At 70.7% G+C, this 56642-nt stretch carries 51 protein-coding genes and 1 tRNA gene (1 of these 52 running past the window's edge); 21 read left to right on the top strand and 31 right to left on the bottom strand.

What is annotated here, in order from left to right:
- The 3 genes from INT51_RS19735 to INT51_RS19725 all read right to left on the bottom strand — a co-directional run.
- Window positions 1-517 carry the 5' portion of a GntP family permease gene (locus tag INT51_RS19735; protein WP_193107125.1) on the bottom strand. Its footprint begins 848 nt before the window's first position, so only the first 517 of its 1365 coding nucleotides appear in the window; it begins with the start codon at window positions 515-517; the stop codon falls past the left edge of the window.
- Between the two features lie 127 nt (window positions 518-644).
- Complete coding sequence (locus INT51_RS19730) at window positions 645-1637, bottom strand: hydroxyacid dehydrogenase (protein ID WP_193107124.1); 993 nt, start codon at window positions 1635-1637, stop codon at window positions 645-647.
- A complete protein-coding gene (locus INT51_RS19725; RefSeq protein WP_193107123.1) occupies window positions 1634-2416 on the bottom strand; it encodes a sugar phosphate isomerase/epimerase in 783 nt (260 codons plus the stop codon). Before INT51_RS19725 ends, INT51_RS19730 begins: the two co-directional genes overlap by 4 nt.
- A 170-nt stretch (window positions 2417-2586) precedes the next feature.
- Between INT51_RS19725 and INT51_RS19720 the strand changes: the two genes are divergently transcribed.
- Entirely contained in the window at window positions 2587-4044 is a 1458-nt protein-coding gene (locus INT51_RS19720; protein ID WP_193107122.1) for a sulfatase-like hydrolase/transferase, read from the top strand.
- Between the two features lie 213 nt (window positions 4045-4257).
- Here INT51_RS19720 and INT51_RS19715 read toward each other — a convergent pair whose 3' ends face one another.
- From INT51_RS19715 to INT51_RS19705, 3 genes are all read right to left on the bottom strand, one after another.
- Entirely contained in the window at window positions 4258-5214 is a 957-nt protein-coding gene (locus INT51_RS19715; protein ID WP_193107121.1) for an AEC family transporter, read from the bottom strand.
- Between the two features lie 165 nt (window positions 5215-5379).
- The gene (locus INT51_RS19710) at window positions 5380-6078 is read right to left on the bottom strand and encodes a CE1759 family FMN reductase (protein ID WP_193107120.1); all 699 of its coding nucleotides are present in this window, start codon (window positions 6076-6078) and stop codon (window positions 5380-5382) included.
- A gap of 341 nt (window positions 6079-6419) precedes the next feature.
- Window positions 6420-7577 carry an LLM class flavin-dependent oxidoreductase gene (locus INT51_RS19705; RefSeq protein WP_193107119.1) on the bottom strand — a complete coding sequence of 386 codons (1158 nt, stop codon included), beginning with the start codon at window positions 7575-7577 and terminating at the stop codon, window positions 6420-6422.
- 129 nt (window positions 7578-7706) lie between these two features.
- On the opposite strand from INT51_RS19705, the gene INT51_RS19700 reads away from it, so the two are divergent.
- Window positions 7707-9830 carry an alpha/beta fold hydrolase gene (locus INT51_RS19700; protein WP_193107118.1) on the top strand — a complete coding sequence of 708 codons (2124 nt, stop codon included), beginning with the start codon at window positions 7707-7709 and terminating at the stop codon, window positions 9828-9830.
- Window positions 9831-9957: 127 nt separating this feature from the next.
- Here INT51_RS19700 and INT51_RS19695 read toward each other — a convergent pair whose 3' ends face one another.
- The 7 genes from INT51_RS19695 to INT51_RS19665 form a co-directional block, all read right to left on the bottom strand.
- Window positions 9958-10968 carry an alpha/beta hydrolase gene (locus INT51_RS19695; RefSeq protein WP_193107117.1) on the bottom strand — a complete coding sequence of 337 codons (1011 nt, stop codon included), beginning with the start codon at window positions 10966-10968 and terminating at the stop codon, window positions 9958-9960.
- Window positions 10969-11054: 86 nt separating this feature from the next.
- A complete protein-coding gene (locus tag INT51_RS19690; RefSeq protein WP_193107116.1) occupies window positions 11055-11720 on the bottom strand; it encodes a TetR/AcrR family transcriptional regulator in 666 nt (221 codons plus the stop codon).
- A 39-nt stretch (window positions 11721-11759) separates the two neighbouring features.
- Window positions 11760-12605: a MetQ/NlpA family ABC transporter substrate-binding protein gene (locus INT51_RS19685; RefSeq protein ID WP_193107115.1), complete on the bottom strand. Its 846-nt coding sequence runs from the start codon at window positions 12603-12605 to the stop codon at window positions 11760-11762.
- Window positions 12606-12642: 37 nt separating this feature from the next.
- Complete coding sequence (locus INT51_RS19680) at window positions 12643-13320, bottom strand: methionine ABC transporter permease (RefSeq protein WP_193107114.1); 678 nt, start codon at window positions 13318-13320, stop codon at window positions 12643-12645.
- Window positions 13317-14048: a methionine ABC transporter ATP-binding protein gene (locus INT51_RS19675; protein WP_193107113.1), complete on the bottom strand. Its 732-nt coding sequence runs from the start codon at window positions 14046-14048 to the stop codon at window positions 13317-13319. The genes INT51_RS19680 and INT51_RS19675 overlap by 4 nt, the downstream gene beginning before the upstream one ends.
- A 148-nt stretch (window positions 14049-14196) precedes the next feature.
- Window positions 14197-14733, bottom strand: coding sequence for an OsmC family protein (locus INT51_RS19670; RefSeq protein WP_193107112.1), 537 nt, complete (start codon window positions 14731-14733; stop codon window positions 14197-14199).
- Window positions 14734-14811: 78 nt separating this feature from the next.
- Complete coding sequence (locus INT51_RS19665) at window positions 14812-16107, bottom strand: hypothetical protein (RefSeq protein ID WP_226985968.1); 1296 nt, start codon at window positions 16105-16107, stop codon at window positions 14812-14814.
- Between the two features lie 270 nt (window positions 16108-16377).
- On the opposite strand from INT51_RS19665, the gene INT51_RS19660 reads away from it, so the two are divergent.
- The gene (locus INT51_RS19660) at window positions 16378-17427 is read left to right on the top strand and encodes an Rv2578c family radical SAM protein (protein WP_193107111.1); all 1050 of its coding nucleotides are present in this window, start codon (window positions 16378-16380) and stop codon (window positions 17425-17427) included.
- Between the two features lie 105 nt (window positions 17428-17532).
- On the opposite strand, the gene INT51_RS19655 is transcribed toward INT51_RS19660, so the two are convergent.
- The 4 genes from INT51_RS19655 to INT51_RS19640 form a co-directional block, all read right to left on the bottom strand.
- Window positions 17533-17617: transfer RNA gene (locus tag INT51_RS19655), tRNA-Ser, on the bottom strand.
- Window positions 17618-17700: 83 nt separating this feature from the next.
- Complete coding sequence (locus INT51_RS19650; protein ID WP_193107110.1) at window positions 17701-18621, bottom strand: DUF5694 domain-containing protein; 921 nt, start codon at window positions 18619-18621, stop codon at window positions 17701-17703.
- 33 nt (window positions 18622-18654) lie between these two features.
- The gene (gene tyrS / locus INT51_RS19645; protein ID WP_193107109.1) at window positions 18655-19914 is read right to left on the bottom strand and encodes a tyrosine--tRNA ligase; all 1260 of its coding nucleotides are present in this window, start codon (window positions 19912-19914) and stop codon (window positions 18655-18657) included.
- A gap of 250 nt (window positions 19915-20164) precedes the next feature.
- A complete protein-coding gene (locus INT51_RS19640) occupies window positions 20165-21166 on the bottom strand; it encodes a LacI family DNA-binding transcriptional regulator (RefSeq protein ID WP_304502265.1) in 1002 nt (333 codons plus the stop codon).
- A 198-nt stretch (window positions 21167-21364) separates the two neighbouring features.
- Here INT51_RS19640 and INT51_RS19635 point away from each other — a divergent pair, with 198 nt between their 5' ends.
- The 4 genes from INT51_RS19635 to INT51_RS19620 all read left to right on the top strand — a co-directional run bounded on the left by INT51_RS19635 (window position 21365) and on the right by INT51_RS19620 (window position 26939).
- Window positions 21365-23167 carry an HAD-IA family hydrolase gene (locus INT51_RS19635; RefSeq protein WP_304502264.1) on the top strand — a complete coding sequence of 601 codons (1803 nt, stop codon included), beginning with the start codon at window positions 21365-21367 and terminating at the stop codon, window positions 23165-23167.
- Window positions 23168-23290: 123 nt separating this feature from the next.
- Window positions 23291-24283 carry a cell division protein FtsQ gene (locus tag INT51_RS19630; RefSeq protein WP_193107107.1) on the top strand — a complete coding sequence of 331 codons (993 nt, stop codon included), beginning with the start codon at window positions 23291-23293 and terminating at the stop codon, window positions 24281-24283.
- A 32-nt stretch (window positions 24284-24315) separates the two neighbouring features.
- On the top strand, window positions 24316-26115 hold the full coding sequence (locus tag INT51_RS19625; protein WP_193107106.1) for an ABC transporter ATP-binding protein: 1800 nt from the start codon (window positions 24316-24318) through the stop codon (window positions 26113-26115).
- Window positions 26115-26939, top strand: coding sequence for an energy-coupling factor transporter transmembrane protein EcfT (locus INT51_RS19620; RefSeq protein ID WP_193107105.1), 825 nt, complete (start codon window positions 26115-26117; stop codon window positions 26937-26939). The genes INT51_RS19625 and INT51_RS19620 overlap by 1 nt, the downstream gene beginning before the upstream one ends.
- A gap of 29 nt (window positions 26940-26968) precedes the next feature.
- On the opposite strand, the gene INT51_RS19615 is transcribed toward INT51_RS19620, so the two are convergent.
- From INT51_RS19615 to INT51_RS19600, 4 genes are all read right to left on the bottom strand, one after another.
- Complete coding sequence (locus INT51_RS19615) at window positions 26969-27076, bottom strand: methionine/alanine import family NSS transporter small subunit (RefSeq protein WP_193107104.1); 108 nt, start codon at window positions 27074-27076, stop codon at window positions 26969-26971.
- A 93-nt stretch (window positions 27077-27169) separates the two neighbouring features.
- Window positions 27170-28822, bottom strand: coding sequence for a sodium-dependent transporter (locus INT51_RS19610; RefSeq protein WP_193107103.1), 1653 nt, complete (start codon window positions 28820-28822; stop codon window positions 27170-27172).
- 336 nt (window positions 28823-29158) lie between these two features.
- Window positions 29159-30733 (bottom strand): PTS ascorbate transporter subunit IIC, encoded by a 1575-nt coding sequence (locus tag INT51_RS19605; protein WP_193107102.1) that lies wholly within the window; start codon window positions 30731-30733, stop codon window positions 29159-29161.
- Window positions 30734-30794: 61 nt separating this feature from the next.
- Window positions 30795-31694, bottom strand: a complete 900-nt coding sequence (locus tag INT51_RS19600; protein WP_193107101.1) for a PTS sugar transporter subunit IIA — start codon at window positions 31692-31694, stop codon at window positions 30795-30797.
- 180 nt (window positions 31695-31874) lie between these two features.
- On the opposite strand from INT51_RS19600, the gene INT51_RS19595 reads away from it, so the two are divergent.
- From INT51_RS19595 to INT51_RS19570, 6 genes are all read left to right on the top strand, one after another.
- Complete coding sequence (locus INT51_RS19595) at window positions 31875-33272, top strand: M20 family metallopeptidase (protein WP_226985966.1); 1398 nt, start codon at window positions 31875-31877, stop codon at window positions 33270-33272.
- Window positions 33273-33330: 58 nt separating this feature from the next.
- Window positions 33331-34917, top strand: coding sequence for an AbgT family transporter (locus INT51_RS19590; protein WP_193107100.1), 1587 nt, complete (start codon window positions 33331-33333; stop codon window positions 34915-34917).
- A 99-nt stretch (window positions 34918-35016) separates the two neighbouring features.
- Complete coding sequence (locus INT51_RS19585) at window positions 35017-36180, top strand: hypothetical protein (RefSeq protein WP_193107099.1); 1164 nt, start codon at window positions 35017-35019, stop codon at window positions 36178-36180.
- Window positions 36177-37538, top strand: coding sequence for a sensor histidine kinase (locus INT51_RS19580; RefSeq protein WP_193107098.1), 1362 nt, complete (start codon window positions 36177-36179; stop codon window positions 37536-37538). The genes INT51_RS19585 and INT51_RS19580 overlap by 4 nt, the downstream gene beginning before the upstream one ends.
- Window positions 37528-38196 (top strand): response regulator transcription factor, encoded by a 669-nt coding sequence (locus INT51_RS19575; protein WP_193107097.1) that lies wholly within the window; start codon window positions 37528-37530, stop codon window positions 38194-38196. Before INT51_RS19580 ends, INT51_RS19575 begins: the two co-directional genes overlap by 11 nt.
- 127 nt (window positions 38197-38323) lie before the next feature.
- Window positions 38324-38872 (top strand): pyridoxal 5'-phosphate synthase, encoded by a 549-nt coding sequence (locus INT51_RS19570; RefSeq protein ID WP_193107096.1) that lies wholly within the window; start codon window positions 38324-38326, stop codon window positions 38870-38872.
- 166 nt (window positions 38873-39038) lie between these two features.
- On the opposite strand, the gene INT51_RS19565 is transcribed toward INT51_RS19570, so the two are convergent.
- Window positions 39039-39620 carry a GNAT family N-acetyltransferase gene (locus INT51_RS19565; protein WP_193107095.1) on the bottom strand — a complete coding sequence of 194 codons (582 nt, stop codon included), beginning with the start codon at window positions 39618-39620 and terminating at the stop codon, window positions 39039-39041.
- A 75-nt stretch (window positions 39621-39695) separates the two neighbouring features.
- Here INT51_RS19565 and INT51_RS19560 point away from each other — a divergent pair, with 75 nt between their 5' ends.
- Both INT51_RS19560 and INT51_RS19555 read left to right on the top strand, forming a co-directional pair.
- Entirely contained in the window at window positions 39696-40157 is a 462-nt protein-coding gene (locus INT51_RS19560) for a CidA/LrgA family protein (RefSeq protein WP_193107094.1), read from the top strand.
- Window positions 40154-40852, top strand: coding sequence for an LrgB family protein (locus tag INT51_RS19555; RefSeq protein ID WP_193107093.1), 699 nt, complete (start codon window positions 40154-40156; stop codon window positions 40850-40852). Before INT51_RS19560 ends, INT51_RS19555 begins: the two co-directional genes overlap by 4 nt.
- A 14-nt stretch (window positions 40853-40866) precedes the next feature.
- On the opposite strand, the gene INT51_RS19550 is transcribed toward INT51_RS19555, so the two are convergent.
- Window positions 40867-41274, bottom strand: coding sequence for an arsenate reductase ArsC (locus INT51_RS19550; RefSeq protein WP_193107092.1), 408 nt, complete (start codon window positions 41272-41274; stop codon window positions 40867-40869).
- 47 nt (window positions 41275-41321) lie between these two features.
- Window positions 41322-41714 (bottom strand): helix-turn-helix transcriptional regulator, encoded by a 393-nt coding sequence (locus tag INT51_RS19545; RefSeq protein ID WP_193107091.1) that lies wholly within the window; start codon window positions 41712-41714, stop codon window positions 41322-41324.
- Window positions 41715-41845: 131 nt separating this feature from the next.
- Here INT51_RS19545 and arsB point away from each other — a divergent pair, with 131 nt between their 5' ends.
- The 3 genes from arsB (at window position 41846) to INT51_RS19530 (ending at window position 43821) form a co-directional block, all read left to right on the top strand.
- A complete protein-coding gene (gene arsB / locus INT51_RS19540) occupies window positions 41846-42919 on the top strand; it encodes an ACR3 family arsenite efflux transporter (protein ID WP_193107133.1) in 1074 nt (357 codons plus the stop codon).
- The gene (locus tag INT51_RS19535; protein ID WP_193107090.1) at window positions 42916-43362 is read left to right on the top strand and encodes a low molecular weight phosphatase family protein; all 447 of its coding nucleotides are present in this window, start codon (window positions 42916-42918) and stop codon (window positions 43360-43362) included. The genes arsB and INT51_RS19535 overlap by 4 nt, the downstream gene beginning before the upstream one ends.
- A 102-nt stretch (window positions 43363-43464) precedes the next feature.
- Window positions 43465-43821 carry an iron chaperone gene (locus INT51_RS19530; RefSeq protein ID WP_193107089.1) on the top strand — a complete coding sequence of 119 codons (357 nt, stop codon included), beginning with the start codon at window positions 43465-43467 and terminating at the stop codon, window positions 43819-43821.
- A 6-nt stretch (window positions 43822-43827) separates the two neighbouring features.
- On the opposite strand, the gene INT51_RS19525 is transcribed toward INT51_RS19530, so the two are convergent.
- The 7 genes from INT51_RS19525 to INT51_RS19495 all read right to left on the bottom strand — a co-directional run bounded on the left by INT51_RS19525 (window position 43828) and on the right by INT51_RS19495 (window position 51425).
- Entirely contained in the window at window positions 43828-44646 is an 819-nt protein-coding gene (locus tag INT51_RS19525; RefSeq protein ID WP_193107088.1) for a sugar nucleotide-binding protein, read from the bottom strand.
- A 111-nt stretch (window positions 44647-44757) separates the two neighbouring features.
- Complete coding sequence (locus INT51_RS19520; protein ID WP_193107087.1) at window positions 44758-45837, bottom strand: zinc-binding dehydrogenase; 1080 nt, start codon at window positions 45835-45837, stop codon at window positions 44758-44760.
- Between the two features lie 6 nt (window positions 45838-45843).
- Window positions 45844-46560 carry an HAD family hydrolase gene (locus tag INT51_RS19515; RefSeq protein WP_193107086.1) on the bottom strand — a complete coding sequence of 239 codons (717 nt, stop codon included), beginning with the start codon at window positions 46558-46560 and terminating at the stop codon, window positions 45844-45846.
- 96 nt (window positions 46561-46656) lie between these two features.
- Window positions 46657-48360 (bottom strand): phosphonate ABC transporter, permease protein PhnE, encoded by a 1704-nt coding sequence (phnE, locus tag INT51_RS19510; protein WP_193107085.1) that lies wholly within the window; start codon window positions 48358-48360, stop codon window positions 46657-46659.
- Window positions 48357-49220 carry a phosphonate ABC transporter ATP-binding protein gene (phnC, locus tag INT51_RS19505; RefSeq protein ID WP_193107084.1) on the bottom strand — a complete coding sequence of 288 codons (864 nt, stop codon included), beginning with the start codon at window positions 49218-49220 and terminating at the stop codon, window positions 48357-48359. The genes phnE and phnC overlap by 4 nt, the downstream gene beginning before the upstream one ends.
- A 47-nt stretch (window positions 49221-49267) precedes the next feature.
- Entirely contained in the window at window positions 49268-50245 is a 978-nt protein-coding gene (locus tag INT51_RS19500) for a phosphate/phosphite/phosphonate ABC transporter substrate-binding protein (RefSeq protein ID WP_193107083.1), read from the bottom strand.
- Between the two features lie 58 nt (window positions 50246-50303).
- Window positions 50304-51425 (bottom strand): TIGR03364 family FAD-dependent oxidoreductase, encoded by a 1122-nt coding sequence (locus INT51_RS19495; protein ID WP_193107082.1) that lies wholly within the window; start codon window positions 51423-51425, stop codon window positions 50304-50306.
- Window positions 51426-51632: 207 nt separating this feature from the next.
- On the opposite strand from INT51_RS19495, the gene INT51_RS19490 reads away from it, so the two are divergent.
- The 3 genes from INT51_RS19490 to INT51_RS19480 all read left to right on the top strand — a co-directional run bounded on the left by INT51_RS19490 (window position 51633) and on the right by INT51_RS19480 (window position 56416).
- The gene (locus tag INT51_RS19490) at window positions 51633-52391 is read left to right on the top strand and encodes a GntR family transcriptional regulator (protein ID WP_193107081.1); all 759 of its coding nucleotides are present in this window, start codon (window positions 51633-51635) and stop codon (window positions 52389-52391) included.
- A gap of 210 nt (window positions 52392-52601) precedes the next feature.
- Window positions 52602-54365: an ABC transporter ATP-binding protein gene (locus INT51_RS19485; RefSeq protein WP_193107080.1), complete on the top strand. Its 1764-nt coding sequence runs from the start codon at window positions 52602-52604 to the stop codon at window positions 54363-54365.
- Complete coding sequence (locus INT51_RS19480; protein WP_193107079.1) at window positions 54362-56416, top strand: ABC transporter ATP-binding protein; 2055 nt, start codon at window positions 54362-54364, stop codon at window positions 56414-56416. Before INT51_RS19485 ends, INT51_RS19480 begins: the two co-directional genes overlap by 4 nt.
- The last annotated feature ends 226 nt before the right edge of the window (window positions 56417-56642 follow it).

The raw sequence follows: 56642 nt of genomic DNA, 5'->3' as shown, positions 1-56642 counted from the left end.
CCAGTGGAATCCCCATCAGCCCGGCGATGGAGACCGCAGCCAGGCCCGGGACGACGAAGACGTAGCCGGCGAAGATCCCGGTGCCCAGGGCCCCGGCCATGAGCGGCAGGCCCCGCGGCCCGATCAGCGGACCTGCCGATCGCACCACCGGGGAGGCCAGCACGACCTGCACATCCACATAGATCGAGGGGAACACCGTGGACATCGCGGCCGTGAGCGCGTAGGGCAGCCGGCGGCCGCCGACGCCGTTGACCAGCAGCGTCACCATCTTCTGGAAGGCGCCCATCTCGTGGAGGAGGGAGCCGATGAGGACCCCGAACCCGATGAGCAGGCCGACCTCGGCCATGATGTCGCCGAAGCCGGTGGTGATCGCGCCGATGGTGCCGCTGAAGCCCACGCCCGTGGCAAGGCCGAGATAGAGCGAGCCGATGATCAGGGAGATCACCGGGTCGACCTTCGCCTTGATGATGAGGCCGACGATCCCGATGATGGCGATCACCGTGTGGAGGATGACCACGAAATGCTCCTGTCCCTGCGGGGAGCGCCGGGACGGCAGTGCCTCGACGCAATAACCGGGACAGTCTGCGGCACCGGCCGGGCCGGGCGTCGCACCTGCGTGTCGCAGCCGCGGTGACTGCTGGGTGCTAGGCGGAGATGTCGAGTCGTGCGGGATCGACCGGGTAGCGCGCGCTCTCCCCGGTCGCGAGGCGGCGGACCTCTTCGAGGGCATGCTCGCCCATGCGGCGCAGCTCATTGCCCTGAGAGCCGGCGAGGTGCGGGGTGATCGACACGTTCGGCAGGCCCCAGATCGGGTCGTCGTCGGCCAGATCGTCGTGCACATCGAGCACGGCGGTCAGGCGCCCGGAGACCAGTTCCTCGCGCAGCGCGTCCAGATCCACGAGTGCCGGGCGGGCGGTGTTGACGAAGGTGGTGCCCTCGCGCATCAGGGCCAGCAGGTGCCGGCTGACCATGCCGCGGGTGGAGGGGACGTCCGGCGCGTGCAAGCTCACCACGTCGCTGCGGGCGTACAGCTGCTCGGGCTCCACCTTCGTCGCGCCCAGGGCGGCGATCTGCTCCGCACTCGCATACGGGTCGGTGACCAGGGCCTCCACGTCGAAGGGGCGCAGGTGCTCGGCCACCAGGGCGCCGATCCGTGACGCTCCGATGAGACCGACGACGGCGCCGTAGTTGCCGATCTCCGCCTCGGCGGCGGCCCCGGGGTGCACCTCGCGATCGGCGCGGTACCGGGCCTCCCGGACCAGGCTGCGCTTGCCGGCCAGCAGGATGTGGGCGAGGGCGAACTCCGCGACCGGCACGGCGTTCGCCTCGGTCGCTGAGGTCACCACGATGTTCCCGCGCTTCCAGACGGCGTCGGAGACCACGAAGCGCACCGTGCCGGCGGCGTGTACGATCGCCCGCAGTCGCGGCAGGCGCGCGAGGGTCTCGGCGTCGATCAGCGGAGACCCCCAGCCGGTGATCAGCACCTCCACTTCCCGCAGCTCCTCATCGAGCAGAACGGTGAGGTCGGGGACAGCGCGATCGGGGTCGATCTCGGCCAGGCCCCGCAGGCGCTCGCGCTGGGTGGGATCGAACATGCGAGAAGGCAGTCCCTCGGGTATCGCGAGCAGAGCCTTCATCGGGCGGCCTCCTGCCCGGCGAGGATCAGGGCGCGCAGGGTCTCCGCCTCGCGGGGCAGCGCCGCAGGATCGTCGTCCGGCACGAATTCGAGCAGAGCGTCCCGGTCCGAGCCCTCTGCTGCGAGTGCGCCGAACACCTCGCGCCACAGATCCTCGCGCTCGGCCAATGGGTGGCGCCGATGGTTCGGCCACCAGGAGAAGACGTGGATCGTCGACGTGCGCGGCAGGACCTGGCGCAGCGTGTCGACCGCCTCGGCGGCAGGCATGTCCTGATGGGGCTGCCAGTAACTGAGCACGCTGTCGCGGCCCACCTCCTCGAGCAAGCGCAGGGTCGAGCCGATCTCGTCGGTCAGCGTGCCGCCGTGGAACTCGAGGCCGACCTCGATGCCGTGCTCGGCCGCGCGGTCGGCGAACGACTGGATCCGGCCGACGATCCGGGCGCGCGGCTGCTCGGTGACGTCGGCGGAGGCGGTGCGCGCAGCCCACACCCGGATCCGGGGCGCTGCCAGGACGCGAGCCGAGTTGAGCGCGGCCTCGCTCTGGACGCCGAAATCCTCGTCGGAGCCCTCGAAGGTCAGGTAGGAGCCGTAGGAGGCGACGGCAAGGCCCGCCCGCTCGGTGAGCTCACGGGCTCGGGTTGCCGCGACGGTGTCACCGGGCGGCACGTGGGCGTCGCCAGCCCATTCGATGCACTCGAGGCCCGCATCGGCGGCGAGCGCGACGACACGGCTGACGTCGAGCCCTCTGAAGGTGACGGAGCAGAGTCCGGGACGGATCATCGTGGTCCTTCCGATCTCATACAGTTGGAAAGCGATTGCCCGCAGATTATCCTAGGAAATCGCGTGGGTGCGGTGCACTGTAGGGGAGTATCTGGCGTCGGCGGCGGGCCCCGCGAAGCCGGTAGCCGGCGAGCTCGTCCAGTCACCCGAACACGTCGAGGAGTCCCGTGATGCCCGCCGAGACCGCTCGGCCGAACGTCCTGTTGCTGGTCACCGACGACCAGGGGTCCTGGGCGCTCCGCACCCGCACCCCGGAGCTCCACACCCCGACCCTGGACCGGCTCCAACGCGAAGGCACCACGCTCCCGCAGTTCTACTGCGCTTCACCGGTTTGCTCCCCGGCGCGGGCGAGCATGATGACCGGCCGCATGCCGTCGGCCCACGGGATCCACGACTGGATCCTGCCCGAGGCCCTTGCCCGCACTGCGTCGCCGCGCCGACCGCTGGATCCGGACTTCCTCGCCGATCTGCCCGGGGCCGACACGATCGCCGCAATGCTCTCCCGTGACGGCTACCGCTGCGGGATGGTCGGCAAGTGGCATGTCGGCTCCTCCGACGCTCCCGCTCCCGGCTTCGACTACTGGTACGCCCATCAGCTCGGCGGTGGCTCCTACTACGGCGCCCCGATCTGGGAACAGGACCCCGCGACCGGGGTGCCCGCAGTTCCCGCGCAGTCCGGGTCCGAGCCCCGCTACCTCACCGACGCCCTCACGGAGCGGGGCCTCGACTTCCTCGGGCGCGGACCCTCTGGCGGAGATGAGCGTCCCTTCTTCCTGCAGGTCAACTGGACGGCCCCACACGATCCCTGGCTCGGCCAGGAGCATCCTGGCGAGCTGCGCGACCTCTACCGTGACACCGACTTCCCTTCGATCCCGCAACTGCCCGACCATCCCTGGTTCGTGCGCGAGAACTTCGCCGGACCCCTCGCGAACCGGCATGAGGCACTTGCCGGCTACGGCGCAGCCGTCAGCGGCGTGGATCGCAGTGTGGCCCAGCTTCTTGCCCATCTCGAGCAGACCGGCGAGCTCGCCCGCACCGTTGTTCTGTTCACCTCGGACAACGGATTCTCCTGCGGTCACCACGGGGTCTGGGGCAAGGGCAACGCGACTTGGCCGCTGAACTTCTGGGAGCCATCCATCACGGTCCCGTTCATCGCCCGCTGGCCAGGGGTCATCCCTGCCGGTCACGTTGATCAGCGGCCCACGTCGGCCACCAGCCTCTACGAGACCCTCGCCGAGCTCACCGGTGCCATGCCCGCCCCGGATCCGTTGCGGGCGGGACGCTCATTCGCACCTCGACTGCTGGGCGCCGACCTGCCCACGGAGGCCGACGACCGGATCGTCATCCACGACGAATACGGCGCCGCCCGCATGATCCGCACCGATGGCTGGAAGCTGGTCCTGCGCCGCGAGGGTCCGGTGGAGCTCTACGACCTCGAGGCAGATCCTCTCGAAGACAGCGACCGCTCGGGTGACCCTGCCAGCGCCGCTCGCCGCCGCGATCTTACCGACGCCATGACCTCCTGGTTCGCCGACCATGAGGTTGCAGCCCTCAGTGGCTGGAGCACCGGGACCGACGGCGCCGGCCAGTCGACGCCGCCCCGAATCATTCCCGGGAGCGGGCGGTGATGACGTCGAGGCCCGGCCGCGATGACCGGGCCGGAGGAGTCAGGCGGCCCCGGCGTTGCGTGCCGCCGGCTCCTCGCGCCAGAACGCCTCACGCATGATCAGTGCGTAATTCACGGTCTTCTCCTGACGCTCGGGGACGCTGGGGCTGCGCGGCCACGGGGGTGGAGCGTTGGTGCGCTGCCCCGTGGCCGAACTCTTCCCGCCAGCCGTGCGCTACAGCCAGCCGACCGCGCTCAGCGCGAGCATCCAGCCGGAGAGGGTGACGAAGGACAGGACGGTGGAGAGCATCATCGTCGAGGCGCCGAACTCGCCCTCGCCGTACTGCTCCCCGAGCGCCGCCGCCATCGACATCGACGGCAGGGCGCAGGTGAGGATCGCCGCGACGCGCAGCGCGGGGTCCAGCGACGGCAGCCCCAGCAGCGGGAGCACGAGCACGACTGCCACCGCGACCGTCGGCATGACCAGCAGCTTGGCGACGACCGCCGCGGCCAGGTCCGCACGCTGGCCGTGCAGGGACATCCCCACCAGCATGCCGCCGATGGAGAAGAGGGCGACGGCCGAGGAGGAGCCGGCGACCAGCTCCAGCGCCGTGTCGACGATCCCGGGGATCCCGACCCCGAGGGCGGTGAGGGCGAGCGCGGCGGCGATGGCGATGACCATGGGGTGGGTGACCACGCCGCGCACCGTGCCGACCAGGCGAGGGCCCCAGCTCGTCTCGCGTCCCGCCGCGGCCTCGAACAGCGCGATCGCCAGGGGGATGATCAGGATGTTGTCGACCATCATGTCCATCCCGACCGCCAGCCCGGCCACCTCGGGGATCAGGAGCAGGAAGATCGGGAAGCCGACGAAGCCGTTGTTGGTGCCGCTGACCGCGAGCGAGAGTGTCGCGGCACGCACCGGCCCGACCCGTCGTGTGCGATTCCAGAGGCGCGCGAGCCCCACCATGACGAGGGCGGCGATCGCGTAGGTGAGCAGGTAGGTGGGGTTGAGGATCTCCCCCGGAGAGCGGCCCACCACGTTCACGAACACGAGCGCCGGCAGGGCCACCTTCACGACGAAGGTCGACAGCACCCGCATGTCGGCGCGGCGGAGGATCCCGATGCGGGTGACGCCGTAGCCGAGGGCCACGATCAGGAAGATCGGAACGATCGCCGACAGGATGCCGAGCATCTGCCCTCTTCTCTGAGCTGCTGGGAATGTCCCGGCAGGCTACGGAGGCGAGGGCCCGGCCGCACCTGGATGCCGACGGTTGCGGGCGCGGGCGAGGGCGCCGGTGAAGACCGGCGCCGAGGTCGCTGCCGGCGCCGACGTCGTTGCCGGCGCCGCCGGCGAGGGTCAGTCGCGGCGCAGCAGCGTGCCCATCGGGACGAAGTCGGCGAACTCGGCGTCCAGCGCCGGCTTCTGCGACTGCGAGGTCCCGTCGCCAGCATCGTCGGCCGATTCCGACTCCTGGACCTGCGGGGTGGTCGCGGCCCCGGAGCGCAGCAGGAGCGAGAGCTCCATCGCGGCGCGTCGCACGCGTACCGCGAGCGGCTGCTCATCGGCCTGGCCCTCGGTATCGGCGCCGAAATCGGCCGACGCCGCGAACACGACGGTCGGCACGACCTCCGCCTTCAGGTACCCGAACATGGGGCGGATCGCGTAGTCGATCGCGAGGGAGTGGCGCGCGGTGCCCGCGGTCGCCCCCAGCAGCACCGGCTTGTTCTTCCAGACCTCGATGTCGATCGCGTCGAAGAAGGTCTTGAACAGCCCTGAGGGACCGACGTTGAACACCGGGGTGACGGCGATGACCGCATCGGCCGCACGGACCTGCTCGACCACCATGGAGAGGCGCTCGTTCGGGAAGCGGGTGAGCAGGGCGTCGGTGATGTCGTGGGCGTACTCGCGCAGCTCCACGGTGGTCACCTCGACCTCGACGTCATCTCGGTCGAGGGCGGTGGACGCGGCGCGGGAGAGCTGGTCGGTGAGCATGCGCGTGGAGCTGGGCGTGGACAGTCCGGCGGACAGCGCGACGAGGCGAACGGTGTCGGTCATGAGGCGATCCTTTCGGGGAGCGGGGAGCGGGGAGCGGGGAGCGGGGAGCGGGGGGCGGGGAGCGGGGGCGGCGGCAGGTCGTGTCGAGAAATGTGGCCGGAGGACCGATGTCGGGTCGCGCATCGGTCCTCCGGCCAGCAAAACTCGCTGCGGGCTGCGGGCTGCGGGCTGTGGGCTGTGGGCTGTGGGCTGCGGGCTGCGGGCTGCGGGCTGCGGGCTGTGGGCTGCGGGCTGCGGGCTGCGGGCTGCGGGCTGCGGGCTGCGATGGGGCCGGGGCTGCGGCCGGCGCTGCGCTGGCCGGCTGGGTCAGCGGCTGCGCCTGTCGGGCCCTCGCCACCGGCTCAGCGGCGGGAGTCCTCGGCGCGCAGGCCGGTCCAGTTGTCGCCGGTCTCGAACTTGTAGGCGTCGTCGAAGGAGCCGCGCTCGGTCTCGGCTGCGGCCACGCGGGCGGCGTGGGTGGGCGCCTCGGGGACGTCGGACGGCTTGCGGGCCTCGAGCTCGCGGCGCAGCACCGGGACCACCTCGGTGCCCAGCAGCTCGATCTGCTCCAGCACGGTCTTCTGCGGAAGGCCGGCGTGGTCCATGAGGAACATCTGGCGCTGGTAGTCGCCGACGTTGTCCGCCATGGTCAGGTAGCGCTCGACGACCTGCTCCGGAGAGCCGACGGTGAGCGGCGTGGCCGCGGTGAAGTCCTCCATCGAGGGGCCGCCGCCGTAGACCGGGGCGTTGTCGAAGTAGGGGCGGAACTCGGTGATCGCGTCCTGGGAGTTCTTGCGCATGAAGGCCTGGCCGCCGAGACCCACGTAGGCCTGGTGGGCCTTGCCGTGGCCATAGTGCTCGAAGCGCTCGCGGTACAGCTGGACCATCTGCGCGGTGTGGCTCATCGGCCAGAAGATGTTGTTGTGCAGGAACCCGTCGCCGTAATAGGCAGCCTGCTCGGCGATCTGCGGGGAGCGGATCGAGCCGTGCCACACGAAGGGGGCGACGCCGTCCAGCGGGCGCGGAGTAGAGGTGAACTGCTGCAGCGGGGTGCGGAACTGGCCCTCCCAGTCCACGACGTCCTCGGTCCACAGCCGGCGCAGCAGGTCGTAGTTCTCGATGGCGATCTCGACGCCCTTGCGGATGTCCTGTCCGAACCAGGGGTAGACGGGGCCGGTGTTGCCGCGGCCCATCACGAGGTCCACGCGGCCGCCGGTGAGGTGCTGCAGCATCGCGTAGTCCTCGGCGATCTTCACCGGGTCGTTGGTGGTGATCAGCGTGGTCGCGGTGGACAGGATGAGGTCCGTGGTCTTCGCGCCGATGTAGGCCAGCGTGGTGGTGGGGGAGGAGGTCACGAAGGGCGGGTTGTGGTGCTCGCCCAGGGCGAAGACGTCCAGGCCCACCTGCTCGGCGAGCGTGGCCTGCTCGACCATGGACGACAGGCGCTCGTTCTCGGTGGGGATCCTGCCGGTGACGGGGTCCGGCGTGATGTCGGCGATGGTGAAGATTCCGAACTGCATGGTGGCTCCTCGCGGGGTCTCGGTAGTTAGTTCAAAAATAAACTACTTTGCGCGAAAGGGCAAGCTCCTCGGTCGCCCGTCCCGGTGACGCTCGCCTCGCCTGCCTCGCCGATGGCAGGATGGTGTCTTATGACACTCGCGAGCATCGAAGCCCTGTTGGACGCGTCCCGGCTTGCCGGGCTGGAGACCACCGAAGGGGGCAGGATCCTCGCCAAGGTGTCGTCCCCGAACGCGAAGGGCACGGCGTACCGCAGCGCGCTGGTGGAGCTCGAGGGTGAGCGGATCGTGCCGCTGACCCGCGGAGAGGCCTCCATCGGGGCTGTCGCCGCCGCCGAGGACGGCACCACCTTCTTCACCGCCAAGCGGGTCGGGGAGGACGGGGAGGAGGCCGACGACGCCCAGCTGTGGGCACTGCCCACCCGCGGCGAAGCACGTGAGCTCGCCGCACGGCCGGGGGGATTCGGGGCACTGCACCTGGCCGGCGGCCATCTCGTGGCAGAGCTCGAGGTCCATTCCCAGGCGGCCGACGAGACCGAGCACGCCCGGCTGTCGAAGCAGCGGGGCGAGGCGAAGGTGACTGCCGCCCTCCATGCCGACTTCCCCACCCGGTACTGGGACCAGGACCTCGGTCCCACCCGCTCAGTTCTCGCGATGTCCGCGCTGCCCGAGGACCTCCCCTGGGCGGAGGCGACCGAGGTGCCCAGCAGGGGCGGGGACCATGGCGCGGCGGCGAGCGCCACGACGTCCGCGCTCGGCGGTGCAGATGCGGCCTCCGGTCCGGGAGCGCCGGGCTCCTCGGACGCTCACGACGACGCCGCGCGCAAGCAGGTGCTGCACTTCCGCCATGTGGCGATGCCGCCGGGGCGCCTGGGTGACTGGACCGTCGACCGCGCAGGCAGCCGTGCCCTGGTCGCCATGGCCGATTCGCGCGGTGAGCTGCTCGGCGTCTCCGATCTCTACCTGCTGGATCTGGTCGGGGCCCAGCCTCCCCGGCTGCTGCGGGAGGGCACTGCGCAGATCGAGCACGAGCCAGGAGAGTTCAGCCCGGACGGGACCCGGGCGCTGATCGGGCGCTCCCGGACCTGGACCCAGGAGGCGAGCCTGTCCAGCACCATCGAGCTCCTCGACCTGACCACCGGCACGTCCACGCCGGTATGGCCCGAGCTGGACCATTGGGTCGACCCGGTGTGGCTCGACGAGAACACGCTGGTCGCCACCAGCGACGACCATGGTCGCGGATCCGTGTGGATCGGCGGGCTCGAGGACGCAGCGCCGCAGCGATTGACAGGCGGCCCCGGGCAGGAGCTCGCCTTCACGTCGGCCGCGATCGCCGGCGGAGCGGTCATCGCGTCGGCTTCCGGCATCGCCGTGGCCCCGCACCCCGTGCGCATCGATCCTGCCACCGGCGTGGTCAGCGAACTGCCGAATCCGGCCGACGCCGTCCCCCAGGAGGGGGCGCTCACCGAGGTCACCGCGGCCGCCGAGGACGGCACCGACCTGCGGGCCTGGCTGCGCCTGCCCGAGGGCGACGGGCCGCACCCGCTGGTCGTATTCGCCCACGGCGGCCCCTGGGGCTCCTGGAACGCGTGGACCTACCGCTGGAATCCCGGCCCCTTCGTGGCGGCCGGCTACGCGGTGCTGCTGCCGGACCCGGCGATCTCCACCGGCTACGGCCAGGCGATGATCGATCGCGGCCAGCACGAGCTCGGCGGCGCCCCGTTCACCGACATCATCGCGCTGACCGACGTCACCGTGGCCCGGGACGACATCGACGCCGACCGCACCGCCTTCGCCGGCGGCTCCTATGGCGGCTACATGGCCAACTGGGTGGCCGGGCACACCGGTGACCGCTTCCGCTGCCTCATCACCCACGCCTCCCTGTGGGACACGGACACGATGGGTCACACCACCGACAACGCCGGCTGGGAGCGGTCGATGCGGGAGCAGAACGCGCTGTACAACCCGAAGGACTTCGTGGGGGACATCGTGGCGCCGATGCTCGTCATCCACGGCGACAAGGATTACCGCGTGCCGATCGCCCAGGGTCAGGCGCTCTGGTACGACCTGCACGAGTTCTCTGCGACCCCGCGCGACGCCGAGGGCCGCACTCGCCACCGCTACCTGTACTTCCCCGACGAGGGCCACTGGATCCAGGGCCGCGGCAACGCGCAGGTCTGGTACGAGACGTTCCTCGGCTTCCTCGATACGCACGTGCGCGGCGAGGCCTGGGAGCGCCCCGCCACGCTCGGCTGAGCTGGGCGCCCGGCCGGGGTGCCCGCGCCTCTGTGCGCGCCGCGCCGGCTGGCCTCCGACTCTTCGGGCCCGCGGTCAGCCGGCGGGCGCTGCCTGTCCAGCGGCATCGACGATGCTGCCGGATCGGTCACGACCAGGAGTCCATGAGGGCGGCCGCCAGCGAGGGCGCCTGATGCATGACGCCGAGATGGCTGGAGTCGATATCGGTGATGGTGAAGCGGTTCTGCGGGGCGGCCCGATCGGCCTCGGCGATCATGCGGTCCTGGAGGGCGGGGGTCACGATGCGGTCGGCGGTGAGCCGAATGTAGGTGCGCGGAACAGCTCCCCAGGTGTCCGGGGTGATCTGGGCGTTGTCGAGACTGGCTTGGATCGACTCGTCCGGTTGCTGGACCGTGGCGATCGTGGCGAGGAACTGCTCCTCGGTGGCATCCGCCATGAGCTGCTCCCTGGTCGCATCGAGAAAGGCCCGGTCGCTGGTGCGCCAGTTGTAGCGGGTCGTGCCGTCGGGGACCTGTCCGAGGTCCTCGTCGCTCAGCGAGGGAGCGGACGGGGCCGCCGCGCCGTCGCGAGCGTCCTCGGTGCCCAGGTACGCCAGCGGTGATTCGAGCTCGGTGCAGCAGAAGGCCGAGACGTAGGTGATCCCTGCCAGGAGGGAGGGGGTCTCGTTGGCCACTCGGGTCACGGAGCTGCCGCCCAGGCTGTGCCCGACGAGGACGACCGGCCCGTGCTCGGCGGCCTTCTCGACCGCGGCGCCGACGTGCTCGGCGTAGTCATCCATGGTGAGTCCGTCGACGCCCGAGGGTGAGGATGCGAAGTCCTGGAGGTCCTGTGGCGCCTGGTACGAGCGACGAAGAGTGGACTTCGTGCCATGGCCGGGCAGATCCAGCGGGACGCTCGCTCGGCCGCGCAGCGCAAGTTCACGCACCACTGGAGTCCAGAAGTTGCCGTTGCTCGCGGAACCATGGACCAGTACGAAGGTTGGGGCAGGGGTGCTGCTCCCTGCGGTGCTCCGGCACCCGCTCACGGTGCTGACCGTTCCGGCCGCCACGGCAGCGGTGATGCCGAGGAGGCCGCGCCGGCCGAAGTGGCGGCCGCGGCGATGAGGGCTGTAGGTGGAGTGCGGGGTTGCAGGTGCCATCCGAGTTCTCCTTGCATCGTGCCGATGTGCGGCTCAGCGTGTCCCAGTGCGCGGTGCGGTGGCGCCGATAGCCGCCGCAGTGTGCATCACGGCCGACTGTTCCTGGCCACCATTCGCCCGACGAGGTCTCTCAGACTGGACGAGAGCGCCAGCGCGTCCGTTGCGGGGTCGGCGGCGAACACCCCGGGCAACGAGTCGATGGTCGCGCGGATCATCACAGCAACCGTGCGGGCATCGATGTCTGCGAACTCCCCGGCCTGCTGGCCCTCGAGGATCATCTGTTCCACGACGGCGATGAGCGCGTCACTGTCAGCGTGGGTGTAGCGCAGGTGCCCGTCGGCGTCGCGAAGATTTCGGAAGATCTCTCCGACGCCGGCCAGGCGTTGCTGGTTGGTCCAGGCGAAGGCGACGCATCCATCCAGGTACGCATCCAGCTTCTCGCGGTGTCCGGGTGAGGACTCCATCGCCGCGACCAGGTCGGGGGCGGCCTTGGCGTAGACCTCCACCACCGCGGCCTCCAGCAGTTCCTGCTTCGATCCGAAGTGGTACAGCACGACACTCTTGGACACGTCCGCCCGCCGCGCCACTTCCGCGATCGAGGTCCCGGCGAAACCGAGCTCGGCCAAGGCCGCCAGGGCGCACTCGATGAACTGGCTGCGCCGGGCACGCTCGAGGAATGTCAGTGTCTGACTCTCTGGATCACGTTTAGACCGCACGGTCGGAAAATACTCCGATTGGTCGGCATCCCGCAAGGGGGCGCGGGGAATCGTCCCGAAGGGGTCTGTGCGTGCTCAGAACGACGGGATCAGGGTGGCGCTGTGCCCGTCCTCGAGGAAGGTGCGCACGGCGTCGCTGGTCATCGCGCGGCGCAGCACCGTGATCTTCGCGGAGTCCTGATTGTCCTCGCGCGCCACCAGGGAGATCGCGAAGCGCTGGTCGACGGTCTCCTCGAGGAGGATCGCGTCAGCCGGCGTGAGGCCCACCTTCGAGATGTACGTGGGGTAGTTGTAGACCAGCGCGATGCCGTCCTCGTCGTACGCGGATGCGAGGTTCAGCAGGTCCACCTGCACGAACTCGAGTTCCAGGGGGTTTGCGACGATATCGCCGACGCGGCCCTCGAAGCCGGTATCCTCGGGCAGCGTGAGCAGCCCCTGCTCGTGGAGGATCGCGAGCGCCCGGCCCTCGTTGGAGACGTCGTTCGGGATCGCGACCTTCGCGCCCTCGGGGATCTCCTCGGCCGTGGAGTACGCCTTGGAGTAGAAGCCGACCTTCGCGTCGTAGATCGCGTCGAGCCTCACGAGGTTCGCCTCGTTCTCCTCGTTGAACTTCTCCATGTACGGCTGGTGCTGGGCGAAGTTCGCGTCGACCTCGCCGTCGGCCAGCAGGCGGTTGTACTGGACGTTGTCGCTGACCTGCACCAGCTCGATCTCGTACCCCTCCTCGGCGGCGACCTCGGCGGCTGTGGTGACCACATCGGTCATCGGCGGCAGATGGGAGGCGACCTTGATGACGTGGTCCCCGTCGGAGCCGCCGGACCCCTCAGCGTCGCTGTCGCTGCCGCCACCGACGCCGCAGGACGCCAGCGCCAGCGCGGCGGCGCCGCTCACGGCGGTGAGGGTGAAGAGTCGTCTGTTCATGGGAGTCACTCGTTCCTGGAGGTGGGGCGTGCCGAGATCAGCGCGCCCGCTTGTCGATGGAGCGGGCGAGCAGGGTGCCCGTTCCCTGGATGAGCATCACGACCACGATCATCAGGGCGATCGTGGTGTACATGAGGTCGTACTCGTACGTCTGATAGCCGTACCGGATCGCGAAGTCGCCCACGCCGCCCCCACCGACCACGCCCATGATCGTCGAGTACGAGACCATCGAGATCGTCACCGTGGTCAGGCTCAGCACCAGGCCGGAGCGCGCCTCGGAGTACAGGAACCGGGTGATCAGCTGGACGGGGTTCGCGCCGAGGGAGCGGGCGAGCTCGACGGTCTGCTCGGGCACGTCCAGCAGCGTCTGCTCGGAGAACCGGGCGTAGAGGGCGGCGGCGACGAACGCGAGCGGCACGGACGCCGCGGTGGTTCCGAAGGAGGTTCCCACCAGCCAGCGGGTGAAGGGGATCAGGGCGACGACGAACAGCAGGAAGGGCACCGAGCGCACCACGTTGACGTAAGTGTTGAGCACGGAGTGCAGCCAGCGACGCTCGTAGGGCCCGCCCGGGCGCGAGAGGTACAGCAGGGTGCCCAGCGGAAGGCCGACGAGGATCGCCGCGAGCACGGAGTTCCCGATCATGTATCCGGTCTCGACGATCGAGGTGATGATCTCGCCGCGGTAGTCGGCAAGACGCGCCAGCAGGTCGTTCATGCGAGGTACTCCCGCGCGCGGTCGGCGTAGGAGCCGGTGCGCTCCCGCGTCGGTGGGGCCACCACGTCGGTGAGCGCGGCGAGGCGGCCCTGCTCGAGCACGGCCGCGCGGTCGCAGGACGACTTGATGACGTCCAGTTCGTGGCTGACCAGCACGATCGTGGTGTGGAACTGGGTGCGCACCTCGTCGAGGGTGGCCATGATCTCCTCGGTGTGCCCAGAGTCCAGGGCCGACGTCGGCTCGTCGCACAGCAGGATCCGGGGCCGATTCGCCAGTGCCCGTGCGATCGCCACGCGCTGCTTCTCGCCGCCGGAGAGCGTGCTGGGGTGCTTGTCGCGGTGGCCGGCCATCTTCACGAACTCGAGCATCTGCATCACGGTGTCCCGCTCGCGACGGCCCTGCAGTCGCAGCGGCATCGCCACATTGTCGAAGACGGTGGAGTTGGCGAGCAGGTTGAACTGCTGGAACACCATCGCGATGCGTCGTCGGCGTTCACGCTGCGCCCGGGCGGGCAGGGCGCTGAGGTCCTCGCCGTCGACGCGGACGGCGCCGGAGGTCGGTGCCTCGAGGTGGTTGATCAGGCGCAGCAGCGTCGACTTGCCGGAGCCGGATTCGCCGACGATCCCGAACATCTCGTTCTCGGCGATGGTGAGGTCGATGTCGTCCAGGGCGGTCACCGTGGACCGGCCCTGCGGAAACGTCTTGGTGACGTGACGGAACTCGATCATCAGCTCTCGAGAGGGTGGGGGAGGCTTGGGTGCCGAGGTCGGAGGGACCGGGGCGCGGCGGCCGGGAAGGATCTGTTCAGCCTACCGAGCACCCAGTTCAGAGAGTTATGGAGTGCATCACGTGAGCTGTGGCCTGTCGCCGTCGGCGTCAGCTCTGAGCGTCGGCCCCCATCAGCTCGACCACGGCTGATCCCCGCCCGGTGAGCAGCTTCGAGACGGGGCAGCGGGCGTGCGCGGCAGCGACCAGAGGCTCGGCCTCGTCGGCCGCCATCTGTTCGATGGTGACCTCGGCGCGAGGCGCGAAGCGGTACCCGCCGGCGGGGTCGCTGTGGAGTTCCACCTCGACGCTGACCCGGCTCCGGTGCGGCAGGCCGCGCTCCGCGAGGACCACGCGCAGCGTCTCCCCGAGGCAGGTGCTCCAGGCCATGGCGAGGAACTGCTCAGGATTGTATCCGCGCGCGGGTGCCATGGGGCCGCCCGTGGGGAGGGTGACCTCGGGCGCCGGCGCGGCACCTGCGGGCAGATCGTCGACCTCCGCCCCCGCAGCGAGCGCGGCCGGACCGTCCTGGATGCGCACCTGCCCAGAGGTGCCACGGATGTTGTCCACGCGGGCGGTGTACAGCGCGGGCTTCCCGTCCGTCGCGGCGGGCGTGGTCGAGGAGTGCGGGCGGGAGGGCGTCATCATAGGGCCAGGCTAGGCCCCGGCCCCGGCCCCGGCCCCGGCCCCGGCCCGTGCATCGTGCGCTCGTGGTGCCGGATGGCGTCACTCCAGCTCGTCGGCCGGAGCGTTCCAGGTGTTGCACACGCTGAGGTCGCCACCGGACTCGAAGCCCTTCTGGATCCACAGGGTGCGGGTCTCCGACGAGAACAGATCGTCTTCCGCGGCAGTCCAGTTCGCGGGATCGACCAGGGCTTCGCTGAGCTCCGGGCCGACCTGGGCATCGCTGGGCATCTGCTCGGTCGCGGCGGCCGTGAGGCACATGCGCTGCAAGCCGTAGAGCCGCGAGGCGTCGTCCTGACGGTCCGGGTCGTCCTCGAGCTGGCCGGTCAGGGCAGCGTAATAGGAGCCCAGAGAGCTGTTCCAGATGACTGCGTAGATGTACTCACCCGACAGGTCCCACATGTAGGCGCCGGGGATCTCGGCGGCGTCCTCGGCGGTCGCGCCGATCCCCGAGCCTTCGGGCCAGTAGAGAACACCATCGAGATTGCACATCCGGGGGTCACCCTCCTCGAATTTCGAGGAGTCGCACGTGGCGCTCGCGGGGGCATCCGGCCAGGTGTACACCGCGATCGACGGCGAGTTCCAGGGGAGGCCGCGGTCGGCGCTCGCGCCGGCCCAGACCTGGTTCAGGCACGTGCTCGTCGCGTCGAGCTGTGCTTGGAGTTCGTCGCTGTCGTGCCCGGCCTGGATCTCCGGAAGGTCGCAGGTGGCGACGTCGGGCAGGGATCCCTGGGTGAGGGGGTTGTCGGCCATGATCGCCCAGAGGTCGTCGGCGTCGCCCGGTGGGATGTCGACCTGCGGGATGACCTCGAAGCCGGCGCCTTCTTCGGTGGCCGGTGCGCTCTCCTCGGGCGGTGTCTCGGAATCCGGCGCGCTGTCGGATTCGCTGGGCTCCTGGCTGGTCGGCTCCGTGGTCGCGACGGCAGTGGGTTCGTCACCTCCGCGGGTGAGGAGGAAGACGGTGAGCCCTCCGCCGATGACCAGCACCAGCGCACCGATGCAGCCCAGCGCGACGGCGATCAGGCCCCAGGGGCGCTTCGGTGACGGCTGCTGACCGCCCGGGCTCCCTGGACCGCCGGGGCCGACGGGACCGCTCGGGCCCCCTGGGCCCGTGGGCGGGGGCTGCTGCTGGTGAGGATATGGGGAGTGCTGCGGGGGAGGGCTGTTGAACTGCCCCTGCGGCGGGGCGCCGGGGCCCGGCCCGCCGTGATGAGGAGGTTCCTGCCGGCCGCCGTGCGATGGCGGGCCGGAGCGGCCATCCTGCGGCGACTGCCCCTGACCGGGATACCCGTTGTGCGGGCCGCCCGCCCCCGGGCCACCCATCCCTGAGCTCGACATGCGCTCCCCCTCTGTCCACAGGCCATTGCCACCGCAGGATATCCGCGCAGGCCGCAGCGGGCAGGGCTGAGAGGCGTCCTGCGCCGACCACCGCCGCGCCGAACGCCTGGCGGAGCGGCGATGCGAGCCGCTGACGTGCCTGTTCGTCGGCCGATGCCTGCGAGGTTCCGATGCGATCACGAGTTGGCGGGCCGGCGGTCGGGCGCCCACCCGCGCCCGAACGACGGCCCAGCCCTTGACATTTACTCGAACGTGCGTTCGACTGTGGGCATGCGATGGAGTGGACAGGAAGTCGGCGCCGAGGAGCGCACGCAGGCCCTCCTCGGCATGTCGGGCCTCGTGCGCAGCGTGCGCACCCCGGAGTTCCAGGGCGTCACGTTCCACGAGGTGACGGCGAAGTCGGCGCTCAACCGGGTGCCGGCGGCGAGTTCGATGCCGTTCGACTGGACGGTCAACCCCTATCGCGGCTGCTCCCACGCCTGCGTGTACTGCTTCGCGCGCAGTACGCATCGCTACCTCGACCTGGATGCCGGTGCGGACTTCGACCAGCAGGTCATCGTCAAGATCAACGTCGCCGAGGTGCTGCGGGCGGAGCTCTCCAAGCGCAGTTGGGGCCGCGAGATGGTCGCCCTCGGCACCAATACCGACCCCTACCAGCGCGCCGAAGGTCGCTACGGACTCATGCCGGGGATCCTCTCCGCGCTCGCCGACAGCGGGACGCCGATCTCGATCCTCACCAAGGGCACGCTGCTGCGCCGCGACCTGCCGCAGCTGCAGCAGGCGGCAGAACGAGTGCCCGTGGATCTCTCCCTGTCCATCGCCGTCTTCGACGACGAGCTGCAGAAGTCCGTCGAGCCAGGGACCCCGACCACCGCCGCGCGCCTGGCGACCGTGCGGGCCGCGGCCGACGCCGGTTTCCGCGTCACCGTGTTCCTCATGCCGATCATGCCGTGGCTGACCGACTCCGACGCCCAGCTCGACGAGGCGCTCGCCCGGATCGCCGAGGCAGGGGCCGCGCACATCGTCTTCGGGGCCCTGCACCTGCGCCCGGGCGCCAAGGAATGGTTCCTCGAGTGGATCGAGCGGGAGCATCCCGAGCTGGTCACCGGATATCGCCGCTTCTACGGGAATGCGTCCTACGCCCCGGCGGCGTATCGCAAGAACCTCGCCCAGCGGATCCGCCCACTGCTGAGGCGGCACGGTCTGGGTTCCGAGGAGGACGAGGATCAGCCTGAGCAGCGTCGCCGCGCGGCAGATGTCGCGGCGCGACGCTCGGCCCCAGCGGCACTGGACCTCATGCCGCAACCTGCGCTGTTCTGAGGCGGGCCGCTGCCGGGCCCCGTAGGAGGCTACGGCGTCCGGACCGGACCACGAAAAACCCCTCACCGTGCAGGAGAACCTGCAGGTGAGGGGCAATTTCTTCGGCGGAGGATAGGGGATTTGAACCCCTGAGGGCGTTAACCCAACACGCGTTCCAGGCGTGCGCCATAGGCCGCTAGGCGAATCCTCCAGCGCTCGTAAGAGCAGGCATCAGCGTACCGGACACCCCGGGGTGGTGCGAACCGGACCGACGCAGGTCACATTCGGCCGAGATCATTCCTCCAGCTCGGCGAGTTCGACCAGCCGCAGGTCGTGCTGGTCACTGCCGAGCGCCGTACGAAGCGGCACCTCGTGGGCTGATCCGACGACGAACAACACACGTCCGCCGGGAACTGCGGCGGTCGCGGAGCGCAGACGGGCGGCCATCGCCAGGTTCCTCGCACGCCAGTTGGCGAGCATGACGCGTCGCAGTCGGGGAGTGTCCGATCCCGCGGCAAGGCGTTCCGCGCTCTCCAGCCGCTCCAGGTCACGCCGAACGTCGGTCGATGAATGGAAACGCCATTGAGCCCAGAGGTTGTCTGCAATGCGCCGCGGCGAGGTGGCGGCTTCGAGCAGCCCCGAGACCTGCTCGCGGAACGCGGTGAGTTCGGCCTCGAAACCCTCGGGCAGAGGATCGATGTTCTCGACGCCGGTGTGGTCGTCCACGTGCGCGACGTGATCATGCCCCAGTCGTCGGGCGATGGATGCGCCGATGGACACGGTTTCGCGAGGTCGGCTCGAGAGCTCATCGAGGAAGTCCATGATCGGCGACGCCAGACGGGCATCTGCGTAGGGAAGCAGCAGGGCATTGATCGGCTCCCGGGCTCGGAGCCAGGCGAGGACGCGTTCATCCAGCGGGGTCCCGTGCGCCATGGCGGCGCGACGTGCGGACCAGACCTCGCCCGGGGTGGCGCCGAGGAGGGCGGCGCCACGCCATGCATCGAGCGCACCGCCGACCTCGAAGCCTCCGAACGTCCCTCCTCGCAGCTCGTACTCGACGACGAGGTGACCCGGGAGCGCCTCGATCGCGACGAGATCTGGACGCCACCTCGCCAACCTGTTGCGCGCGGGAGCGACGACGGAATCAGGCAGCTCCGCCGTCAGGTGAGCGGTGGGGACGATCAGGAGTTCGGTGTCAGGCGCGGGAGAGAGCATCGACGACCTTTCTGCGCGGTGGCGGGTTCGAGACTACCGAGGCAAGGAGGCGTCGTCGTCGCACGGGCCCGGCCGTCGTGCCCGCGATCGCTGGATCCGGAACCACCTCCGGCGGCCGGCGCGCAGGGCCTGGCCCTCGGCGGGATCGAGCACCTGCTCCGGATCGGGGAGCCTCTGCCCGTCGATGTCGACGCCGCCGCCGCTCAGCAGGCGCCGTGCCTCGCTCCGGGACAGCTCCGGCCGCGCAGCGGTGACCAGGTCCAGCGCCGTGAGCTGCCCGGCGTCGAGCGCCAGCTGGGCCATATCGCGGGGCTGCTCGCGGGCAGAGAACACCCGGGTGAACTCTTCGCGGCTGCGACGGGCGGCCTGCGCGCCGTCGTGCCGACGCACCACCGCCTCGGCCAGGTCCAGCTTGGCGTCCCGCGCGGCGGCGCCGCCGGACAGCGCGCGCCGGCCCAGCTCCTCGGTCTGTTCGAGCGGCAGGTCGGAGTACACGCGAGCCCAGGTCTCCACGAGCGGATCGTGCAGAGTCATCAACCGCCCGAACTTCTCGCCCGCCGGTGCGCACAGGCCCACGTAGTTGTTCAGCGACTTGGACTGCTTGGGGCCCCCGTCGAGACCCGGCGTGACGGTGCTGGTGATGACGGTCTGCGGGAGCTGGCCGTGCTTGACCTGCAATTCACGGCCCATGGCCTCGTTGAACAGCTGGTCCGTGCCCACGATGGTGAGGTCGGCTTCGAGGGCGACGGAATCGAAACCCTGCAGCACCGGGTAGATCAGCTCGTGCATCGCGATCTCGGCGCCGGCGGCGATGCGGGAGCGGAACATGTCGCGCGAGATCAGGTGCGCGTGGGTGACCAGGCTCAGCTCCTGCAGCAGCCCCGGCATGCCCATCTCGTCGAACCACTCGGAGTTGCGACGGATCTGCAGCACCTCCGGTTCGCTGCGCAGCACCCGGGTGACCTGGTTCAGGAACGAGGCGGCGTTGTCCCGGATCTGCTCCTCGGTCAGGACGGGCCGAGCGGCGCTGCGCCCCGTGGGGTCACCGATGCGGCTGGTGGTGTCGCCGAGCAGGAAGATCACCACGTGGCCGCGATCCTGCAGGGCCCGCATCATCCACAGGTTCACGGCGTGCCCGAGGTGCAGGTCCGGTGCGGTGAGGTCCACGCCGAACTTGATGCGCAGCGGGCGGCCCTCGCGCAGGCGGTCCAGCAGGTCCTCGCGGCCGATGATCTGGTCGGTGGTGCGGTCGAGCTCGGCGATGATCGCCTCGGGAGCTTCAGGGGTGGTCATGGGAGTCCTCTCGAGAGGGCGAGGAGCTCCGTCGGACCCCGCGCCATGGAAACGCGAAAGGCGAGGACCGTGTGGTCCTCGCCCGGGGCTCTGAGGAGAGCGGTGCTACATCACTGCGGCTGCCTCACGGCAGCGGCACGCGCACGATGACACGGCTCGCATCAGAGCCGTGCGGATAGTCGAGTCGCAGGTGCATGGCGGAAGCGTAGCGCACCGATACTCGGGCCACCGGCGCCGGCAGGCCCGCCACTCACCGCCGTGCGGGACCGAGACCGGTGGACCCGCGCACCCGCAGCACCGGCTCCACGACACTGATCGTGTCCCGCGCCCGGCCCTCCCACCGTTCGCGCAGCATCTGCGCCGCGATCCTGCCCATCTCCTCCCGCGGCTGATTCACACTGCTCAGGTGCGGCCGCACGGTGAGTGCCACGGCCGAGGAGTCGTAGCCGACCACGCTGAGCTGCTCGGGCACGGGTACGTGCAGATCAGCCGCGCGATGCAGCACCTTCACCGCTGCGATGTCGTTCGCTGCGAACACTGCCGTGACCGCCGTCGGGTCGCCGCGCCGCACCGCGCGCAGCAGCAGCTCGATGCCCTGGTCGGCGGAGTCCGGGCCGATCACCTCGACGTGCTCGCGCAGTCCGAGCCGGTGGGCTTCGGTCAGAAAGCCCGCGCGGCGCATCGCCGGTCCGGGCCGGGTCGACATGGTGATGTGCGCCAGGTTCCGGTGCCCCACCTCCACGAGGTGTCGCACTGCGAGCGCGGCTCCGGCGGCGTCGTCATTGCGCACGGTGTCGGTCCCTGCCACGGCGTCCTGCATCCGACCGATGACGACGACCGGCACGATCTGCGCGGCTCGCTCGAGTGCTGCGGGTCGGAGCCAGGTGGTCACCGCGATGATCCCGTCGACCCCGAAATCCAGCAGGCCCTGCAGCTGCTTCTCCAACCGGTCCTCGTGGCGACGACCGTGGGCGATCACCACCCCGAGGCCGATCTGTTCGGCGTACCCCTCGATCCCGGCGATGACGTCGGTGTGGTACGGGTTGCCGAGGTCCGTCGGCAGCACCCCGATCAGTCCCGTTCCCCGCCCGCGCCGCCGGTATCCGAGCTCCCGCGCGGCCGCCAGGATGCGAAGACGGGTCTCGTGGCCGACGCCGCTGCGGTCGTTCAGCGCCATCGACGCGGAGGCCGGCGAGACCCCGGCGAGACGGGCGACGTGCGCCAGAGTGGGACGGGGCTGGGAGTCGGTCACCCCACGAGGTCTATCACCGCTTTCCTGCGTCGTGACCTGGGAATCTGAAGACTTTCAGTCGTGGACCCGAAGGCGTGCCGATCGGTTCACCTGGCGTTCATGAGGTCAGAGCCCGAGCCTCCTAGCGTGATCGATGTGGCCCGCGACGTGCCACCCGGCACCGCCCCGACATGCCGATCGCCCTGCCCCAGGAGAGACGTGACCACTGCGCCCCGCACGAACGAGCACCGCCCCGAGATCCCGCTGGCGGCACCGGTGGACACGATTCGCGAGGGCGCGGCCGAGAACTCGGCGGCGCAGCGATCCGGCACGACGCCGCACCACCCGGGCGCCGGCCTGCCTGCACCGAAGGCGCTGCTGCTGGACTTCGGGGGTGTGGTGCTGTCGACCACCGCCCGCGCGAGCTGGGCACAGGACCTCGCCGAGCGCATCGTGCGCCGCGCCAGTCCCCTCGGTGCAGCCCTCGAGATCGGAGCGGTCCAGGACTCGCTGCGGGCCGGCCGCACCGCCCTGTCGCTGTGGAAGAACGCCGCCTCCCGCCGACTCGCACCAAGAGAACTCGCCCCGCAGGAGATCGTCGCCGACTTCCTGCTGGCCGACCTCCCGACGACCGTGCGCCGCGGCCTGGCCCTGGACGCTCGGGAGATCCTCGCGGAGATGGCGCCGCTGGTCGCCGAGCACCACCTGCGCCCGGGCATCACCGATCTGCTCACCGAGTGCGCCACCCGTCGGATCCGCCTCGCGATCGTCTCCAACGCGCACTCCGGTCGCGCCCATCGTACGATCCTCGAGAACCTGGGGTTGGCGGAGCGTTTCGGGGTGCAGATCTACTCCGACGAGGTCGGGATCCGCAAGCCGCACCCGGACATGATCCGTCTGGCGACCGACGCCCTCGGGGTCTCGCCGCAGGAGGCCTGGTACGTCGGCGACACCTTGGACCGCGACGTGGTCGCCGGGCGGCGTGCGGGGGTCGGGGCCGTCGTGATCACGCGCGACCGCCGCACCGATCACCCGCCGTTCCCGATCTCCGAGACCCCGGATCTGGTTCTGGATACGCCCGAAGGCCTGCTCGCCCCGCTGCGTGCCGCGCTCGAGCACGGCGCGATCGCCACGACGCCGGAGACCCTCGGGCACACCGGCACCACGCATCCCGGCGTCGAGGACGGTGCCGAGCCGATCGGGAGCCGCGGTGACGGACCGGCCCGAGCACGCCCGGCGCTGCTGCTCGACCACGGCGGGGTGATCACCCTGTCCGTGCCCAACCCGGACCGCCATCGCGAGCTCGGCGGCCGCATCGTCGAGCTCTCCCGACGGGTCGGAGCACCGATCGACCAGGCCACCGCCGAAGGCGCGGTCGCCGAGGGCTGGGACCGGCACCGTGCCCGCAAACGCGACCGCGATGGTGGCTCCGACCCCGCGCACCGGCATGACGAGGTCGAGCCGGCCGTGCTCTGGGGCGACCTCGTCGGCGCCGGACTGCCGCAGGCACTGCGCGCCGCACTGCGACTGGAGGCACCCCAGCTGTCCCTCGCCCTGCATCGCGGGAAATCCGTCCCTGCCCCGCGCGCCGGCGCCCTGGAGCTGATCCAGTGGTGCCACGACCACGGCATCGTCGTCGGAATCGTCTCCAACACCATCTCCGGCCGCGGGGTGCGAGAGATCCTCGCCCGCTATGGCGTCGCGGACCGAATCGGCCCCGCCGCCTACTCCGACGAGATCGGGGTGCGCAAGCCCGGCCGCGCGATCTTCGAGGCCGCGCTCGCGGGTCTGGAGGCCGACCGGGCCGACGTCGTCTATGTCGGCGACAAGGTCCTCAACGACGGTGTGGGCGGTCGCGGCGCCGGCATCGGGACCATCTGCCTGCTGCGCGGCGGCAAGGACTCCGACGTCGATCTCGAGGCCGCACTCGCCGCCGAGCAGACCGACCATGTGCTCGCCTCCCCGGCCGATGTGATCGACGTGCTCGCCGCGCGTCTCGGCTCCGACCACGCCGGGGTATGACGGCGTCCCTCCGACCGGCCCACCACCGCGACCGAGACGGCGCCGACCCGCGTCGGCGCCACCACCGCTCCACCCGCCCCACCGCCTTGTGAGTTCCCGCCGTCCTGACGAAGGAGCACCATCATGTCCACCCAGTCCACTCAGCGCCCCGCCGAGGATGCACGCCGCGGCACCCTGCGCGGCGCGGTCGACGGCATGCGCCGCACCGAGCTGTCCACCTCGCAGAAGCTGATGATCTTCGTGCTGTCGATGTCCCTGTTCGGGCTGTCGAACATCATCCTGGAGATCATCCCCGACGTCTCCCTCGGTCCGATCGATATCTCCGTGTCCAACATGATCTTCGTGCCCTTGGCGATGGCTGCCCTGTTCTCGCCGTTCTGGGCCGCTCTCGGTGCCCCGCTGGGCGAGATCGTGTTCACCGACCTGCTGATGGGTGACTTCTCCGGGCTCGCCGAGGTCGAGGGCTACCTGCAGATGTTCCTGGCGATCTACATCGGCGGCTCCCTGGTCCGCAATCCCCGCAACCGCATCCAGATCATCCTCGGCGCCATCGCCATCATCCTCATCGACAAGGTGCTCTCTGCCGTGGTGGACCTGGGCAAGGTCTGGGTCGGTGTCGAGGACGCCGAGTACGTCGAGGGCCTTCCCGAGTCGATGCTCGCGATCGAGGTGATCGGCCTGGGTGCGGATGTGCTGATGTCCGGCATCCTGCTCGGGGCGATCCCGGCGATCTGGCTGATCCCCGCCCTGCACGGCAAGATCGAACCGCTGATGGGAATGCGCCCACGGGTCCCCGGCGAACCGATCCCCGATTCTGCCCCGAGGACCCCGCTGTTCGTCGGTGTCGTGCTGCTGCTCTCGGTGGCCTCGTTCGGCTTCGCCTTCCTGGAGGCCTTCGACCTCAGCGCCGGCTCCTTCGAACCCGACTTCATCGACCGCTTCGGCAACGGGTTCCTGCTCCTCGCGGTGGCCGCGATCGCCGTCGTGATGATCGTGGCGATCATCCTGTTCCGCTTCTCCCGCACTGCTGTGGATCCCGCGGCCGACGGGACGGCGGACCACGGCACCGCTGCTGCCCCCACCGCCACCGACACCGACGTGGACACCTCGCGCTGACGCGCCGGGCACCCTCGCGACCAGGAGCATCCGTGCAGACCATTCCCTCGACCACCCGCCTTGCGACCGCCGACCCGGAGCAGGCCGCTTCAGCGCCCGGCACCGCACCTGTGATCGTCGTGAAGGACCTGTCCTTCCGCTACCCGGGAGCTGACCGCGACACGCTGCGCAACGTCGACCTCACCATCGAGCGCGGCGACTTCGTGGCGGTGGTCGGGGGCAACGGCTCTGCCAAGACCACTCTGTGCAAGACCTTCAACGGCCTGGTCCCGCACTACTGGAACGGGGACTTCGCCGGTCACGTGCACGTGGGTGGACAGGACACCTGGGACTCGACCGTCGCCGAGCTCTCCAGTCGCGTGGGGTACGTCTACCAGGACTTCCAGAACCAGCTCGTGCGACCGACCGTCCGCGACGAGATCGCCTTCGGTCCCCTGAACTTCGGCCATGAGGACTATCGCGAGCGCACCGAGGAGGCGCTCGCACAGCTGGGAATCGCCCACCTGCGCGACAGCTTCGTCTGGCAGCTCTCCGGAGGCCAGGCGCACCTGGTGGCCCTCGCCGCGGTGCTGGCCCTGCGCCCGGAGGTGATCGTGGTCGACGAGCCCGTCGCCGAGCTGGACCCGGCGCGTGCGCGCGAGATCTACCTGCGCCTGCGGGACCTCAACGAGAACCACGGCATCACCGTGATCACGATCGAGCACCACGCCGAGTTCGTCGCCGAGTTCGCGAGCTCGGTGGTGCTGATGGCGGACGGCGCGCCCGTCTGGCACCTGCCCGTGCAGCAGGCCATGGACCGCCACCAGGATCTTCAGGCCCACGGCATCCCGGCGCCCGATGCGGTGTCCCTGACCGCGGCGGTCGGGGAGGAACCGGTCGCGCTGGACGTCTCCTCAGCAGCGGCCATGCTCCGCCCGTACGTGCACGAACGGAGCACCGAGGTGCCCGTCGCGAGGGCCGAACCCGCGCCCGCGGCGGAGGTCGTCGCCTCCCTGCGCGGCGTGCACCATGGCTACCGCTCCGTCAGCGGCGGGCTCTGTCCGGTGCTGGTCGATCTGGACCTGGACCTGCACTCGGGGGAGCGGATCGCTCTGGTCGGCACCAATGGGGCCGGCAAGACCACCCTGATGAAGCTGTTGACCGGGCTCGCCGTGCCGCGCGCCGGCACCCTCACGGTGGACGGCATCGATACCCGGTCCCGTTCCGCCGCACGCCTCGCGGACCATGTCGCCTACCTGTACCAGCACCCGCAGCGCATGTTCCTCAAGGACACCGTGCGCGCCGACGTCGCCCTCTTCCCCGTCGGCCGCCGGCTGCCGGACGCGCAGCAACTGGTCGACGAGGTCGTCGAGCGCGTAGGGCTGACCTCTCTCGCTGATCGTGACGGGCGCGCTCTCTCCGGCGGCCAGCAGCGTCGCGCCACGATCGCCATCGGCCTCGCCATGCGCCCCAGTCTGCTGCTGCTCGACGAACCCACCTCGAGTCTGGACGTGCGCTCGCGCCACGACGTCACCAGCATGCTCGACTCGCTCGCTGAGACAGTGCGGTGCGCGGTCGTCGCCACGCACGACATGGAGCTCGTGGCCACCTGGGCGACCCGCGTGATCGTGCTGGATCAGGGCCGAGTGCTGGCCGACGTCTCGCCCCGCGAGCTGTTCTCCACCCCCGAGGTCACCGCCCAGGCCCGCCTGGTGCCCCCACAGGCCGCGCGTATCGCCCGCGAACTGGACCTGGAACCGCTGGCGCTGACCGCCGCCGAGCTGCTCACCCGGCTGCGGACCTCCGCGAGCTCGACCGCTCGTCCCGCCCGCTCACCGTCGGAGGATCGCTGATGGCCCGCAAGACCCATGACGTGCTGAGCGTCGAATGGGTGCGCCTGGAACTGCTGCGCACCGCCTACTCCACCCGCGGGGGCCTGTTCTCCCGTATGGACCCGCGCATGGTCCTGGCCTGGTACGTCCTGCTCGCCCTGGCGCCCTGGTTCACCCACAACCTCACCGTGCTGATCGGGATGTTCCTGCTCGGCGTGATCTCGGTGGCGCTCGCCCGCGTGGGCCCCTTGGTGCTGGGACTGTTCGTGTTCGGGGTGGGTGCCGATGTGATCGGTCTGTTCGTCGCCTCGTTCCTGTTCGGCGGCGACCTGACCACCCTGATCGCGCTGGCCGAGCTGAACCTCAAGCTCGGTGCCGTCTCGATGGCATCGATGGCGGCCTTCGTCTCCCTGGATCCGGAGAAGCTCTCCGACGCACTGCTGTCGCTGCGCGCCCCGGAGCTGCTGGCCTTCGGTGTCAGCTACGGGTACCGGATGCTGCCGATCCTGGTCGACGAGTACGTGACGGTGTTCGAAGGGCAGCGTCTGCGGCACGCCCCGCCGCCCACGCGCGGGCTGCTCGGCTGGCGGGTGATCCTGACGTGGTGCGTCCTCGCCGTCACGGCGTTCTATCCGATCATGCTCAACACCGCGAAGAACGTGCGCACGACGGTCGAAGCCCTGGAGACCCGTGGCTTCACCTACGGAACGAACAATCCCGCCGGGCGGGCACTGCGCCTGGCCTACCTGAAGGTGACGGCGCTGGACGTCGCCGTGCTGGCAGCGTCCGCCCTCGCGGTGGTGGGCGCGTACTGGCTGGGGGCACAGTTCCCGCTCCACCGCTGAGGCATCCTCGGGCTGGAGGCCGGCTCCGGTCAGTCGTCCTTCTCGGGGTGGCGGGCGATGTTGATGACGGCGGCGACGAGGCCGCCCCAGACGGTGACGATCGCGACGGTCATCATGATGATGGCGGAGACAGACATGGTCACTCCTGAGAGTCGGGGGTCGGGTGGATCAATGGTTGCGAGCGGCGAGCGGCGAGCGGCGAGCGGCGAGCGGCGAACTGCGTCAGCAGGTCACCGCGGCGCGGAACGCAGCTCGTGCGGAGTGGCGGCCTCAGGGGTCGGGACCAGGCCCTTGCCGGCCACGGCCTCGGGCGCGATCGGATCGCCGTCGGAGTCGTCCTTGAACAGGTTGGACCCGGCGGGCCACGGGATCAGCGACAGACCGATCGCGACGACCACGAGGCCGATCGCCATCACCCAGCCGAAGACGAACACGAACCAGCCCGGGTAGCCCTCGTAGGTGCCGTCGGCCGTGAGCAGGTTGATGGTGCTGACGATCAGCGAGACGCCCAGCACCAGCGGCGCGATGACCGCCACGCAGAGCATCCAGATCCGACCGATGGGGAAGGTGCCCTTGTGATTGAGGTGATCGCGCAGCGTGGGCAGGCCCCGCACCACGTAGGTGACCACGATCGTGGAGACCAGAGCGGCCGCGACGATGCCGTATTCGTTGGCCCACTTGTCCAGCACATCCAGCAACGGCAGTCCCATCGTGGTGGAGAACAGCGCCGTGGAGACGACCGCGAGCGGCACGCACACCCAGAGCGTCGCGGGGACACGGGCGAAGCCGAACTTGTCCTGGATCGCGGCGATGACCACCTCGACGATGGAGATCAGCGAGGTGAATCCGGCCAGCACCAGCGAGCCGAAGAACAGCACGCCGATCACGGCACCGGCGGGGGCCTCGCTGATGATCGTGGGGAAGGCGATGAATGCCAGCCCCACGCCCGCGGTGACGACCTCGTCGATCGCGACGCCCTGCGCTTGGGCCATGAACCCGAGCGCGGAGAACACGCCGATGCCGCAGAGGATCTCGAAGCCGGAGTTCGCCAGGCCGACGACCAGGCCGGAGCCGGTGAGGTCGGTCTTCTTCTTGAGGTACGAGGAGTAGGTGAGCATGATGCCGAACGCCACGGAGAGCGAGAAGAAGATCTGACCGTAGGCGGCGATCCACACGCCCGGGTCGAGCAGTGCGGCCCAGTGCGGCTCGAACAGGGCGTTCAGGCCGTCGACCGCGCCGTCGAGGAACAGCGAGCGCACCACGAGGATCAAGAACATCAGCACCAGCAGCGGGATGAAGACGACAGAGCTGGCGGCGATGCCCTTCTGCACACCGAGGGACATCACCACGATGACCGCGAGCCACACCACGATCAGGGAGATGAGCACGGCAGGGACCACGTCGAAGGAGATGGTGGCGTCGGCGCCGCCGAGGGCCTGGGTGTATTCGCCGAAGAAGCCCTCCGCGTCATCTCCCCAGCGCTGGTCCAGGGAGAAGAAGGTGTAGTTCGTGGCCCAGGCCAGGATCAGTGCGTAGTAGAGCGCGATGATCAGGGCGATCAGCACCTGCCACCAGCCGATGAACTCGGTCCAGCGCCGGAAGCGGCGCCAGGCGGCGGGCGCGGAGCCGCGCCAGCGGTGGCCGATCGCGTAGTCGAGGAACAACAGCGGGATGCCCGCGGTCAGCAGCGCGAGCAGGTACGGCAGGATGAATGCGCCGCCGCCGTTCTCGTAGGCCACGGCCGGGAAGCGCCAGATGTTGCCGAGCCCGACGGCGGAACCGATGGCCGCGAAGATGAACGTGGTGCGGCCCGCAAAGGCCCCGCGGTCAGCTTGCGCGCCGGTCGCGCCCGTCGTGCCGGGTGTGGAGGATGGTGCGCTCACAGGTGTCGCCTCCGGAAAGTTGCGCTGAGGAGCAGCGGCTGAGGGGAATGGCAAGGGCGGTCTCGGCACGTGGCCAGGGCGTCGCGCGGCGAGCGGTTCTCGCATCCGCGCGATGGCCGGATGGTACGCGGCCGACGGGGTGGGAGGCTGCGCACCGTGCAGGGATGATACTCGCCCGGCCGATCGTGGTGCAGTGACGCCGCGGTAGGTGGGTGCGCGGTGTCGTGCAGGGCGCCGCCCGCGCGAGGACGGGGGCGCTCCCGACGTGCTGGCGGTCCCGGTGGACGGAGCCTCCCGCCGCGCTGGTCGGCGAGCGGGAGGCTGTGTCCGCAGGGGTCAGTCGGCGGGCGGGGGCGGGGGCGTCGGGGCGCCCACCGGGGGCGCGACCCGCGGGTAGCGTGCGGCGCCCGCGGTCTCGCGGGCACCACCCGCACCGTCGGTGTCGGCCACGGCGGCGGTGGTTCCGGAGCCGGCGGCGGCGCGGGCCGGAGAAGGGTCCCAGCCGGCGTCGACCACGCGGCGCTGCATGAGGATGGCGCCGCCGAGGAGCACGAGGCCGATCACGGCCAGCAGCACGATGCCCGGCAGCACGCCGGTGCGCGCGCTGTAGCCGATGAGGATGCCGAACCAGCCGAAGTCGGTGTCCCCGAAGGTGGTGTTCGCCGAGCCGAAGGAGCCCAGCACCTTCAGCAGCAGCGCCGGCAGGAAGGTCACGAGCAGGCCGTTGACGAAGCCGCCGGCGACGGCGCCCCGGCGGCCGCCGGTCGCGTTGCCGTAGACGCCGGCGGCGCCACCGGTGAAGAAGTGCGGCACCAGGCCGGGCAGGATCAGGGCCAGGCCCAGCACCGGTCCGAGCCATACGCCGAGCACGAGCAGGCCGATGAGCCCGCCGGCGAAGCTGGAGAGGAAGCCGATCAGCACGGCGTTCTGCGCGTAGGGGAAGACGATCGGTGCGTCCAGGGCCGGGATCGCGCCCGGGACCACCTTGGCGGCGATGCCCTGGAAGGCGGGCACCAGCTCGCCGAGGATCGTGCGCACGCCGAACAGGATCACGGCGACGGCGATGCCGAACTGCAGACCCTGGGTCACGGACTGCATGAGGTAGTTGCCGACGTCGCTCGCGCCGCCCTCGAAGGCCTCGAAGGCGGTGGCCTCCCCGGCGCGGGTCAGGTACACGACGGCGACCACGAGGTACATCAGCACCATCGACAGGGCGGTGGCCACCATCGAGTCGCGCAGGAAGCGCAGAGATTCGGGGACCTTGAGGTCCTCGGTGGAGCGGCTGCGGCCCTTGGGGTCGACAAGACGGCCGACGGTGCCGGCGGCGATGTAACCGGCGGTGCCGAAGTGCCCGATCGCGATCGAGTCGTCACCGGTGATGCGGCGGGTCCAGGGCTGGGCGAAGGCCGGCAGCGCCACCATCAGGATGCCCAGCAGGATCGCGCCGAGGACCACGACCACGACGGTGGGCATCCCGGCCGAGGCCATCACCACGGTGATCAGGGTGGCCATGAACAGGAGGTGGTGGCCGGTGAGGAACACATAGCGCAGCGGCGTGAAGCGGGCCAGCAGGATCGCGACCACGAAGCCGAGGATCATCAGCCACGCCACCTGGGCGCCGAACTCCTCCTGGGCGATGCCGGCGATGGCCTCGTTGGTGGGGACGACGCCCTGGGCGCCGAGAGCGCCCTGGATCATGACGCCCAAGGGGGTGAGGGAGGCGCTGACGAGGGTCGCGCCGGCGCCGATCAACAGGAAGCCGAGGACGGCCTTGAGAGCGCCGCCGGTGATCTGGCCGACCGATTTGCGCAGGGCGATCAGGCCGACGGCGGTGATGATGCCGATGAGGTAGGCGGGCACGCTGAGGATCTCGTTGACGAGGAACTCGGCGATGGAGACGAGCACGTTCATGGTCTTGCTCCGTAGTGGGGGTCGGAAAGGAGCCGCGTCGGGTCAGGAGGCGGGCGGGATGTCAGATCGCGTAGATGCGGCGCAGCACGGAGTCGATCTCGGCCTGCGAGGTGAAGTTCTCGATGATCTCGACGGGCACGCCGACCTCGCCGAGGGTCTCCGCGATCGCACCGGAGGTGAGGATGACGTCGGCGTCCTTGGCCTTGCCCTTGGCGGAGATGGTGTCGGTGGCCTCGATGTCCAGGTAGGAGGACCAGCCCCACCGGTCCAGGACCTGCTCCGCGGTGTTCTTCAGGAACAGGCTGGTGCCCAGTCCGTTGCCGCACACCGTGAGGATGAGCTTCTTGGAGGGGACCGTGTCGGGGTCGGTGGGCTCCGCTGATGCGGCTGCGGGCACGGGGTGGGCGGCACCGGTGGGCGCGGCATCCGGGCCACCGGCGTCTGCGGCAACGGGTTCCGCGGTGTCGGACCCTGCGCCGTCCGCGGCGTCCTCGGGAGATCCTGCGGGAGCATCCCCGGCACCGAGGACGGCGAGCACCTCCTGCGCGGAAGCGGCCGAGTCCAGGGCGCTGCGGCTGTCGGTGTCGGCCAGCACGCCGGCGAGGGCGGCGAGGGCCGCCTGGTGGGCGGAGCTGTCGGCCGCGGCGAGCGCCATCACCAGGGTCACCGGGTCATTGGACGTGTGCCCGAAGGACAGGGGCTCCGCCAGGCGCACGAAGGACATCGCGGTGCGGCGCACGGAGTCGTCGGGGCGGGAGTGGGCCAGGGCGAACCCCGGCGTGATGACGATGTAGGGACCGTGCTCCTCGACGGTGCGGATCATCGCGTCGGTGTAGGAGGGGCCGATCGCGCCGGTGGAGACGAGCAGGTCCCCGGAGAGCCGGATCGCCTCGCGCCAGTCCTCGGCCGGGGCGTCGAGGAGGATGGCGCCCGGATCGAGCAGGTCGCTGAGCTGTGACATGGGATGAGCTTCTTCTGACGAGGGGTTTCGCGGGTGCGATGGTCGAGGCTACGTGGTCGCCGACGGCGAGCGCCCACCCTGGCTGTGCACGTCACACCCCGTCGAACAACGGGGGTCACGAACCGGCAACACGGTGGCAATCCTGCCCCGACCATGCCCTGCATGCCTATTGTCGACCCCATGCCTTCTCCGCTGTCTCCGCCGCCGCCGTCCTCGCCGTCGACGTCCTCCCAGCAGTCTCCTGCGAGCGTGCAGCACACCGAGGTCTCCACCGCCTATCTCCAGCAGCTCGACGAGGAGCGGGAGGCCGCGATGCGCACCGCCTCGCACCCGGGCTCCGCGTTCGCCGGGGCCGACGCCGCCCTCCACGACCGGCTCGAGGATCTCGTCCAGGCCGACGCGAGCGAGATGATCACGCTCCTGCTCGATCTCGCCGAGCACCCGGAGGTCGCCTTCGAGGAGCACCGCTCCGCGCGCGCCATCGTCACTGTCCTCGCAGCTCATGGCATCGAGGCGCAGCTCGGGGTGCACGGCCTGGACACCGCGATCCGGGCGGAGATCCATGGCGAGGGGGATGGGCCGACGCTCGCGATCCTCTCCGAGTACGACGCCCTGCCCGGCGTGGGCCACGGCTGCGGGCACAACGTCATCGCCGTGATGGGCCTGGGCGGCTTCCTCGCCCTGGCCGCTCTCGCGACGGCCGAGCCGTCGGCCGTTCCTGGCCGGGTCGTGTTCCTCGGGACCCCGGCCGAGGAGGGCCACACCGGCAAGGAGTACATGGCCCGCGAAGGCGCCTTCGAGGGGCTGGATGCCGCGGTGATGGCCCACCCCTACGGCTACGACCTGGCCGACCAGACCTGGCTGGGCCGTCGGACCCTCACCGTCGAGTATCACGGGCACACCGCCCACGCCTCCGCCCAGCCGTTCATGGGCCGCAATGCCCTGGACGCCGCGAGCCTCATGTACCAGGGCATCGGCCTGATGCGGCAGCAGACCCCGCCGTCGGACCGTATCCACGCGGTGATCCGCGAGGGCGGCGAGCGCGCGAGCGTCATCCCCGACCACGCGAGACTCGACCTCTACGTGCGCTCCCAGCGACCCGAGACCCTCCGGGACCTCTCGGCGCGCGTCGAGGACGTGGCCCGCGGCGCCGCCCTCATGGCCGGCGTCGGCGTGAGCGTGAACTGGGACCAGCACCCGCCCTCCCTGCCGGTGCGCACCAACGAGGCCCTCACCGGGCGCTGGGTCCAGGCCCAGCGCCGCCGCGGCCGCGATCCGCTGCCCCTCGGCGTCGTCTCCCCGATCCTGGCGGCCTCCACCGACTTCGGCAATGCCAGTTATCGGGTGCCCGGCATCCACCCGGTCATCCGGATCGCCCCACCGGAGGTCGCCCTGCACACCCGCGAGTTCGCGGCCTGGGCGGTCTCGGATCTCGCCCGCACTGCTGCGGTCGACGGAGCCTACGGCCTGGCCGCGACCGTGTTGGACGTGCTCCACGACCCGCAGCTGGCACGCGCCATGGCCACGGAGTTCGAGGAAGCCGGCGGCGCGATCGACGTGCCCGCGTACTTCGACTGACCCGATCCCGCAGCAGACCCCGGCCCCGCGCCCGTCACCTGACCCGACTGGAGTCCCCATGAGCGCAGCACCGACCGAACCGGCGACGACCGGTTTCACCGACAAGCTCCTGAACGGGGTGGAGAGGGCCGGCAACAAGCTGCCCGAGCCCTTCATGCTGTTCCTGATCCTGTTCGCAGTCACCGGCATCGTCTCGACCGGCATGGCCTGGGCGGGCGTGGTCGTCTCCGTGCCCGGCTCGGACGAGCCCACGGCCATCAAGGGCCTGTTCACCGGGGAGGGCCTGACGTGGCTGACCACCACCCTGGGCGAGAACTACATCGGCTTCCCGCCGCTGGTGACCGTGCTGCCGATCCTGCTGGCGATCGGCATCGCCCAGCACTCCGGCCTGCTGGGAGCCGCGATCCGCAAGCTCTTCGGGACCTCCCCGGCGTGGATGCTCCCGTACGTCGTCGGCTTCGTCGGCGTGGTCTCCTCGATCATGTCCGACTCCGCCTTCGTGGTGGTGCCCCCGCTGGCGGCCCTGGTGTTCAAGGCCGCCGGCCGCCACCCCGTCGCCGGCCTGCTGGGCGGGTTCGCCGCCGCCGGCGCCGGCTACTCCACGAACATCTTCCCGACCTCGCTGGATGCCCTGTTCGCGGGCATCACCACCTCGGTGATGGGCGCGCTGCCCGGGTTCGAGACCACCCCGGTCAACCCGGTCTCGAACTGGTTCTTCAACATCACCGCCTCGATCATCCTGGGCTTCGTCGCCGGCTTCATCATCGATCGCGTCCTCGAGCCGCGCCTGAACCGCCAGGGCATCGGCCGCGATGAGGTCCGCGAGGACGGCGAGTCCGACAGCGGGGAGAGCGCCGAGCAGATGCGCGCCGCCCTGTCCCCGCAGGAGAACAAGGGTCTGCTGATCGCCGTGCTCAGCGCCGCGGTGCTGACCGCCGCGTTCCTGCTGGCGTTCCTGATGCCGGAGTCCCCGTGGCGCAATGAGGAGGGTGGCTTCCTGCCGAAATCCCCGCTGCTGAGCTCGATCGTGTTCATCGTGGTCGCGTACTTCATGGTGGTCGGCATCGCCTACGGCGTGGTCACCGGGACCCTGCGCAGCAGCCGCGATGCGGTGCGCATGATGAGCGAGGCGCTCAAGGAGATGCTGCCCTTCGTGGTGCTCGCCTTCATCCTGGGCAACTTCATCGCCCTGTTCAACTGGTCCGGCATCGGCACCTGGATCGCGGTGACCGGCGCCGCAGCGCTCGAGGGCGTGGGCCTCACCGGATTCCCGGCGGTCCTGGGCTTCATCCTGCTGGCCAGCTGCCTGAACCTGTTCATCATCTCCGGCTCGGGCATGTGGGCGATCATGGGCGCCGTGTTCGTGCCGATGTTCGCGCTGATCGGCTACGAGCCGGCCTTCACCCAGGCCGCCTTCCGCGTGGGCGACTCCGCCACCCAGATCATCACCCCGATGAACCCGTACATGATCGTGCTGCTGGGCATGCTGCGGAAGTACGAGCCCGGCGCGGGCCTCGGCACGCTGATGGCGCGCATGCTGCCCTTCGTGGTGCCGTTCTGGATCGTGTGGACCGTCATCCTCGCCGTATTCTTCGTCGTCGATCTTCCGCTGGGCCCCGGCAACGGGATCTTCCTGGAGAAGTGACGAGGTGCCGCGATGGTCGGCGCGCTGAGCGCCGGCTGGGGGAGCGGGTTCACCCGTGCGGGGGAGGTGGCGGGATGCCCGCGAGCGGAGGCTCGAGGCATGACGACGACACCTCGCCCCCATCCCTCACGACACCTGGTGCGAGCGCTGCTCGGCCTGGGCCTGCTCAGCAGTCTGATCACCGCAGCGCTCGGCCTGCGCTGGCTGCTCTCCCCGGGCGACGCGCTGCTGGCCGCCTCCGGCACCCCGCCACCCCTGCTCGAGATCCTCGGATCCGGGCCGATGTACACGGCGCAGCTGGTGGTGGCCGTGCTCGGAGCCGTCGCCGGCGTCGCCGGACTGGCGATCACCGGATCCCGGGCCTCGGTCTCCCGGCTCGTGGCGGTCGTGCTGGCCGCCGTGGCCGCCGCGCAGGTCGCGCTGTTCGGCCTGGGCTTCGCCAGTTTCATGACCCTTGCCCAGGCCGGGTACCTGATCGCGCTGGCGATGCCGGTGCTGCTGGTCACGGTCGCCGCGCTGCTGGTCCGGCACGGCGGACGGGCCCGCTGGGCGGTCGGCGTCCCGCTGCTCACGGCGATGGTCCTCGGTGCCCTCCTCGGGGCCGGGATCATCCGGGACGTCGCGCTCGCGATCATCCCCGCCATGGTCAGGTCGGGCGGCCTGATCCTCGTCACCGTGCACTTCGTCCTCGCAGGGGCCCTGTGGGCCGCTGTCGCCCTGCTCCTGCTGCGACGTGCCGGCGCCTTCGAGGGCGTGGAGGCCTGGACGGTGCGGTGGCGTCGGCCGCTGACGATCATCGCCGCGTGCGGGCCCCTGCCCTACGCCCTGTCCCGACTGACCTGGCTCACCCCGTGGCCGATCGTCGGCGGGGAAGCCGCGGCCGCTGACCCCGCGACCCGCGTCTGGGGGCTCGCGCTCTCCACGGGCGCCTGGCTCGGTGTGGTCCTCACCCTCGGACTGATCCGGCCCTGGGGTGAGGTGTTCCCGCGCTGGTTCCCCGTGGTCGGCGGGCGCTCCGTCCCGATCGTCACCGCGGCGATCCCGGGATTCGCGATCGCGGCCCTGCTGTGCTTCGCCGCCGTGCCGATCCTGCTCAGTGCGAGCGAGATGGGCCTTGCCTCGACCCTCGAGTTCGCACTGGTCTTCCCCTGCTGGCTGTGGGGACCGACCCTCGCCCTCGCGGTGTGGGGATACGTCGGGCACCGACGCTCGACCATCGGCTCTCGCGCCGACAGGATGGTCTCGACGAAGATGGACGCGTGAACATACGACGCAGCGGTCGCCGATTCGCGTGGCTGATGACGGGCGCGGCGATCGGGACGACCGTCGTGCTCGTCCTCGCGCTGGTGGTCCCGATCGGGCTCGATTCGGCGACCTCCCCGGGCCGTACCGTGCTGGGCCTGCTGCTCGGGGTGGTGGTCGGCGGCCTGCTGGGCCTCGTCCCCGGGATCCGGGAGCTCGAGGTCACCGCGTGCCGCTCGATGCTCGGCGTCCGCTCGGAACTGGTCGTCCCGCTGCGCCCAGGTCTGGTGCACCGGGTGCAGGACGTGCTCTGGGTGCAGGTCCACCTGCTGCTCGGCCTGCTGACGGCGGCCTGCTTGACGATGCTGCTGCCGGCCGCGACGGTCACCGCCCTCGACGCGATGGGCGCGAACCCCGGCATCTCGCTGCTCGCGATCCCGGACTCCGTGCTGGGCAGGATCGCCCTCGGTGCCGCCGCTGTGGTGGCGGCGGCCGCCGCGCTTCTGGGCGCGTGGCCGCTCGGGGCTCTCGCCGCCTCTCTCGCCCCGCGATTGCTGGGGCCGACGGCGCGCGATCGTCTCGAGGTGGCCCTGGCCCGCGTCTCCCAGGACGCGGAGCGCACGCGGATCGCCCGCGACCTGCATGACGGCATCGGGCACGCCCTGACGATCGTGAGCATCCAGGCGGCGGCCGGCGGGCGAGTGCTGGACCGCGACCCCGACGCTGCCCGGCAGGCGCTGGCCCGGATCGAGGACACCGCGCGCGAAGCGCTGATCGACCTGGACGACGTGCTCGCGGATCTGCGCGAGGAGCGTGCCGACGTGGTCCGCGTCGCCGAGGCCGCCGACGGGGCGGGCCCCTCGCGGGACGCCGATGCGATCCACATGGCCGGGAGCGTCGAGGCGAAGGGCTTCCCCGGGAGCACGAGCGCGGTGGACACCCACGGGCGGGTCGACCCGGTCGCCCCCTCGCGCCTCGAGGCCGTCCTGCTGGACCATCGCGAGGCAGGGATGGACCTGCGTACCGAGGTCGTGGTGCCCGCCGGTCTGCCCGCGCTCCAGCACGAGCACCTCGCACGGCTGGTCACGGAACTGCTCACCAACGCCCACCGCCACGGCAGTGACGGTCCCGTCCACCTGCGGATCCATGGTGGCCGGGACTCCGCGGGGCTCCCCGCGGTGATCGTGGAAGCTGCGAACCCGCTGGCCCCTCGGGAGGAGGACAGTGCTGCGGCGCCCACGGGCGGTCGCGGACTGGCGGGCTCCCGCGAGCGCCTGGCCCTGTGGGGTGGCACGCTGAAGGCCGGGCCGAAGGACGGCACCTGGCAGGCCCGAGCCCTCGTCCCGATCCTCACGGAGAGACCCCACGATGACCCCTGACGCAGACCGCGACCGTCCCGGCGGCCCCGTGCGGGTGCTGCTCGTCGACGACGAGCCGCTGGTGCGGCAGGGAATGCGGATGATCCTCCAGGCCGAGGAGGACATGGTGGTGATCGGCGAGGCCGGCGACGGCGCGGAGGCCCTCATCCTGGCCCGCCGCGAAAGGCCGGACGTCGTCTGCATGGACGTGCGCATGCCCGACATCGACGGCATCCGCGCCACCGAACTCCTGCTGCGCCTGCCGGACCCACCGAAGGTGCTGGTCGTGACGACCTTCGAGCATGACGGCTATGTGCTGGACGCCCTCCTCGTCGGCGCGTCCGGGTTCCTCCTCAAGCGCGCGAGCGCCGCGCAGATGGTGCAGGCGGTGCGGACCTTGGCCGACGGCGACAGCCTGCTGTTCCCTGAGGCCGTGCGCTCGCTGCTGCGCCCGCGTGCCCGGACCGGCGCCTACATCGGGCCGGACCTCACCGCGCGGGAGCGGGAGGTGCTCGAGGCCGTCGCCCGCGGCGCGAGCAACGCGGAGATCGCCGGGCAGCTGATCCTCGGGGTCGAGACCGTGCGCACGCATGTGGCCTCCCTGCTGCGCAAGCTCGGCGCCCGTGATCGCACGCAGGCCACCGTCATCGCCTACCGCACCGGGCTCGTCGACCCCTGAGGCGAGCGGGGCTGCGGGGTGCTGGGGCCGCGCCGCTCAGGCTGCGGGTACCGCTGGTGCAGGTCGCATTGTCGGCGCCGGACCGGACGACCTTGAACACCCCGCAGCGACCGCGCAGGATGGAGGCATGAGCGACCTCTCCGCGCGGCTGCGCGCACTGCCCGCCTTCCCGGACCAGATGCCCGACCTCGACCTCGAGAACCTCCCCGAGGACCCGGACGAGCTGTTCCTCGCCTGGCTCGAGGACGCGATCGCCGGGGGCGCACGCCAGCCGCACGCGATGACGTTCCTGACGCTGGGGGAGGACGGCGCGCCCGTCGGCCGCACTCTGATCCTCAAGGATCTCGACTCCGAGGGGTACCAGATCTCCACCCGGAACACCTCGCGCAAGGCGCAGCAGCTGGCGGCGGATCCACGGGCGGCGATGACGTTCTTCTGGCGCGAGACCGGCCGACAGGTGCACATCAGCGGGACCGTGGTCGCGCTCGGGGAGGACGTCTCGCAGGCCGATTGGCTCTCCCGACCGAATTCCGACGGCAGCCCGAACCCCGCATGGCAGGTCTACGCGCTGCAGCCCACGCAGATCGACTTCATGCAGGCCCGCCACGATCGCCTGCACGTCCATATCGACTACCGTCGCCAGGACGGTCTCTGGAGCCACACCCAGCGCGGCTGAAAGGAGCACGAGATGCCGAAGAGAGCCATCCCCTGCTCGCGTCACCTGCAGCGCAACGGCCTCGTTCTGATCGGCGTCGGGCTGGTCGGAACCGTCGTGATGGCCCTCCTGCACGGCGGTCTGGAGTGGAGCAACATCGGCCCGATGCTCATCATCGCAGGCGCGGTCATGAACGTGGTCGGACGCGTGCTGGCCTCACGAGCACGTACCGCAGATGAGGTCGCCCGTAGGCGATGACGGTTCCTTCCCGTCTACCTGCGCGGCCCGCTTCGAGGTCTGCTTCGGTGTCTGTGTCGATGTCGGGGTGGAAGCCGAGCTTGCCCAGGACACGGGCCGAGGCGGGGTTCTCGGCATCGACCAGCGCGACGAGTCGTGTCAGGCCGAGCGCCCCGAAGGCGGCGTCCACGCAGAGGCGCGCCGCTTCCGTCGCCAGGCCCTGTCCCCACCAGGGGCGCGCGAGGGTGTAGCCGATCTCTGTCCCGTGACGGGTGACCTCCAACCCCGCATCCCCGATCAGCTCGCCGGTGCCGCGATCGATCACTGCCCAGAAGGCGAAGCCGTGCTCGCGCTGGTGGCGTCGGTAGTCCTCGACCATCTGCGCGCTCTGCTCGGGCGTGGCCGCCGAGCCGTCGCCGACGTATCGCATCACCTCGGCGTCGCCGTAGAGGGCGTGCGCGGCCATGGCGTCGGTCTCCTCGAAGGGGCGCACCAGCAGCCGGCCGCTGCGCAGCGGGAAGCGAAGAGCCATGCCTGCAGTGTGAGGCTGTGCATCCTCGGTGGTCAACGCGATTCCTCGCCGACGCACAGGGCTACTCTGGCCCGGATGTCTCGAGCCGCCGCCCTGCCCCCGGTGCTGCTCGGCCTCGTGGTCCTGCTGCTGGTGCAGATGGTGGGCCTGGCCGTGTCGGCGCTGCTGAACCTGCCCGTGCCCGGGGTCGTGCTCGGGCTGGTCCTGCTGCTCCTGCTCGGGCTGCTGCGACCCACGCGGGGCGTGCTCCGGGTCGCCGAGCCCGCCGCGACCCCGCTGCTTCAGCACCTGCAGCTGCTGTTCGTCCCGCCGGGCGTCGGCATCATGCTGGAGCTGCACGCGCTCGCACAGAACGCTCTTCCGATCGCGCTCGCCGTCGGCGGCTCCTTCGTGCTGACCCTGCTGATCGCCGGATGGCTGCTGCAGGCACTGCTGCGACGACAGGAGCGCCGCGGTGCCTCATCGGCCGGGGACCCGACCGACGGGCCCGGCCCCGCCGCCGGGCCTGACGCCGAGCCCGGGACGGTCACCTCATGAGCGCGCTGATCGAGCTGCCCGTCTTCGGCCTCGCCCTGACCCTGACGGCCTACCTCCTCTCCCTGTGGCTCTACCAGCGACTGGGCCGGCCCGGCCTGCTGACCCCGGTGCTGGTGACGGTGGTGATCGTCGCTGCGGTCCTGCAGGCCACCGGCATGTCGTACGCCGTGTACCTCCAGCAGGTCACGGTGCTGACCCTGCTGCTGGGCCCGGCGACCGTGGCGCTGGCCCTGCCGCTGCTGCGCAATGGGCGAGCCCTGGCGTCCGCGGCGCCCGCAGTGCTGCTGACCTTGGCGGTCGGGGGAGCGGTGAGCGTCGCGGTGACGGTGGGTGCCATGACCGCACTCGGCGCCGGGGACGACATGCTGCGCGCCGCCCTGCCCCGATCCGTGACCTCCCCGGTGGGGCTGTCGATCGCCGAGACCCTGGGGGCCTCCGTGCCGCTCGCGGTGGTACTGACCCTCATCTCCGGGGTGCTCGGCGCGGTCGTCGGCCCGGCGCTGCTGACCCTCGCCCGGGTGCGGGACGAACGGGCCCGCGGCTTCGCCGTCGGGCTGACCTCCCATGGCATCGGCACCTCGCGGATGCTGTCCGAATCCACGGTCTCCGGCGGTTGGGCGAGCGCCGCCATGGTGATGAATGCCCTGGTCATGACTGTGGTTCTGCCGATCGTGGCGGCCCTGGTGACGGGCTGAGCCTCGCCCTCGGGTCAGTCGCGGGCCTCGAGGCTTGCGATCAGCTCTTCGACGCGGCCGCGGATGTCGTCGCGGATGGGGCGCACGGCCTCGACGCCCTGGCCGGCCGGGTCGGGCAGCTCCCAGTCCTCGTAGCGCTTGCCGGGGAAGATCGGGCAGGCGTCACCGCAGCCCATGGTGATCACGACGTCGGACTGCTTCACCGTGTCCGGGGTGAGGATCCGGGGCTGGGCGGCGGAGATGTCGATGCCCTCCTCGGACATCGCCGCGACGGCTGCGGGATTCACGGTCTCGGCGGGGGCGGAGCCGGCCGAGCGCACTTCGATGCGGTCACCCGCGAGGTGCTGGAGATAGCCGGCGGCCATCTGGGACCGGCCGGCATTGTGGACGCAGACGAACAGGACGCTGGGGCGATCGGGCATGGGGTCTCCTGGGGTGCTGGTGCGACGAGTGGCGGGCGCAGGGGTGGTCAGGACAGGTCGAGGAAGGTGCGCAGCTCGGCGAAGGCGGACGGCACGACGGAGTAGTGCGCCCAGCGACCCTTCTGCTCACGGGTGAGCAGACCGGCATCGACGAGCTTCTTCATGTGGTGGCTGACGGTGGGCTGGGAGATGCCCAGCGGCTCCGCCAGGTCGCAGGCGCAGACGTCTCCGCAGCCGCCGGCGGCGATATGCGAGAGGAGCTGGAGCCGTGTCGGATCTGAGAGCGCCTTGAGGCGCACGGACAGGTTCTCGGCTTCATCGCCGCTGATCGGACCACCGCCCAGGGAGCAGCAGTCCTCGGCGCTCGGACCGGGCGTGCAGTCGGCGTCGGTGCGCTCGGCCCGCGCGGTGAGCGGCAGGTGCCGGGAGGTGAGGGTCATGGCAGAACCTTACATTGACGAACATCTATATGGAGGCTACCGTTCGCATCGATGCTCGTCTATAGGAAGAGGTCGTAGTGACCACGACTACCCCCACCGCCCCTGTCGCACCCGTCGGCGTGAGGGGCGAGATGTCGTTCCTGGACCGCTGGTTGCCGGCCTGGATCCTGCTGGCGATGCTGCTGGGACTGCTGCTGGGCAGAGTGGTCCCCGGTATCGGGCCGGCCCTCGAGGCGGTGAGCATCGCCGGCGTCTCCCTGCCGATCGCCGTCGGCCTGCTGGTGATGATGTACCCCGTGCTCGCCAAGGTGCGCTACGACGAGACCCGCCGCATCAGCGCCGACAAGCGCCTGATGGCCACCTCCCTGGTGCTGAACTGGATCGTCGGCCCCGCCCTGATGTTCGCGCTGGCCTGGATCTTCCTGGCCGACCTGCCGGAGTTCCGCACCGGGTTGATCATCGTGGGCCTGGCCCGCTGCATCGCCATGGTGCTGATCTGGAACGACCTCGCCTGCGGGGACCGGGAGGCCGCGGCCGTCCTGGTCGCGATCAACTCCGTGTTCCAGGTGTTCGCCTTCGGTGCGCTGGGCTGGTTCTACCTGCAGGTGCTGCCCTCCTGGCTGGGACTGCCCACCACCTCGGCCGAGTTCTCGATCGGCGCGATCGTGCTCAGCGTGCTCGTGTTCCTGGGCATCCCCCTGCTCGCCGGCTTCCTCACCCGCGTGATCGGTGAGCGCGCGAAGGGCCGCGACTGGTACGAGGACCGCTTCCTGCCGCGGATCGGCCCCTTCGCCCTGTACGGGCTGCTGTTCACCATCGTGCTGCTGTTCGCCCTCCAGGGCGACGCGATCATCTCCGCGCCCGGGGACGTGGCCCGCATCGCGCTGCCGCTGCTGGCCTACTTCGTGCTGATGTTCCTCGGCTCCCTGCTGCTGAGCCGGGCCGTCGGTATGGACTACGCCCGCTCCACCACCGTCGCCTTCACCGCCTCCGGCAACAACTTCGAGCTCGCCATCGCGGTCGCGATCGGCACCTTCGGGGTCACGTCCGGCCAGGCGCTCGCCGGGGTCGTCGGCCCGCTCATCGAAGTCCCCGTCCTGGTGGGGCTGGTCTACGTCTCGCTGTGGCTGGGCAAGCGCCTGTTCCCCGGCGACCCCACCGTCCCCGGTGCGCCCACCGCCTCTGCCCGAAAGGTCTCCGCATGAGCTCCTCCAACCTCACTCCGAAGCCCTCGGTCCTGTTCGTCTGCGTCAAGAACGGTGGCAAGTCCCAGATGGCCGCCGCGCTGATGGCGGCGCGGGCCGGCGACCGGGTCGAGGTGCACTCAGCCGGGACGAAGCCCGGAACGACGGTCAATGCCCTCTCGGCCGAGGTCGTCGCCGAGGTCGGGGCGGACATGTCCGCCTCCCGCACGAAGCCGATCGACCCCGCGCTGCTGGCTCGTATGGACCGCGTTGTGGTGCTCGGGGAGGAGGCCGTGGTCGATCCGGTCCCCGGGATGCGCGGGACCATCACGACCTGGCGCACCGATGAGCCCTCCGAGCGCGGTGTCGAAGGAGCCGAGCGCATGCGCCTGGTGCGCGACGACATCGATCGGCGGGTGCGAGAGCTGCTCGACGAGCTGACCGCCGACGCCTCCGAGACCTGATCGCGGCAGTGCCGTGATGCGTGGATGACGCAGCCGGTAGCCTGAAGCTGTCGTGCGCGAAGGTCCCGACCACGACGAAGAATCCGAGAGTGAGGCCTCTCCATGGCGGAGATCGTCGACCATGACGCCTACATCGCGTCGGCCCCCGAAGCTTTCCAGCCCGCACTGCAGCGGCTGCGCGAGATTCTGGGTCGTGTCCTGCCGGAGGCCGAGGAGATCGTGGCCTACAACATGCCCGGGTTCACGATCGATGGCACGGTCGTCGCCAGCTATGCGGCGTTCAGCAAGCAGTGCGGGCTGTATCTCCGTCCCCACGCCCTGGCCGAGCATGCCGAGGACATCGCGGCAGCCGGTCTCAAGGCGACCAAGACCGGCATCACGTTCACCCCGCGCACGCCGATCCCCGACGATCTTGTCGAGCAGCTGGTGCGGACGTCGCGAGAGGGCGTCGAGGGCTGACGCACCTCACGGCGCATCGGCGAGCGGGGGAGGAGATCCGGCGATCATCTCGTCGTACCCGGCGCGGAAGTCGGGCACCTCGAGAGGGCCGAGCAGGTCGAGAAGGGCGGTGCCGTCGAGCACGGTGCCCGCGCCGGGATCCGGCTCCGCACGCGGGGGCACAGGCCTCTCGAGCCGCTGCGCGATGTGCGTGACGACCTCTCCGAGCGTCGACGGTGCACCGTCCACGGCGTGCAGGAGCGCTGGCGGATGGGGCGCCTTGAGCAGAGCCATGATCGCCCGAGCGAGATCCACCTCGTGGATCCGGTTCGTGTGCCGATCGTGCTCCACGGGGCGCCCCTCGAGGACGGCCCTGACCAGGCGATCGCGCCCGGGCCCGTAGATGCCCGCCGGCCGCAGGATGCTCGCCCCGAACAGATCGCGGGCCGCGTGCTCACCCTCGAGGAGCATGTGGGCCCGCTCGGACCGGGGACGGGCGGGATCGGACTCGGTGAGCGGGCGGGAGGAGTCGTGGCCCTCGAGGACCCGCGTCGAAGAGACGAACACGGTCCGCCGCGGCAGGGAGGGGAGGGCCGCTGCGAGATGCTCCAACGGCTCGCGACAGCTCGTCGCGACGGCAGGGGTCAGCGTGATGACCATGGAGTCGACCGCAGGCAGCGCGGACTGCAGGGCCTCACTGAGGTCTGCGGTGATCGGCGTGAACGCGGGCGGCAGGGAGCTCGGATCACGGCGGAGGCCGGCGACCACCCCACCCTCGGAGAGCAGCAGCTCGCCCACCCGGATGCCGACGCGTCCGCACCCGACGAGCAGGGTTCTCATGCTCATGGTCGCCTCCTCCACGATGTCCGTCCGTCCAGTATCCCTCCGTATCTTCTCTTGGGACCCTGCCCGTGACCTGGTCGCCCTGGGAGACCGACCCAGTTCCGACAGGCCGCCTCAGGGCTCGACGAGGGTGCGCAGATGCTGCGTCGGCGTCTCGAAGGCCGTGGGCACGGCGTCCAGGGCGATCGGGCCCCCGAGGATCTGCGCCCAGGGGAGGGATCGGCCCTGCTCAGAGGCGAGCAGGGCGAGAGCCTGGTCCAGATGCTGGGGCTCGTAGTTGTGCATCCCGGTGAGGGTGCGGCGCCCCCGCACCATCCTCTCGGGGTCCACCGGAATCTGCGGTCCGGGGAACACGCTGCCGGCGAGGACGGCCGTGCCGCCCACGTCGAGCGCATCGATGACGGTCCTCACGCCGGCGGGCGCGCCGGAGAACTCCAGGGCCAGATCCGCGCCGTCGCGCAGTCCGTCGGGCTCCGTCGAGGGGGCAGAGGCGGAATTCGCGCCGGCCTGCAGGGCCAGCTCGCGCCTCGCCGCCGACGGGTCGATCGCGTGCACATGTGCGGCGCCGGCGGCCCGGACGGCGGCGATCGCCAGCAGCCCGAGCATGCCCACCCCGGTGATGAGGACCCGAGAGCCGGGCACGGGCGAGGACGTCGCCGCGGCGAGGCTCGCCATCACGGTGGCTCCCGCGCAGGCGGCGATCGCGGCGGGCCCGTCGGCCACCTCCTCGGGGACCCGCACCAGGTGATGGCCGGCCGGCAGCACCACATGGCTCGCATAGGAGCCGGAGAACGGCCAGGACCCGTCGAGGGGCTCATGGCCTGCCTTCCGCAGGGTGCGGCACTTCGCGCTGTGGCCGGCCTGGCAGCGGTCGCAGTCTCCGCAGGCGGAGATCACCGACCACACGATCCGGTCCCCGGGTCCGACCGGGACGCCGTCGGGGGCGACCAGCTCCGGGGCGGAGCCCACGGTCACGGCCGGTCCGATCGTGACCACGTCGCCCACGCCCTCGTGCCCGAGGATCCCGGGGCAGGGCGCGGCGCGGCGACCCTCGACGGTGTGCCGATCGGAGCCGCAGATCGCGGCTGTCCGCACCCGGACCAGCAGCTCACCGGGCGCGAGGGAGGGCAGCGGCCGTCGGATCTGTTCGAACCGCTGCTCGCCGGCCCAGACCAGCGCGCGCATCTCGGCCATCGCGGGTCAGCCCTGCCCGCCGAAATCGGGACGCGCCGGCAGCTCGGCGACGGACCTCGCGACGATGTCGGCGCCCGCGGCCTCGTGGTCGGCGCGCAGGAGCTTCCCGGTGAGCACCCCGACCGCGGTCACCCCCGCACGCTGCGCGGACTCGACGTCGACCGCGGTGTCCCCGACGGAGGCCACCCGGGCCGGTTCGGTGACCCCGGTCCGGCGCATGACCTCCTGGATCATGAACGGGGCGGGACGTCCCTCGGGCACCTCGTCGCCGCAGACCACCACGTCGACCATCGGCTCGGAGGGATCGGTGCCGCTGCTCTCCCCGACGCCCCAGCCCAGGCGGCCGAGGATCAGATCGGCGATGTCCCGGGAGAACCCCGTGGTCAGGCCGAGTGCGATGCCGCGCGCGCGCAGGGACCGCAGGGCCTCTTCGATGCCCGGCAGGGGGATGGGCGGATTCTGCGTGTAGGTGCGGGTGAGCTCCTCGAGGAACCAGGCGAAGGCGGAGTCCACGAGCTCATCTCGCGCCTCGACGCCGCCGAGGGCCAGCAGGTTGCGGATGGCCGCGCGCTTCTCGGTGCCCATCCACTGCTGGAACGTGGCGTCGTCGAACCGGGCGCCCTCGCGCTCGACGGATTCGCGCAGCACGCGGTACACCTCGTGGCGGTCATCGATCGTGGTGCCGGCCATGTCGAACACGGCGAGCTGCAGAGTGGAGGTCATGGGGAGTCCTTGTCGTCGACGGGGAGAGGGGGAACACGGAGCTCGAAGAACAGTGGGGCGCGGAGAACAGCGGGGTGGGACGGGTGCAGAGGGTGCTCAGCGCACCGCGTGGCGCAGCCACATCGAGAGGGCCTCGACCACCAGGACCACTCCGACCATGAGCAGGACGATCGCGGTGACCACCTCGAACTGGTTGATCCGGGCGGCGTTCAGCAGCAGGAAGCCGATGCCGCCGGCGCCCACCACGCCCAGCAGGGTCGCCGAGCGGATATTGGTGTCCAGCAGGTACATCGTGTGCGCGACGACGGCCGGCGCCGCCTGCCGCAGGGTCGCGGCGAGGAACACCTGCGGAGCGCTCGCGCCCAGCGCCCGCAGTGCTTCCTGCGGGCGGGGATCCGTCTCCTCCAGCGAGTCGGCGATGAGCTTGGAGAGCAGGCCGACGGCGCCGAGCGCGAGGGCGAGCGTGCCGGCCACCCCGCCCAAGCCCGAGATCACCACGAAGATGATCGCGAGGATCAGCTCGGGGATGCCGCGGATGATCACGATGAGCAGCCGGAACCCCGTGTGCACGGCGCGACCGGCGACCACGTTGCGGGCGGCGAGGATCCCGATCGGCAGGGCCAGGATCCCACCCAGCAGGGTCGCCGCGAGGGCGATCTGCACCGTCACCAGGAGGTCCGCGAACACGGTCCCGGCGGAGCCGCCGAACCCGGGCGGGAGGAACAGCTGCACGGTCGAGGGGATCTCGGCGATCCCGCCGAGCAGGGTGGCCGCGTCCAGGTCGACCTTCCACAGCGACCCCGCCGTCACCACCACCAGCACTGCGACGCTCAGCACGCGCCGGAACCGATCGACCGACCAGGGAGCGTGGATCTGCTCGGTGGCAGGGCGCGCCGTCGGCCGATCCAGGAGCCGATCGATCCAACCGGTCCGGGCGGAGCGGCCGCCCGGGCGTGGAAGGATCGCCGCCCGGATCCCGCCGGAGACCAGTTCGACGACGATGCACAGCGCGAGGACCACCAGCGCGAGGGCCATCCCGCGCTGGTAGTCCAGGGATCGCAGGGCGTCGGCGATCTCGAGGCCGATGCCGCCCACGCCCACGTACCCCAGCAGCACCGAGGTGCGCAGGTTGATGTCGAAGCGGTGCAGGCCGGTGGCGATCACCTGCGGCAGCAGGGCCATCGGGATCGCGGACCAGATCTGCTGGGACCTGGTGCCGCCGACGGTCTCGACCGCCTGGCGGGGGGAGTCGTCGAGCTCCTCGATCGCGTCGGCGTAGAGCTTGCCGATCATGCCCACGGAGTGCAGTCCCATGGCGAGGATGCCGGCCACCGGACCGAGCCCGAACACGCGCAGGAGCACGATCGCGAGCACCAGATCGGGTACCGCGCGGGCGAGCACGATGAGGGTGCGGGCGGCGCCGCGGGTGATCCGCCCGCGGGTGGTGGCCCGCGCGGCCGCGAGCGAGACCGGGACGGACAGCGCGACGGCCAGCAGCGTCGCCAGGAACACGATCGCGAGGGTCTCCGCGATCATCCCGGCCAGGTCGGGCAGCGGCGGGAAGTCCAGCGGGAACATGCGGCCGACGAACGCGACCGCGCTGCCGAGGGAGCCGAGGATCGTGGGCAGATCGATGCCCAGGTCGATCACCGACCAGACCCCGAGGCCGACGAGGATCGCCATCACCAGCGTCGCGCCCGCGGTCCCGGCGCTCGGACGTCGGATCGGTCGCAGGAGGCGCTCGTCGGCCGCGGTGGAGGGTCCGGGGGTGACCGGGGCGACGGGGGCGGCGGTGCTCATGAGCTGCTCGCTGCGGCGCTGTGCATGTCCGTGAGCGCCTCGAGCTCCTGCGTGGTGGGGGTGGCCACGGACTCGTAGATCTCTGCGGCGTCCCGGGCGGACATCCCGGCGGTCTGCCGGTCGAACACCACCTTCCCGCTGCGCAGTCCCACCACGCGGTCGGCCAGGTCCAGGGCGAGCTCGACCTGGTGCAGGGCGGTGACGATGGTCAGCCCGTCCTCCTCGCTGATCCGGCGCAGCAGGTCGATGATCTGAGCCGCCGAGACGGGGTCCAGCGAGGCCACGGGTTCGTCCGCCAGCAGGATCCGGGGGTGCTGCAGGAGCGCGCGGGCGATCGCGACCCGCTGCTGCTGCCCGCCGGAGAGGGTGTCGGCCCGCTGGTGGGCGCGGTCTGCGAGCCCGACGCGGTCCAGGTGCTGCAGGGCCTCGCGGCGCACCCGCTTCGGGTACATCAGCAGGCCGATCCGGGGACCGCGCAGCTCTCCGAGGGCCCCGGTGCAGACGTTCTCCAGGACGGACATCGGGCCCACCAGCCCGTAGTCCTGGAAGATCATGCCGATGCCCCGGCGCAGCGTGCGCAGGCGCGGCCCGGAGAGTCCGCGGAGGCTCTCGCCGAAGACGCTCACGGTGCCGTGGGTCGGGGTGTGCAGGCCGTTGAGGTGGCGCAGCAGGGTGGACTTGCCGGAGCCGGACAGACCCAGCAGCACGGTGATCGACCCCTGTGCGAGGTCGAGGTCGACGTCGTCGAGCCCTTTGACCCCTTTGCCGAAGTCCTTGGTGACCCCGCGCAGGGTCAGGGCAGGATCGGCCGGGAGGGCCGCAGGCGTGGTCCGGGGGTGAGGGCCAGGTGACGAGGTCATGGCAGGGCTCCTTGCGGGTGCGGGCGGGTCGGGCGGGAGGGTGGTGGTCAGCTCACCGAGGAGCAGGCGTCGGCCTGGGTGGTCGTGCAGATCTGGCGGATCGCGTCGTAGTCGGCGTCGGTGACGGCGACGTATCCCCACTCGATCTCCTCGGGCAGGGCGCAGTCGTCCTCGGAGGCGCAGATGCCCTCCTCGACCAGGGCCGGCTTGTTGGCCTTGCCCTGGAGGGCGGCGCGGATCGTCTCGACGGTCCCGGCGTCCAGGGTGGAGGTGTTCAGGGCGATCGGGTCCTCCGGGATCGGCTGGGACTCCCACAGCTGCACCAGCGCGCCCTCGGGGACCTGCCCGCTCTCGGTGAGGGTCTTCAGCATGGTGTCGTGCGCGAATGCGGCGTCGACCTCGCCGCTGGCGAGGGCGAGCAGGGAGGCGTCGTGGCCACCGGCCAGGACCATCTCGAGGTCGGTGTCGAGGTCGAGGCCCTCACCCATGAGGCCCTCGAGAGGGACCAGGAAACCCGAGGTGGAGGCCTTGTCGACGAAGGCGACCTTCTTGCCCGCGAGATCGGCGAGCGAGGCGATGTCGCTGCCCTCCGCGACGTAGCACAAGGACGTGTAGGCGGGCGTCGTGCCCTCCTCGTGGACCGGGGCGACGACTGCTTCGACGGGCACCCCTCCGTCCTTGGCGATGACATAGGAGAACGGGCCGTAGGAGGCGATGTCGATCTTGCCCGCGCGCTGGCCCTCGATGACCGCGGCGTAGTCCGAGGCGTTCTGGAAGGTCACGGTGCGTCCGGTGGCCTGTTCGAGCAGGGTGACGATGTGGCCGAAGGTCTGCTCGAGGGACTGGGAGCTCTCGGCGGGGACGGCCGCGAAGACGATCTCCCTGTCCGCAGCGTCGCTGGAGCTGCTGCAGGAGGCGAGGGCGGAGCCGCCCAGCACGGCGGTGGTGAGCGAGGCGAGGGCCTGGAAGCCCTGGCGGCGGGTGACCTGGGGCAGTGCGGGGGAGGCAGGCGTGCGGTGGGACATGGCGGGAGTCCTGTTCTGTGGCGAGGGCGGGGGAGTGGGGCAGGGGTGAGGGCGTCGTTCAGGCGGCGAGGACGGGGACCTGGTCGAGGATCTGCTCGGCGATGCCGAAGCTCAGGGTCATGCCGATGCCGCTGGTGACCACGGCGACGGTGGTGGAGGGATCGGGCTGCTCGAGCACGAGCGTGGTCCCCGGGGCGTCGCTGTAGCAGCCGAGCCAGCGCTGCAGCACCCGCGGCTCCCGCAGGCCGAGCAGGGCGCTCGCCTTCGCCAGCAGCAGCGCGGAGATGTCCGCGTCGAGGAACGGTTCGGGGGAGTCGTCGTAGGCGTGCGAGTCACCGATCAGCAGGCCGTCGGCGATCCCGGTGGCCATCAGGTTCGCGGTGCAGGCGAGGAGCTCCGGCTCGCGCTGCTCGAGCTCTCGACGCAGGTCCGCGGCGCCGGGCATCGCGGCGAAGCCGTCGTAGCGGGCCAGCGAGGTGCCGGTGAGCATCGCGAAGTGCTCGGGCAGTCGTGCCGGGCGCTCGACGAGGGCCATGGCCAGGGTGCACCGGGTGACGCGGAAGCGGTCCGCGATCTCGGGGAACAGACCGCTGATGCCGGTCCCGGGGCAGGCCACGACCCGCTCGGCGCGGTAGCTCCCGCGGGTCGTCTCGACCGTCCCGTCGGCCGCGCGCAGCACGCGTTCGCCCCAGTGGAAGGCGACGCCCTGCGCGGCGAGCCAGGCGGCGAGCTCGGGGGCCGCGCGTCGCGGGTCCACGCGCATGTCCAGGGGGAGGTGCGCCCCGCCGAGAACGTCGAGATCCTCCACCGCCAGGGCGTTCCGGGTCTGCTGGGGGCTCAGCATCCGCACCTGCTCGGGCCCGCGGTGGGCCGCGAACTCCTCGAGCACCCGCAGCTCGGCCGTCGAGGTCGCAGGGACCACGGTGCCGGTGGTCGGGGCCCACAGCCCGGCGTGCTCGGCGGCGCGCTGCCAGCCGGCGCGAGAGGCCATGGCGAGGTCCTGGAGCTCATCGGCCTGGCCGGTGAAGCAGGCGTGGCCGAAGTTCTGGATGCTGGCCCCGACGGGCCGGGTGCTCTCCTCGATGACGCGCACGCTCAGGCCCTGGGCCAGTGCGCGGTGGGCGGTGGCGAGGCCGAGGATGCCGCTGCCGATGACGAGGAGGTCGGTGTCGGTGGTCATGCCTTGAGCGTGGCCCGTAGGAGGACCCTGTGTCGATAGATGTATATACAAGTTCCGAACATGTTGCGCGCTCGTCACCGCGTGGCCACCGAGATGTTACTCAGCGACGCCGCTGCAGGCGGGGGCGTGATCCGGTGCATAGGATCAAGGGTGCGCGACCATGCGCGGCGGGGGCAGCGACGTTCCCGAGGGGAGTGGAGGACGGCGATGACGGGCACCACCAGGGGGACGCAGACCTACGGGGCGATCCTCACCTATCTGCGCCGCGAGATCTCCGCGGGCTCCCTGGAGCCGGGGCAGAGCGTCCCCTCGGAGTCCGAGCTGTGCGCCCGGTTCGAGACCTCGCGGGGCCCGGTGCGCCAGGCCCTCGGGATCCTGCGCGACGAGGGCCTGATCTCCTCAGGTCGGGGTCGCCGCTCGGTGGTGCTGGAGACGGTGCCCGTGCAGCCCTTCGACGTCGCGCTCTCGTTCACCCAGTGGTGCCGCGAGATGGGGATGGAGCCCGGTCAGCGCACCGAATCGATGACCCGGGCGTGGGCCACCCGCGCCCAGGCGGACTCGCTCGAGATCGATCCCGGGGACCCGATCGTGGAGCTGCTGCGCCTGCGGTTCGCCGACGGGGTGCCGATCATGCTCGAGCGCCTGTGCTATCCGTACGACGTCGGCCGCCACGTGCTCTCCTTCGACCCGGACTCCGGCTCCGTCTACGAGCGGCTGATCGCGAGCGGGGTCGACATCCACCACGCCACCCGCATCCTCGATGCGGTCGCGGCCGACGAGGACGACGCACGACTGCTCGGGGTCCAGGAGGGAGCGCCCCTGATGCGGCTGCGACGGCGGGCGTTCACCATCGAGGGCCGCCCCATCGAGTGGTCCGACGACAGGTACCTGCCCAGTCATGCGCGCTTCGCCTCGACCACGGTGCGGGGCGCCTCGAACGGACTGTCGATGCTCAAGGGGCTCTGATCGGGCTCACGAGCCTCTGACCGGTTCTGGGGGAAAACCCCGTGGCGCTCCTCAGGATGCTGGGGCAAAATAACTACGCGCGTCTGAATCCGCCCGGCGTGACCGCACGCTGACCTCCTCGGGACCCATCCGAGCTTCGAGGTCAGTACCTGTCCGCCTGGGTCGTTACTGTCGCAGACGACTCCTCCGACAACACCCCTGAAGGCCCTCATGCTCTGGACGCTGATCAGGCGCCACCTCCGTCCGTACCTGCCGCACGTCGCCGCTGTGATCGTGCTGCAGCTCGCCACCGTGCTGGCCACGCTGTACCTGCCCAGCCTCAACGCCGACATCATCGACAACGGGGTGGCCACCGGCGACACCGACTACATCTGGCGCGTGGGCGGAGTCATGCTGATCGTCGCGATGGTGCAGGTCATCACGGCGATCATCTCGGTCTGGTTCGGGGCTCGCGTGGCGATGGGCATGGGTCGCGACGTGCGCCGTTCCCTCTACACCCGCGTGGACCGCTTCTCCACCGAGGAGATGGGTCGCTTCGGCGCCCCGACCCTGATCACCCGCGGCACCAACGACGTGCAGCAGGTGCAGATGCTCGTGCTGATGTCGCTGAACTTCATGGTCATGGTGCCGATCATGTCGATCGGCGGGATCGTGATGGCCATCCAGGAGGACCCCGGGCTGTCCTGGCTCGTGTGGGTGTCCGTCCCGGTGCTCATGGTCATCGTGGGCCTGCTGGTCACGAAGCTCATGCCCCTGTTCCAGCGCATGCAGGACAACATCGACTCCATCAACGGGGTGATGCGCGAGCAGATCATGGGCATCCGGGTGGTGCGAGCCTTCGTGCGCGAGAAGCACGAGACCGCCCGCTTCGAGGACGCCAACGCGACGCTGACCGACACCTCGGTGCGGATCGGCCGGCTGTTCGTGATCATGGGGCCGGCGATCACGGTCGTGCTCCACCTGGCCACCGCCGCCGTGCTCTGGTTCGGCGGCCATCGCGTGGACGCGGGCCTGGTGCAGGTCGGGTCCCTGACCGCCTTCATGCAGTACCTGCTGCAGATCCTCATGGCCGTCATGATGGGCACCTTCATGTTCATGATGTTCCCGCGGGCGATCATCAGCGGCCGTCGCATCGCCGAGGTCCTCGACACCCGCCCGAGCCTCGCCGAGCCCGCGCGGCCCGTCGCGCTCGGGCCGGCCGGCGGCGGGGCCACGGTCGAGTTCCGTGACGTCAGCTTCGCCTACCCGGGCGCCGACGCCCCCGTGCTCGACGGCATCTCGTTCACCGCCGGGGCCGGTCGCACCACCGCGATCATCGGCTCCACCGGCTCCGGGAAGACCTCGCTGGTCAGCCTGATCCCGCGCCTGCACGATGCCACCAGCGGGCAGGTGCTGCTGGACGGGGTGCCGGTCACCGACCTCGCCCGCGCCACGATCTCGGCCACCGTCGGTCTCGTGCCCCAGAAGCCGTACCTGTTCTCCGGCACGATCGCGCACAACCTGCGCTTCGGTGATCCGACGGCCGAGGACGACCAGCTGTGGCGCGCGCTCGACGTCGCCCAGGCCACCGAGTTCGTCGCAGACCGCAGCACCGGCGAGGGCGAGACGGCGCGCACGGGCCTGGAGTCCAGCGTCTCCCAGGGCGGCACCAACGTCTCCGGAGGCCAGCGTCAGCGCCTGTGCATCGCGCGCACCCTGGTCGCCCGGCCGAGGGTGTTCGTCTTCGACGATTCCTTCTCCGCCCTCGACGTGGCCACCGACGCCGCTGTGCGCGCGGGCCTGGATGCACGGACCGAGGGCGCGACGATGATCATCGTCGCCCAGCGCATCGCCAGCATCACCAGCGCGGACCAGATCCTCGTGCTCGACAAAGGCCGGATCGTCGGCCGCGGCACCCACGAGGAGCTGCTCGACAGCAGCCAGACCTACCGGGAGATCGTCGATTCCCAGATCACCGTGGAGGAGCCGGTATGAGCGCCGCGAAGAAGCAGAAGAAGTCGGCCGAGGGCTCCCCCTCGAGCACCGGGGCCGCCGCGGTGGAGCTCACCGAGGCCGAGATCCTCGAGATGCAGGACTCCATGAGCACCGAGTGGGGCGAATCCGCACCCCGCAAGGCCAAGGCCTTCTGGCCCTCCGCGATGCGCCTGGCAGGCACCTTCAGCGACCACAAGCTGAGCCTCGGGATCGTGCTGGCCTTCGGGATCGTCTCCACGGGGCTGACCGTGTGGGCGCCGTCGATCCTCGGCGACGCGATGGACGTCATCTTCGACGGCGTCCTGACCGGGGACGGCGTCGACTTCCCGGCGCTGGGCAGGCTGCTGCTGATCGTGCTGGGCATGTACGTGGTGGCCGCCCTGTTCGACTGGCTGCAGGGACGGCTGCTGAACGATGTGGTCATGCGCATCGTCTACCGGCTGCGGGAGAAGATCGAGGCCAAGGTCAACCGCCTGCCGCTGAGCTACTTCGACACCCGCCAGCGCGGTGACCTGCTCTCGCGCACCACCAACGACGTCGACAATGTGCAGACGGCCCTCCAGCAGGCCTTCGCCTCGCTGGTCTATGCGGTGCTCACCATCGTGGGCATCACCGCGATGATGTTCTACCTCTCCTGGCAGCTCGCGCTGATCGCCCTGGTGGCGCTGCCGATCTCCGGCGTGGTCATCGGCTTGATCGGCGCGAAGTCGCAGAAGCTCTTCACCGCGCAGTGGCGCAACACCGGGCGCCTGAACGGCCATGTCGAGGAGTCCTTCACCGGGCACGACCTGGTCACCGTGTTCGACCGCCAGGACTCGATGCGCGAGGTGTTCGATGAGCGCAACGAGGAGCTGTACGACGCCTCCTTCAAGGCCCAGTTCTACTCCGGCATGATCATGCCGATCATGCAGTGGGTGACCTATCTCGGCTACGTCGGGATCGCCGTGGTGGGTGGTCTGCGGATCGCCAGCGGGCAGCTGAGCCTCGGCCAGGTCGTCGCCTTCATCCAGTACTCGCGCGAGTTCAACGCGCCGCTGGGCGAGGTGGCCGGCATGGCGAACATGCTGATCTCCGGGGTGGCATCGGCAGAGCGGATCTTCGAGCTGCTGGACGCGCAGGAACAGGAAGCCGACGGGGAGCTCGTGGCGGTGACCACCGGGCCCGACGGGGAGCGGACCGAGCGCCGCATCGAACGCGCCGAGCTCACCGGGTCCACCCGCGGACGCATCGAGTTCCACCACGTCGCCTTCTCCTACACCCCCGACAAACCGCTGATCACCGACCTGTCCCTGATCGCGGAGCCCGGGCAGACCATCGCGATCGTCGGCCCCACCGGCGCCGGCAAGACCACGCTGGTCAACCTGATCATGCGCTTCTACGAGATCGACGGCGGCGAGATCCAGCTCGACGGCGTGGACATCCGCGCCCTGGACCGCGGCGCGGTGCGCAGCCAGGTGGGAATGGTGCTGCAGGACGCGGTGCTGTTCGGCGGCACCATCCGGGAGAACATCCGGTACGGGCGCCTCGAGGCGACCGACGACGAGGTGATCGCGGCGGCGACCGCCACCTTCGTGGACCGTTTCGTGCACACCCTCCCGGACGGCTACGACACCGTGATCGAGGACGAGGGCGCGAACATCTCCGCCGGTGAGCGGCAGCTGATCACCATCGCCCGCGCCTTCCTCGCCGATCCCGCGCTGCTGATCCTCGACGAGGCCACCTCCTCGGTGGACACCCGCACCGAGGTGCTCGTGCAGGAGGCGATGGCGGCGCTGCGCACCGACCGCACCAGCTTCGTCATCGCCCACCGCCTGTCCACCATCCGCGACGCGGACGTGATCCTGGTGATGGAGCACGGCGACATCGTCGAGCTGGGCGATCACGACCAGCTCCTCGAGGCCGAGGGCGCCTACCACCGCCTGTACTGGTCGCAGTTCGCCGGTGGCGTGGATCCGGACGCGGACGAGGCCCTGCTCGAGGGCTCGGCGACCGTGACCGGCGAGATCGCCGCGGTCGAGGCGACGAACGGAGGAGCACCGCCGGCGGAGTGACCCGGCGTCACGCCGAGCCCGCCCGGCTGGCCGGCTGGCCCGGCCGCCGAGCCAATCCAGCCAGCCCGGCCGCCCAGCCAATTCGCCAGCCCGGCCCGGCCGCCCAGCCGGCAAGAAATGTCCCCGCAGGACCGATGTCGAGAGCCGCATCGGTCCTGTGGGGACAATTCTCGGCGACCGGCGACCGGCGACCGGCGACCGGCGACCGGCGACCGGCGACCGGCGA

The organism is Brachybacterium sp. FME24, from assembly GCF_014897705.1.
In the GTDB taxonomy this organism is placed as follows: domain Bacteria; phylum Actinomycetota; class Actinomycetes; order Actinomycetales; family Dermabacteraceae; genus Brachybacterium.
This window is presented reverse-complemented; position numbering and strand designations above follow the sequence as displayed.

Coding starts and splice junctions, on each gene's coding strand:
- INT51_RS19545 (WP_193107091.1), bottom strand. CDS start 41,714: ATGACCCTCACCTCCCGGCACCTGCCGCTCACCGCGCGGGCCGAGCGC.
- INT51_RS19585 (WP_193107099.1), top strand. CDS start 35,017: ATGACGACGACACCTCGCCCCCATCCCTCACGACACCTGGTGCGAGCG.
- INT51_RS19565 (WP_193107095.1), bottom strand. CDS start 39,620: ATGGCTCTTCGCTTCCCGCTGCGCAGCGGCCGGCTGCTGGTGCGCCCC.
- INT51_RS19570 (WP_193107096.1), top strand. CDS start 38,324: ATGAGCGACCTCTCCGCGCGGCTGCGCGCACTGCCCGCCTTCCCGGAC.
- INT51_RS19710 (WP_193107120.1), bottom strand. CDS start 6,078: ATGACCGACACCGTTCGCCTCGTCGCGCTGTCCGCCGGACTGTCCACG.
- INT51_RS19720 (WP_193107122.1), top strand. CDS start 2,587: ATGCCCGCCGAGACCGCTCGGCCGAACGTCCTGTTGCTGGTCACCGAC.
- INT51_RS19670 (WP_193107112.1), bottom strand. CDS start 14,733: ATGATGACGCCCTCCCGCCCGCACTCCTCGACCACGCCCGCCGCGACG.
- INT51_RS19685 (WP_193107115.1), bottom strand. CDS start 12,605: ATGAACAGACGACTCTTCACCCTCACCGCCGTGAGCGGCGCCGCCGCG.
- INT51_RS19700 (WP_193107118.1), top strand. CDS start 7,707: ATGACACTCGCGAGCATCGAAGCCCTGTTGGACGCGTCCCGGCTTGCC.
- phnC (WP_193107084.1), bottom strand. CDS start 49,220: ATGACCTCGTCACCTGGCCCTCACCCCCGGACCACGCCTGCGGCCCTC.
- INT51_RS19525 (WP_193107088.1), bottom strand. CDS start 44,646: ATGAGCATGAGAACCCTGCTCGTCGGGTGCGGACGCGTCGGCATCCGG.
- INT51_RS19595 (WP_226985966.1), top strand. CDS start 31,875: ATGCCTTCTCCGCTGTCTCCGCCGCCGCCGTCCTCGCCGTCGACGTCC.
- INT51_RS19715 (WP_193107121.1), bottom strand. CDS start 5,214: ATGCTCGGCATCCTGTCGGCGATCGTTCCGATCTTCCTGATCGTGGCC.
- arsB (WP_193107133.1), top strand. CDS start 41,846: ATGTCGTTCCTGGACCGCTGGTTGCCGGCCTGGATCCTGCTGGCGATG.
- INT51_RS19560 (WP_193107094.1), top strand. CDS start 39,696: ATGTCTCGAGCCGCCGCCCTGCCCCCGGTGCTGCTCGGCCTCGTGGTC.
- INT51_RS19550 (WP_193107092.1), bottom strand. CDS start 41,274: ATGCCCGATCGCCCCAGCGTCCTGTTCGTCTGCGTCCACAATGCCGGC.
- INT51_RS19630 (WP_193107107.1), top strand. CDS start 23,291: ATGTCCACCCAGTCCACTCAGCGCCCCGCCGAGGATGCACGCCGCGGC.
- INT51_RS19495 (WP_193107082.1), bottom strand. CDS start 51,425: ATGACCACCGACACCGACCTCCTCGTCATCGGCAGCGGCATCCTCGGC.
- INT51_RS19490 (WP_193107081.1), top strand. CDS start 51,633: ATGACGGGCACCACCAGGGGGACGCAGACCTACGGGGCGATCCTCACC.
- phnE (WP_193107085.1), bottom strand. CDS start 48,360: ATGAGCACCGCCGCCCCCGTCGCCCCGGTCACCCCCGGACCCTCCACC.
- INT51_RS19705 (WP_193107119.1), bottom strand. CDS start 7,577: ATGCAGTTCGGAATCTTCACCATCGCCGACATCACGCCGGACCCCGTC.
- INT51_RS19590 (WP_193107100.1), top strand. CDS start 33,331: ATGAGCGCAGCACCGACCGAACCGGCGACGACCGGTTTCACCGACAAG.
- INT51_RS19520 (WP_193107087.1), bottom strand. CDS start 45,837: ATGGCCGAGATGCGCGCGCTGGTCTGGGCCGGCGAGCAGCGGTTCGAA.
- INT51_RS19615 (WP_193107104.1), bottom strand. CDS start 27,076: ATGTCTGTCTCCGCCATCATCATGATGACCGTCGCGATCGTCACCGTC.
- INT51_RS19650 (WP_193107110.1), bottom strand. CDS start 18,621: ATGCTCTCTCCCGCGCCTGACACCGAACTCCTGATCGTCCCCACCGCT.
- INT51_RS19555 (WP_193107093.1), top strand. CDS start 40,154: ATGAGCGCGCTGATCGAGCTGCCCGTCTTCGGCCTCGCCCTGACCCTG.
- INT51_RS19680 (WP_193107114.1), bottom strand. CDS start 13,320: ATGAACGACCTGCTGGCGCGTCTTGCCGACTACCGCGGCGAGATCATC.
- INT51_RS19575 (WP_193107097.1), top strand. CDS start 37,528: ATGACCCCTGACGCAGACCGCGACCGTCCCGGCGGCCCCGTGCGGGTG.
- INT51_RS19515 (WP_193107086.1), bottom strand. CDS start 46,560: ATGACCTCCACTCTGCAGCTCGCCGTGTTCGACATGGCCGGCACCACG.
- INT51_RS19660 (WP_193107111.1), top strand. CDS start 16,378: ATGCGATGGAGTGGACAGGAAGTCGGCGCCGAGGAGCGCACGCAGGCC.
- tyrS (WP_193107109.1), bottom strand. CDS start 19,914: ATGACCACCCCTGAAGCTCCCGAGGCGATCATCGCCGAGCTCGACCGC.
- INT51_RS19530 (WP_193107089.1), top strand. CDS start 43,465: ATGGCGGAGATCGTCGACCATGACGCCTACATCGCGTCGGCCCCCGAA.
- INT51_RS19730 (WP_193107124.1), bottom strand. CDS start 1,637: ATGAAGGCTCTGCTCGCGATACCCGAGGGACTGCCTTCTCGCATGTTC.
- INT51_RS19600 (WP_193107101.1), bottom strand. CDS start 31,694: ATGTCACAGCTCAGCGACCTGCTCGATCCGGGCGCCATCCTCCTCGAC.
- INT51_RS19605 (WP_193107102.1), bottom strand. CDS start 30,733: ATGAACGTGCTCGTCTCCATCGCCGAGTTCCTCGTCAACGAGATCCTC.
- INT51_RS19535 (WP_193107090.1), top strand. CDS start 42,916: ATGAGCTCCTCCAACCTCACTCCGAAGCCCTCGGTCCTGTTCGTCTGC.
- INT51_RS19665 (WP_226985968.1), bottom strand. CDS start 16,107: ATGTCGAGCTCAGGGATGGGTGGCCCGGGGGCGGGCGGCCCGCACAAC.
- INT51_RS19485 (WP_193107080.1), top strand. CDS start 52,602: ATGCTCTGGACGCTGATCAGGCGCCACCTCCGTCCGTACCTGCCGCAC.
- INT51_RS19480 (WP_193107079.1), top strand. CDS start 54,362: ATGAGCGCCGCGAAGAAGCAGAAGAAGTCGGCCGAGGGCTCCCCCTCG.
- INT51_RS19675 (WP_193107113.1), bottom strand. CDS start 14,048: ATGATCGAGTTCCGTCACGTCACCAAGACGTTTCCGCAGGGCCGGTCC.
- INT51_RS19695 (WP_193107117.1), bottom strand. CDS start 10,968: ATGGCACCTGCAACCCCGCACTCCACCTACAGCCCTCATCGCCGCGGC.
- INT51_RS19620 (WP_193107105.1), top strand. CDS start 26,115: ATGGCCCGCAAGACCCATGACGTGCTGAGCGTCGAATGGGTGCGCCTG.
- INT51_RS19725 (WP_193107123.1), bottom strand. CDS start 2,416: ATGATCCGTCCCGGACTCTGCTCCGTCACCTTCAGAGGGCTCGACGTC.
- INT51_RS19500 (WP_193107083.1), bottom strand. CDS start 50,245: ATGTCCCACCGCACGCCTGCCTCCCCCGCACTGCCCCAGGTCACCCGC.